This window comes from Alicyclobacillus hesperidum subsp. aegles (assembly GCF_027923525.1).
Classification (GTDB): Bacteria; Bacillota; Bacilli; order Alicyclobacillales; family Alicyclobacillaceae; genus Alicyclobacillus; species Alicyclobacillus aegles.
In genome coordinates this window covers 173,014-227,044 of sequence record NZ_BSBJ01000009.1, presented here as the reverse complement: position 1 = coordinate 227,044, position 54,031 = coordinate 173,014, and the positions used below count along the sequence as shown (strand labels likewise).

Here is a 54,031-nt window from a genome sequence, read left to right as displayed (position 1 = left end):
GACACGCGTTGCCTAATCCCGCATCTAGAACAGATTCGGGAGCGTTTGGGTGTGGCTCCGAAGGCTGTTATTGCAGACGCAGGATACGGGAGTGAAGAGAACTATACATACCTTGAGCAACAGCAAATCACTGCTTACGTGAAATACAACACCTATCACAAGGAGCGGACGAAGCGGTGGAAAGCAGACATCAGTCGGTATGAGAACTGGGAATACGACGAAGAACGAGATGAGTACATCTGTGCAGCGGACCAACGATTGACCTTTCGATACGAAGGATACGAGAAGACTGAGACTGGATACCGAGTGAAGAAAAGATATTACAGATGTGACACCTGTGGAACATGCCCGATACGAGCTCGGTGCACAAAAGGGTTGGGTAATCGACAAATCGGCGTAAGTCGCGAGCTCCAAAGATACAAACAAATGACAAGGGAACGTCTGTCAAGTGAGGAAGGCCGAGAACTCTCAGTCAGACGTATGGTGGAGGTTGAGAGCGTGTTTGGGCAACTAAAAGCCAATCGCGGGTTCCGCAGATTTCACCTGCGGGGCTTATTTAAGACGCACATTGAAGTGGGGCTCGTAAGTTTAGCCCACAATCTGATGAAGAAGGCGGCTTTATCCGCGTAGGAGGAGCTACCTTGCAAGCACAGAACGCAAAAAAAAAGACAATTAAACAAAAAAGGGGCTGTCCCCTTCCCCCATCTTACAATGGGTTTTGGGACAGCCCCTTTTCGACTTATAAACTTTCTTTCCCCAGCAAATCCGCAAGTGCAGCTACAGCTTCCGCTTCGTCGCTGCCTTCTGCTTGCAGCGTCACTGTCTCACCGTGCGCGATGGCCATCGACATCACACCAAGTACGCTCTTGGCGTCAACGAATTGATCGTGCTTGCCAACGCGAACGCTGCTCGCGAACGACGATGCAAGTTTGACGAACTCCGCCGCAGGCCGGGCGGCCAGCCCCTGGGCCAAGTTAACCGTCAAAACCTTCTCCACCATGGACAACACCTCGATTTAGACCAATGCCTCTTGTTTTGCAGGCGCCGCAAAACCGATGGACACCTCGGTCTCCGCGTCGAAGATGTGAATCTTGTTCAAATCGACGGCAAGCTTCACAGAGCTGCCAACATGGTACATGTGACGCGGATTGACACGAGCGATGAACGTGTTTTCGCCGACGCTGCAGTGCAAATACAACTCAGAACCCATGTGCTCGACGACCTCGACCTGTGACTGCAGAACCGTATCCGGATACGTCGTCATAAACACTTCTTCGTCGTGCAGGTCCTCTGGGCGCACACCAAGTACAACCGGCTTGCCGATCACGCCAGAACTCTTCAACACGCCATAACGCCCTTCGGGCAGGCGCAGTGAGATTGCCGGCGCGCGGAAGTAGAATGCATCACCATCGGCGACGATTTCGCCGCGAATGAAATTCATGGCCGGAGATCCGATAAAACCTGCGACAAACATGTTCTTCGGTTGCGAGTAAACCACTTGCGGCGTATCCGCCTGTTGAATGATGCCATCCCGCATCACACAGATGCGATCGCCCATCGTCATGGCTTCCGTCTGATCATGTGTAACGTAAATCATCGTCGTTTGCAACCGCTGATGCAATTTACGAATCTCCGCGCGCATCTGCACACGCAGTTTTGCGTCCAAGTTGGAGAGCGGTTCGTCCATCAGGAACACCTGTGGTTCGCGGACGATAGCGCGGCCCAAGGCAACGCGTTGGCGCTGACCACCTGACAGCGCTTTCGGCTTGCGGTCCAAAAGATGCGCAATATCCAGGATCTTCGCGGCTTCCTGTACGCGTTTGTCGATCTCGGCCTTTGGCACCTTGCGCAACTTCAAGCCGAACGCCATGTTCTGATAAACGGACATGTGCGGATACAGAGCATAGTTTTGAAACACCATGGCGATGTCGCGATCTTTCGGTGCGACGTCATTTACGCGGCGTTCCCCGATGTACAAGTTGCCATCCGTAATGTCTTCGAGCCCTGCAATCATGCGCAATGTCGTCGTTTTACCACAACCGGACGGTCCGACGAACACAACAAATTCCTTGTCCTGGATGTCGAGATTAAAGTCCTTGACCGTCGGTTCCGATGCACCACTGTATGTCTTGTAAATATGTTCGAGCAACACGCGTGCCACGTTGGTCAACCTCCCATGTCTAGCTGCTATGGTGCCAGTCTAGCAAAGAGTACACAGAAGGCCTATGTGCAGGTTGTACGGAATCGCCTCGTCAAGTTGAAGCAACTTGTTGTGGCATAAAACGGGCAGCAAGGTACAGCGCAATGGCGTCCTCGCCGCGGCGCACGTCAAATCCACTCGCCTCGTACAACCTTTCGATCCGCGCAAGCAACGTGTTCCGATGCACGTAGAGCGATCGCGCAGCTTCACTGGCGTTGAGATTGGCCTTTATCATGGCCTCCGTCAGTTCTCGCCAGCCGTCCGGCCAATCTCGCAAAGGCTGCGCCGCTCGCGCCGTCAACATCGCCTGTAGCACTTTCCATTGCGCAGAGCCGCCGATACTAAGCAGATAGAGTGCGGGATCCTCCCCAAACACGCCGTGCGTACGGTTGTACCGATCGCCCATGCGTGCCGTCAACTGCAAGGACGCAAGTGCCGAAAAGACCATATGCGGGCTCACGATAGGCATAGAGACCCAAACCTTGGCATCGACGAAGGCCTCCGCCCGTACCGCTGCCGCCAATTGTTCTGCAATCGCCAGCAATTTGCTAAACGATTGATCACCGACGCACGGAGGTTCATCGCCGTCACATTCGATCCCGGCCAAATCGTCCTGCGCAAGAAACACCAGCAAACAAGGGCCGTTTGCATCGAACTCTGTCCATCCATGCCCGAACATCGCCTCGATCACATGTCTTGCAATATCGGCATCCTCCGCCACTTGCCGTTCGCTGTTGGCGTGTTTGGCAGTCCATTCGATCGCGATCAGATAGCCAGGGAACTTCTTTTGAGCAAGCGTCCCCCAGTCGCGTGGTTCGCCGCGTCCGTCGACGCCCGCAACTACAGCGGTCAACTCCGCAAACGTCATGTCGCGACAGCCTGCATAGGCCTGTCCCACTGGTCGTCCGCCGCTAAACCGTTGCTCGTGCGCCAGCTGGCGCAAAGTCCAAGCAAGGGCGCACCTCACTTGCTCAGACGCATCCCAGTTGGGAAATCGGATGGCCCTGCCCTCATCTAGACGTAGCAACCAAGCTTCATCGCGGTTGCACCAGCCAAACCTCGGAACATCTGGTGCACTGTGCGGCCATTCGACAAGCGTCCATTCGATCCCGAAAGCTTTTGTCCAGTGTTCTAACGCATCGTGCCACCAGTCCATCGATTCCGCCCCTGTCGATGATCTCAAATTCGCCTACAGCGCAAGTTTAACCTCATTGTAACTGCGACGACACGTTTGTTACACTGAGTCCAAGGTGGGGTAACGCGAAGGAGGCTCTTCATGGAACTACAGCGAACTGGAATCAGCTTAATTTACCGTTTAGAACTCACGAATCAGGGTACCACCTTTGCAAAAGTGGCCAGCCTTGTCGGCGATGCTGGCGGTGACATCGCAGCTGTGGACGTCATCCGCGTAACGCCAGACATGGTGGTACGCGATATCACCATCAATGTCAGCAGCCGGGAACACGGTCGGCAAATTGCGGATATCCTTGATCGGGAACCAGGCATTCATGTCGTCGCCGTGTCGGATCGTACATTTCTCGTACACCTCGGCGGAAAACTGGAAGTCGCACCAAAGTTACAGGTTAAAAACCGCGAGGATCTTTCGCGAGTCTATACGCCTCACGTCGCACGCGTGTGTGAAGCGATCCACGAAGATCCCTCGAAAGCGTTTCAATTGACAATCAAGCGCAACACAGTCGCTGTTGTCTCTGACGGAACGGCGGTTTTGGGACTTGGCGATATCGGCCCTTATGCGGCTATGCCCGTTATGGAAGGCAAGGCGATGCTGTTCAAGCAATTTGCAGGCGTTGACGCATTCCCTATCTGCCTTGACACCAAAGATCCGGACCAAATTGTCGAGACAGTCAAGCAAATTGCTCCGGCGTTTGGTGGCATTAATTTGGAAGACATCTCGTCACCTCGTTGCTTTTACATTGAAGAACGCTTGCGCGAGGAACTGGATATCCCCGTCTTTCACGACGACCAGCACGGCACCGCGGTCGTCATGCTCGCAGGTCTATTAAACGCCGCAAAGTTGGTCGGTAAACCGCTGCCGAGCTTGAAAGTCGTCGTCGTCGGCATCGGTGCCGCCGGTGTCGCGTGCACGAAAATGTTGCTTAAAGCGGGCGTAACCAACATTCTGGGCGTCACCTTGGAGGGCATTATTCACCGTGGTGCGACCTATGAGAACGAGATGTGGAATTGGTACAAGGAGCACACGAATCCGGATAATGTCACGGGCACACTGGACGATGCTATCGTCGGCGCAGACGTATTCATCGGCGTCTCCGGTCCCGGCGTCCTCACGGTGGATCACATTCGCAAAATGGCGCCCGATCCCATTGTCTTTGCCATGGCAAATCCCAATCCGGAGATCGAGCCCGAACTCGCCGCTCCACACGTACGGGTCCTGGCGACTGGCCGCTCCGATTATCCGAATCAGATCAATAACGTGCTTTGTTTCCCTGGCATTTTCAAGGGTGCGCTCGCGGCCCGTGCGTACACCATTAACGAAGATATGAAGTTGGCGGCGGCCGAGGCTATCGCTTCCTCGATTCGCGATCACGAACTGCGCGAGGACTACATCATTCCGTCGGTGTTCAACCAATCCGTCGTACAGCGCGTTGCGGACGCGGTCGCCGAGGCGGCGCGCAAGTCTGGCGTCGCAAGGCGTGAAGTGCCACCGACCAACAATTTTTGACACGTAATTTAGGCCTGTCAAGATTCTCCGCTTGTCGGCATGTCCGTCGTTTCGTAGTGTTATCGATGTAAGGTCGGCTTGCCGACGCCATCGGACTACGTACGGAAAGGACTCGCGCCGCTGATGCAGAAATTCAATCGTCGCAACGCAGGCGTCGGCTTTGTGGCCGCCGCCTGCTCCGCACTGGCACTCGCCGCTTTCCCACACTTCGAACATGCAGCATCGGCGCAGCCTGCACTGCATTTTTCGCCTGCCACCATCAACTATGACGGTCACAGTGCGCATGTATACAAAATCGTCCAGGGCGGGACGGCATACATGCCTGTGTACTATGTCATGCAGGCTCTTAACGAGTTTGGATGCACAAACCAATGGAACGGATCCTCTTGGCTGTTCTCGGTAAGCAATTCACAGGCGATAGACTGGAACAATCTTTCTATTGGCACAGGCAAGGTGGCTCTGTACCTCAACCAGCGTCTCGTCTCGATGGTCAATCCGATCGTCGCGATCGACCCAAACAGTGGTAAACCGACCACCTACATGCCGGTATGGTACGTCATGCAAATGCTCCAACGCGCTGGTATTGCCTGCTCGTGGAACGGCAGCCAGTGGTCCCTAGCCAATCAACCGAATTTGCCACAGCCGGCACAGGCGGGGCTATGGAACAGTGCGTTTATAAACGGGGATGCGACATCCGTGAGCGATTTACAGATGTACCGGCACCATGTCAATGTTCTCTTTGTGAACGCGTTCGATTTGCACACAAACGGGACTCTGACACAGGATGAAGGCCAAGTGGCTTGTAGCTATGCACATCAAAATGGCATGCTTGCCATCGCCCGCATCGACAGTTTCGATGGTTCTTCACTTGCCAACCTCCTGGCCAACCCGCAGAACGCTTTAGCCCTGGCACAGCGCATTGTACAGGCCGTTGTAGCGGGAGGATATGATGGCGTAAACATCGATTTTGAGTTTCTCCCGGCCGCTGCCCAAGTTTCGTTTTTGTCATTCCTACAGCAATTGCACGTCCTACTCGCCAATCAGGACAAATGGCTAACCATCGATGTTCCGGCCATCGATGACCCAGCATCCGACACCTGGGACAGAGCATACAACCTGCAGCAAATCGGTGAGATTGCTGATAAAGAGGTGCTCATGAGCTACGACTATAGTTATCCCGGCAGCCCACCAGGGCCCATCGCACCGTTGCCCTGGGTCGTGAACACGATTAGCTACACAGTATCCCAAACGCCATCGGCAAAAGTCCTGCTCGGTATCGACACGTACGCATACGACTGGGGCAACAGCGACAATCCGACGGTGCTGACCCTGCAGCAGGTGGACAATCTCGCGTCCCAGCCCGGAACCACAGTATCGTACAATGCGTCGACCGCAACACCCAAGCTCACCTACTCGCAAAACGGGATCACACACACGGTATATTACGAAACACCTGCGAGCCTGGCGTCCCGCATCACGGAAGTCGGAGCATTTGCGCTAGGTGGCATCGCACAGTGGCGGATCGGCCTTGAGAACCCGGCGACGGACCAAGTGCTCGACAGTCTCGTTCCTGCCGAAACGGGTGGAACCACCGCACCCCCGGTAGCCAACGCAACAACCAACGCAACAACCAACGCAACAACCAACGCAACAACCAACGCAACAACCAACGCAACAACCAACGCAACAACCAACGCAACAACCACTGTGGTCACAAACAACACCACAGGCTGACGAATCTCGAAATACAACAAATAAGGCTGCCGACTTCCGCACCATCCGGAATTCGACAGCCTTATTGTATATCGTCGAATGACGGGTAAGGCTCACTTACCTTGCCATCAACCTTCAATGAGCAGAGATTCAGGATCCTCAATCATTCGCTTGACGGCGACGAGGAAGCGCACCGCTTCACTACCGTCGACGATTCGGTGATCGTACGACAGCGCAATGTACATCATCGGCCGGATTTCGACCTGGCCATTCACAGCAACCGGTCGTTGCACGATATTGTGCATGCCGAGAATGCCGACCTGCGGCGCGTTCAAAATCGGCGTCGAAAGCAATGATCCAAATGTACCACCGTTTGTGATGGTAAACGTGCCACCCTGCAGGTCTTCCAACCCGAGTTTATTGGAACGGGCCTTTACGGCCAAATCTGCAATTTCACGTTCGATATCGGCGAATGTCAGCCTATCCGCATTGCGCACGACAGGCACCACCAAGCCGCCTTCCGTGGCAACCGCGATGCCAATATCGTAGTGATGCTTGATAATCATGTCTTCGCCCTGAATTTCGGCGTTCAAACGCGGGAACTGCTTTAACGCGCCAACAACCGCTTTGGTGAAGAAAGACATGAAACCGAGACCCACGCCATACTTTTCCTTGAAGTTGTCCTTGCGGCGCTTGCGGACGTCCATTACTGCACTCATATCGACCTCGTTGAACGTGGTCAACATGGCTGCCGTATGTTGCGCTTCGACCAAACGCTTGGCAATCGTAACGCGCCGACGCGACATCCGAACCCGCTCTTCGTCAGGACGAACAGCCGACGCCGGTGTCGCCGTAGGCTGTGGCGCAGATGCTGGAGCAGATGGCACAGCCGCCGCACGAGCCAAATCCGCGATTTCAATCCGCCCAGTCTGCACCTGTCCCAAGTCTACGCCCTGCTCGAGTGCAGCGCGGCGCACCGAAGGCGTTGCCCGGACCGTCGACGGCGCTGCAGAAGGCACAGCTTGTGCAGAAGCCTGTGCAACAGGCGCAGTCTGAGCAGGAGCCTGCGCAGCTGGAGCTGGCGCCGCTTGTGCCGGTTGCGCAGCCGATGCCTGAGGCTGTGCCGCAGGTGCCGCTGCCCCTTCGCTGATGACCGCGATCACGTCGCCAATCCCGACCATCTCACCGGCCTGCTTCAGGATGGAGCTTAGAACACCCGCCTGTTCCGCGATGACTTCGACATTGACCTTGTCCGTCTCCAGCTCGGCGATGGTTTCTCCCGACTCGACGGCGTCTCCCTCGCGCTTAAGCCACTGACCGATGGTCGCTTCCACAATCGATTCGCCCAGAGAAGGTACTTTTACCTCTGCCACGTTTGTTTCCTCCCCAATCGCACTCAGTTGATGTCATTCGCCAAAGCAGCTTGCAAAATTTCTGCCTGCACTCGGTTATGAACGTCTGGTGAACTTTCGGCGACAAACCCCTGCTCAGGCCGCCCGATATACCGCAGACGCACGCCTTCCGGCAACAAATCTTGCAAGTGCGGCCGCATATATGCCCAAGGTCCTTGATTCTGGGGTTCTTCTTGCAACCAAACGACTTCTTTAAGGTTCTCGTACGCCACTAGAACTTCCTGCAACTGCGAGCTCGGCAGTGGGTACAACTGCTCAACGCGAGCCGTCGCGATATGAGCCGTTTCACTTGCCTCGCGCTTTCCGATCTCGGCCGTCAGTTCAACCCCGACTTTGCCGCTCGACAAGACGAGTCGACGCACCTTTTTTGCGGCCGTTTTCGCAATCGCCTTATGCAATACGGGTTGGAAGCGCCCTTCGCAAAAGTCCGCCGCCTTGGACGCCGCGGCAGCACTGCGCAACAAGCTCTTCGGCGTCATCACGACGAGTGGCCGAGCATCGGTACCCAAGCGAGCCGCCTGCCGACGCAGCAGGTGGAAATACTGTGCCGACGTCGTGACATTCGCAACGACGATATTGTTGCGGGCAGCCAGCTGAAGGAAACGTTCCACACGTGCACTCGAGTGCTCGGACGCCTGACCTTCGAAACCGTGTGGCAAAAGCAATACCAATCCGGACGCTTCGCCCCACTTCGATCGCGCCGCTGCGAGGAACTGGTCAAACATTGGCTGGCCGACATTCGCGAAGTCGCCAAACTGGGCTTCCCACAAGACAAGCGTCTCTGGTGCCTCGATGTTGTACCCGTACTCAAAACCAATGACGGAGGTTTCCGAGAGCGGGCTGTTATAGACCACAAAGCTCGCTTGAGCACCCGGCAAATGCTGTAGCGGCGTGTATTTATGGCCGTTGTTCACATCGTGCAAAACGAGATGGCGCTGCCCGAAGGTTCCTCGTTCGGAATCCTGCCCCGTCAAACGGATGGGCGTGCCTTCACGCAAAATGCTACCAAACGCCAGGGCCTCCGCATGTGCCCAGTCGATGTCCCCGCTATCCACCGCATCGCGGCGCCGCTCCAGAATGCGACGCAACTTCGGATAAACCGTAAAGTTCGGCGGCGTGTCGAGCAGAGAGCGATTGATCTCGCGCAGGTCGTCGATCGAGACCGGCGAAGCTTCCTCTGTTTGCTCGGAGAAATCCTCCACCTTGGCCGTCACGTGGACCTCTGGATACTTCTTGTAGGCTTCCAGCAGTTGTTCATCGATTTCTTGATCGATCCGCGCAATTTCCGCCGCGTCAATGGCTCCACGCGACTGCAGTTCCGCCGCATACAACTCCTTGACCGTCGGATGCGACGCAACCTTCGTATAGAGTACGGGTTGTGTCATGCTCGGATCGTCCGACTCGTTATGACCCCAGCGGCGGTAGCCGACGAGATCGATCACGACATCTTTGTGGAAGGTCTCGCGGAATGCGAACGCGAGTCGAATGGCGCGAATACAGGCCTCCGGATTATCCGCCGAGACATGCACGACGGGCATGTCGTAGCCCTTGGCGATATCGCTGGCGTAGCGGGTCGAGCGGCCCTGATCCGGATCAGCCGTGAAACCGACGTGGTTGTTGGCGATAATGTGCACGGTGCCCCCGGTGTAGTAGCCAGGAATTTGCGAGAAGTTGAGCGTCTCCGCAACAACACCTTCGCCCGGAAATGCCGCGTCGCCGTGAACGAGAATCGGAAACGCCTTGTGCACGTCTTGAATCGGTTGCCCTGGACGCGTCCGATCCTCCTGCGCGGCGCGCGCCATTCCTTCGATCACAGGGTTGACCACTTCCAGGTGGCTTGGGTTGTTGGCCAGCACATAGCGAGCCTTGCGCCCATTGGCATCGGTGAAGACGCGCGTCCAACCCTGATGGTATTTGACGTCGCCGCCCCAGCCGCGCTCATACTCAGCCAACTCTTCGTCACTGGCGAGTTCGTTGCCCGTGTGGAATTCTGCAAAAATCCGCTCGTAAGGCTTTTTTAACACATGCGCAAGTATGTTGAGACGACCGCGGTGTGCCATGCCGACGATCACGTTGGGACAGCCTGCATCGACAGCCAGCGTTGCAAGCGCATCCACCATTGGCACGAGCGCATCCAGGCCTTCGACAGAAAAGCGCTTTTGTCCAGCAAAGCGCCTGTGCATAAACCGTTCAAACATTTCCGCCTGCGCTAGCTGGCGGTACAACTGCTTCTGCTCTTCCACGCTGAGCTGCGTGTGAAAGCGGCGGCTCTCGACTTGCTCGGCCAGCCATTCGCGTTCCTGGCGATTCGCCAAGTGCGCAAATTCGTAACCGAGATCGCGACAATATACGGCCTTCAGTGCCTCTACGGCCGCACGTGCATCGCGTGCCTGCCCGGCGACCGGACCACCGACGATGGAAGCTGGCAATTGAGACAGGTCAGACTCGATAATTCCATAGGTGGACGGTTCCAACTCAGGGGAGGACTCGGCAGGAAACATAGGATCTGTGTCGGCAGCGAGGTGTCCGTATGTACGGATGCTACGCACATATTCTGCAACGCGTGCAACGGCGTCCGGCGACACACCTACCCCGCCAACCGCGGTGTGGACTTCACGCGTTTCTAGCGAAGTGGCGACAGCTTGCCCCGGATCTCCATAGCGATTAAACATCTCGCGCGTTTCTGCGCTCACAGCGTTCGGATCGCGCTTGTACTCCTCATACAGTTCCAGCAAGTACCCAAAATTCGGCCCGAAGAATTGTTGCCAGAATGATTGCAACGGTACAGGCTGCTCGTTCTCCATCGTAAACCCCTCTTCCATATCTCTGGGCGCACCAAGAGATACAATACTCCTTTTTCGGGAATATTGCATGGACAACACGGAAAATTTCCAAGCAGGAATTCGACCATGATGTCAGAGAATGAATAGATCGGGACAGTCGCGTTCCCATTTCCGTTTTCTATGTATACCACACTCGGAATTTACACGCAAAACCTGAGACACCCAACCGAGAGAACGGAGACAGACGATGTTCAACAGCGCTCGCGTGCGCCATCTGGCCACCGCCGCCGCCGCCCATTACGCCGTGATTTTCGCTGGTATCTTCGCGCCTGTTGGCGACGCGGCCAGCCGCATTCACATGACGGGCACTTTTGCAGACAACTTTATCCAATGGGACAGCCAATGGTTTGTCGATATCGCCAGATACGGGTATCTGTTGCCCCTTGCCGTACAAAGGACGTTCATTCCTACGGGCAACGTCGTGCCTTTCACGCCTGCCTTCAAAGGAGCGGCCTTTTTGCCAGGGCTACCCGTGGTCGTGCGCATCCTCGGCCCTATTTTAGCGCTCGTGTTGGTCAATCTCTTATTTCTATGCGCTTTGGCTCTCATGTACAGAATCGTGGAGAACGAGCGGCCTGCTCGAGCTTTTCCAACCGTCCTGCTGTTCGCGGTCGGGCCGTGCGCCATCATCTTTAGTTCTCTATACACAGAATCCTTCACGTTGTTCGCCGTATTGCTCATCATGTACGGCTTGCAAAACCCAATGTCCTCGCGGCGATACTGGATCGCCTGCGTCGGCGCGTGCATGGCAACCGCATTTCACGATCTCGGCGCCTTTGCTGCTCTCTTTGCCATCCGCCTGTTCCGCCTGCGCATGCCGGTTCGCGGCTTGTTCTTTCTCGCGTGCCTGGTCCTCGTCCCAGCTTGTTACGAGTGGTACTTATGGAGCCATTTCCACACGCCGTTCGCGCTTTTGACGGCCGAAGACAGTTGGCATCGGCACTGGAGTGCCCCGCTTACCAACGCGCTCGACGCCATCGTCGGCGGTCAGTTTACCACCATCACGGCGGTCACGCTCGCCGTCGCCTGCCTTGTAGCTTGCCAGGCGTACGTGGCGCTTCGTTGCGACTTCCGCCTGTGGGCCACACCGGGCCAAGGTATCGTCTGCAGTCTTGAGACATGTCTTTGGATGGCCGCCATTCTGTTCTTAGGGTTGTGTGCCAACATGCCGAATAATCCGCTGGAGAGCGTGCTCCGCTTCTACGCTATCCTCTGGCCTGCCAGCCTTCCTGTCGCGCGCTGGCCACAAGCGGACCGTGCCACACCGGCTTTTTGGCTGGCACTCATCGGCTTTGCTGCAACGGCGACACTCGGATCGGCACTGTTTAGTCACGGCTGGTTCTTCCAGTAAACATTTTACGGTACAATTCAATGCAAGAGCTGTCGACTGCGGAAATGAGGTATTCAATATGGCGGAAACCATGCAATCACATGCATCCACCGAGGCATTGCAAGAGGAATTGAAATCTGTGGTGGAAGGTTTAAACCAAGTGGTCATCGGCCAACGCGAAGCAATTGAGCTGCTGCTCGCCGCATGCCTGGCCGGTGGTCACGCGCTGTTGCAGGACGTGCCTGGTACCGGCAAGACAAGGCTGGCGTCGTCACTTGCCACGGCCCTGGGCCTGTCGTTTCATCGCGTCCAAGGCACACCCGATCTCTTGCCCGCAGACATCGTCGGAACCACCATCTATCACCCAGCGGATGAGCAATTCCGCTTTCATCCAGGCCCTATCTTCACCAACGTCCTACTGATGGATGAAATCAACCGCGCCACACCCAGGACGCAATCGGCACTGTTGGAGGCGATGGCGGAAGGACAGGTTTCGGCGGATGGCCAAACCATGCCATTACCGCGGCCCTTCTTCGTGATCGCAACCGCCAACCCCGTCGAGTCGCAGGGCGTGTTCCCACTTCCCGAAGCCCAACTCGATCGATTCCTCGTCCAAATTCGCCTTGGCTATCTCGACGCCGATCTCGAACTGGCCATGGTCAAGCGCGTCGCGTTCGGTCACGATGCGCCTGTCGCTCAGCTGCTTGCGCCCGAAAAGGTAGTTACTGCCCAGGAAGCCGTCCGTCAGGTCTACATCAGCGAAGATGTGCTGCGCTATCTCATCAATCTTTGCCGGGCCACGCGCAGCCACGATCAAATTATCCTTGGTGCGAGTCCGCGCGCCATTGTGCTATTGACCCGCCTGACGCAGGCTATCGCATTTCTGGCCGGGCGCTCGTTCGTCACGCCAGACGACGTCCAACGCGCATTCCCAGCCGTGATGTCGCATCGCCTGCAACTCGATATTGGCTGGATGGACAGCGCTGCTAGCGAGCGCGTTCTAAGCGAGATCGTCGCATCTGTCCCCGTGCCGCACGAGCGGGAAGAAGGTTGAACCGATGCTTGCACTGTTGTGGATTCCCATACTGCTTATCCTGGCTGTATGGGCATGGCCGCGCGCCTTCACGGCCGGTGTAGAAGGCAAAGTGACCACTGCGCTCGCATGTGACCGACATGAATGTGATATCGGCGAGCCTGTGCAGTTGCAGATTAAACTGGTCAATCGTTCGTTTTTACCCATTCCGTTTGCGGAAATATGCGTCACATTGCCACCGCAACTGTCGTTTGACGAAACCGGAGAACGAAGTCGTATGACCTTTGGGACGTATATCCTCTCGCGCAGCCGGGTGGACATGACCATCACGGTATACGGGTTGCGGCGAGGCCCCGCGACCGTCGCCGACGTCGCCGTGCACATGCACGAAGGTTTTGGGATTTCCAAGGTTTATATCAACATGCCAGAGCCCGTACGCATCGCCGTACGGCCCAACCCGTTGCCAATGCCAGGCCTGCGACCGCCAATCGCGATTCACGGCAGACACCCGCTTGAACGTCCGTTATTTCCCGATGAGACGCTTATCAAAGGCGTCCGCCCGTACGAGTATCGCGATCCTGCACACGCCATCCACTGGCGCGCCAGCGCTCGACTCGGCCAACTTGTTGCAAAACAATACTTTAGTTCGACCGAGCCCAGCATCGCCATCCTGCTAAATGCCCAAACGGGTGATCCGTTTTGGATAGGTGCCGACAGCGACGCATTTGAGCCGCTCTGCGGTTACGCACTGCACGCCGCCCGTGAAACGGATCGCGCAGGGGGACGCATCCTGTTTGCCACGAACGCAGCTTGTGGCGCACGCACGCGCCTCGTCATCGACACCATGCCGACCGTTCGCATTGCATCGCTGCTGGCACATGCGCAACCCCTTGCAGCGGCGGACTTTGGTGAGCTGTTGCGCGCCCTGGCTTCGCGACGAGCGGATCTGCCAGATCACATACTCGTTTTAAGCGCTTACGAATCGCCCGTCCACGGTCATCTTCTCGAGCTGTTGCGTAGGCAAGGCAAGCGCATCGAGATCGTCCGAGCGCGATGGGAACAACCGTCAGGCACTGAAGAAAGGGAAGAGGTGAGTGGAGAGTGAACAATGCGCAAATGGGTCAGGTCGTAAATCTAGGCGAAGGAGGCTACTTGCCCTGGCCGCATGTTTCGCGTGGCCTGCGCGTCTCTGTGAGCCTGCTCCATGGATGTGCCGGAACGCTACTCGCGGCGACACTGGCCTGGGACCACAAATCGGCGACGCTCGCACTTGTCTTCGCATGGCTTGCCTGTACGACCGCAAGTCTGACGACAGCTCGTCTGATGCACAGACTGCGGCCGCCGGTGAGCTTACTTGTGGGACTCGCCACAGCCACTGCCCTTTGCGTCGCACTTGTCGTCCCGACGCGTGCGGGCACGGGATGGATGGCGGCGATTATCGTCTCCGCCCTGCTCGCAAGTGGCCTCAATATGACTTATATGTTCGAGGGAGACGCCGTGCACGCGGGTGCCCGCAATTTGCGATGGATAACAGGCATCGCGGCATTTGGAGCGGTTTTCTACGCACTTGTTCAGGCGCGCGATCCAGCGGCACGCAATGCCGGCGCGGTCGGATTTACCTTCATCTTCACCATGGGCCTGGTCATCGCCCAGATGATGATCATTCGCCGAGCACAGGTGGAGGCGACGAAACTGTCCCAACGTGCGATCCTCTACGCGCCGCTGGGGCTGGCCGAACTCCCGCGCGCGCTCAAGCATCTGCGCCCCATCGTCCGCTATCTGCTGACAGGATTGGCCATCGCGCTCGGCATGCTCGGGTTGGCTTCCTTACTTATGCACTTTGTCAGCCGTTTGCACCTCGCTGGCCGCAGTTCACAAGTCACGCCCAAGCCCCCGTTGCACAGCCATCTGCCGCAGCGGCTGCCGCCTGTACACGCATGGACCGGCGGTACTTCGTGGCTGCTTTGGAGCGCAGTCGCGATTTGCGTGGCGATTGCCATACTGTGGCTTTTGCGCCAGCAAAGGCGACTGGCAAGTGATGTGAACGAGCCCACCGCCGTTGCGATCACGATTGTCCGCCGCTCGGCAAGCGAGGCATTTCGCTTGCAGGCAACAGGGGATCCAACGCGTAAAGCGTACCAGGCGCGTTTACGAACCTGGCACGCTCACGGACATACCATCGGACGAGAGGAGACGCCGCGAGCGTTTGCTATGCGCCTCCCCACGGACGAGCAACAGACGACCGACGCCGATCTGTTGCAACGATACGAACGCGTTCGTTACGGCCGTCCTGGCGAACCATAAAACGTGCGGATCGCAAGGAAATCTCCGGTACAAGCTAATGTATACCCTTGCAGGTCAGACGGAATCAACACTGTATCCCCTGGGACAAGAGACATCGCACGTTCCGTACCATCCCCTGGGTCAAAGCGGAGTTCTCCCTTCCCCTCGACCGCGATCACGACGTCCGGATTCCCAGGCACGCCGTGCGTAACTCCCGCAGAACGTCCGCGTAGCAGGACGCGATCAATCGTGAAGTAAGGACATTCCGCCAATCGGGTCAGCGCAAAGTCCACTTCTTCGTGCAAGATCCGTGGTTGGTCCATGGGCTGCGCGGGTTCACCGTAGACCAGCACGTCGGCCGCCTTGTCGACGTGTAACTCGCGCGGCTTCCCGCTTGCGTCCACCCGATCCCAATCATACACGCGGTACGTGACGTCCGACGTCTGCTGAATCTCGAGGACCTTTGTGCCAGCCAAAAGCGCGTGTAACGTGCGCGCCGGGACAAACACTAAATCCCCCTTCTGAATCGGTAGGTAGTTCAGGTAGTCGCGCACCTGGCCTTCTGCAACCGCTCGCAGATAGGTTTCGCGATCAGGGAAGGTGTGTCCGTAATTCACCTTTCCATCCGATTTAGCATCAAGAACGTACCAAGCCTCTGTCTTCCCGAAATCCCCCTCGTGCTCCCTGGCATACGCATCATCGGGATGGATCTGCACAGACAAATCGCTCTCGGCCTCCAGATACTTGATAAGGAGTGGAAAGCGCCCTTGCGGGGAGCGTCCCAAGTACGCACCTGGATGCTCCTCGGTCAACTCCGCAAGCGTTCGCCCTGCAAGCGGGCCATCCGCGACGACGCTCATGCCGTTGGGATGACCAGACAGCACCCAGTACTCCCCAATAGGTTCGTCCACCTGCACCCCAAACGTCGATTTCAGCGCGTGCCCGCCCCAGATACGCGGCATTGGCACGGGTTTAAACTTCACTGGCCACACGACTGCGACAACTCCTTTGCGAGATCCTGAAGCTCAGGCACAATTTTGGCGTCCTGAATGCGTCCTTCGATCACGGCAATCAGGTTGTCGATAGCCAGTTGACGCATCGCGTCCCGCGTCGCATGCGTCGCCGAACCGATATGTGGCAATGCGACGACGTTAGGCAGCTTGAGAAGTGGGTGATCATGTGGCACAGGCTCCTGCTCGAAAACATCGAGTCCTGCGGCGCGGATGCCGCCGCTCGTGAGCGCCTCATATAACGCTGTCTCATCGACGGTTTTACCGCGAGAAATGTTGATGAAGATGGCCGAAGGCTGCATCTTGGCGAACATCTGGCGGTTCATCAAACCGACCGTCTCTTTCGTGAGCGGCGTAAGAAGCACGACAAAGTCAGATGCCGCGAGCAGATCCGGTAAGTCGAGGTACACGGCCTGTAATTCCTGCTCCACGCTTTCATGGCGAGAGCGACTGTTGTAGAGCACATTCATGCCAAATCCGAGGCGCGCCCGGCGCGCTACGGCATGCCCAATCCGCCCCATCCCCACAATCCCCAAGGTCCTGTGGTGCACATCGACGCCGTACAACACTTCGTCGTCTCCGCGCTGCCAGTGGCCCTGCCGTACATAGGCATCAAGTTCAACCACTCTGCGAGCGGTCGCAAGCATCAGAGCAAAAGCGAGATCGGCCACCGTTTCATCGAGGACGCCAGGCGTGTGGGCTCCAAGCACGCGGTGCTTGCGCATGGCTGGGATGTCAAAGTGGTCGTATCCGACCGAAGAGGTGCTTACAACGCGTAGACGCGGGGCTGCCGAAAGCAAGGTCTCATCGACGCGCGTGCCACTGGTAAGCAGCGCATCCGCGTTGGCAATGGCGTCAAATAAGAACGATTTAGCAAGCGGTCCTTCGCCTTCCCAAGCAACGACCTCGCCCACGGTGGCCAGCCTGGCTCGTTCGGCAGCGCGAAGCGGTTTCGTCGAAAGTATACGAACCACATACATCCCCCCACATATACTTTTCTCAATGCCACTCTACACCTTCCCTCAAGGTGAAGAAAGGGGCTTCTCAACAAGCGCATTTCGTGGTTTACTGAGACCAATGGCAGTATCGGGACGTTGTACACATTTTGAAAAAGGTGGGAATCGGTTGGACAACCCATCCATCTGTTCGCTGTGTGTCGATTATGCGTTGGGAGAATTGTCAGATGAACTTCTGAAGAAGCGGTTTGAGCGTCATCTCGGCCACTGTCACACTTGCCAGCGCGACGTACTGGAATACCGCGAATTGATTGATATGTTCGAGCCTCGGTCGGAAGCGGAATTGCATGCTCAACAGCAGCGGAAATTGGCTGAAGTCATACCATTCCCCAATCCCTCGCGGGCCGACATCCGGACTCGCGCGGTCAGGTATGCCCGACGTAGACATCTCACGGCGTTGACACTGTCGGCGGCGCTTTTATTGATGAGCTTTTTAAGCATCACGGGAGATCACGGTAAATACAGCCGCGCCATCGGTTTTGCCATCACGTGGCATCGCATTTCGCACGTTTCCCGCACGCTCATGGCAAAGGGCGAACAGCTCACGGACAAAATTCATATCAAGCATGGTCTGCTTTAAAAGGGTCAATCGACGTGTGTCGATTGACCCTTTTTAACGTCCACTTGCCTCAGAGGCGCGATGCCGGAGGACGCACCACATCATGCCAAGCCTGTTCCTATCCGAGCGACAACCGTCGACTCAGGAACATCACCGATACTCGACCGTTTCCCACTGTTTTGTTGCGGCGGATCGCTCCACCGTATGCAGAATACATTGGTTACGAACGCCGTCTTCAAAATCTGGCTTGCACGGCGAACCATCCACCAAACTCTTAAAGAAGGTCGCAAACAGGTTCATAAAGGTGTGTTCGTAGCCAATAATGTGGCCAGCGGGCCAATATTTGTCTGCAAACGGATGTACTGGCTCCGTGCAATTGATGGTCCGGAAGCCCTGCAATCCAGGTTCGTCGTCCTCCAAATACACGTGCAAAAGATTCATATTTTCCAAATCCCAACGCAGGGATCCGCGCTCACCGTTGATTTCGAAGCGATTGCCATTACGGTTACCTGCCGCAAAACGCGTCGCCTCGAACACACCTAGCGCGCCGTTGTCAAAATGCGTCAGAAATGCGACCGCATCGTCGACATCCACGTTTCCCGTCTGCGAGCGATCCGCACGTGCCTCCAAGCCGCCAGCCATCTCGCCGAGCGGCCGCTCTTTGATGAAAGTCTCCATGGTCGCCGCGAGATCGCGTACTTCCCCGACTAAAAACCGCGCAAGATCGAGAATATGTGCGCCGATATCGCCAAGCGCCCCAGACCCTGTGACTTCTTTGCGCAAGCGCCACACGAGGGGGAAGTTCGGATCCATGATCCAATCCTGCAAATACTGAGCCCGGAAGTGATAAATTCTGCCAAGTCGGCCATCGTCGATGAGCCGTTTCGCCAACTGCACCGCTGGGGCGTAGCGATAATTGTGACACAGCAACGCGCGTACACCGCTTTTTTCAACGGCTTCACGCATACGCACCGCTTCCTCGACGGTCATCGCCAAAGGCTTCTCACAAATCACATGCTTGCCTGCCTGCGCCGCCGCAATCGCCATCTCGGCATGGGCGACGTTGGGCGTCACGATGTCGATCACGTCGATGTCGTCGCGCTCAATGAGCCGACGCCAGTCCGTATCGTAAGAGGCAAAGCCATATTGCTCTGCCGCTTGGCGAACCGCCTCTTCATTGCGGCCCGCGATTGCCTGTAACACAGGTGTCACAGGCAAATCGAAGAAAAAATCGAGATCGCGAAACGCGTGGCTGTGTGCCTTCCCCATAAACTGATAGCCAATCATGCCGATTCTCAGTGCCCGTTTCGACATGCCGATCCTCCTTCAATACCCCTGGGCCGACTTACAGCCGCACGGCTTCTCCGAGTTCAGCGGATCGATACAGACCATTGAGAATCCGCTGCAGTTTCACGCCCTGTTCCGGCGTCGAAAGCGGCGGTTCGCCACCCAAACATGCGTCGACGAACCGTTTGATCTCGCGCTCATAAGGCGAAATATCCGGAAGGAATGCTGGGCTGACATCGATGAGCGCACCGTGCTTTTCCTGATAAATCTCCAGTGGGAAGACGTTGGCTCCGCCTGCGTCACCCATCAGCTTGACGTTCATCTCGTCACGGATTTTGACATTGGCTGCAAACGCCGACTCCAGGACGAGCGTCGCGCCGTTGGCAAACTGGACGAAACCGCGCGCCATGTCCTCGACCGTAAAGTTTTCATAGTCCCAGTCGCCAAGCAAGCCAACGCCCTTGCGCGTACCCAGCTTCTGATATGTCGCGCCAAAGACCATCGTCGGTTCTGGATAGCCCATCAAGAACAGCGCCGCATCGAGCATATGGCAACCGATGTCGATGAGTGGACCGCCGCCTTGCAGTGCCTTGTTGGTAAACACACCCCACCCCGGAATGCCGCGCCGGCGCATCGCGATGGCTGTCGCCGCGTAGATGTCGCCAAGCTCTCCTGCATCGATAAAGCGCTTTAAAGTATCGACTTCTTTCGAATGGCGGTAGTGAAATCCATACGAGAGAAATTTCCCGGCCCGCTTCGCGGCATCTGCCATCTCCTGAGCCTCTTCCACCGTCATCGCCGGTGGCTTTTCACACAAGACGTGGCATCCTGCATTCAGGGCCGCGATCGACGCATCTTTGTGGAACTTGTTCGGTGTGCACACGCTCACGACATCGAGCTTGGTCCCTGCCAGCATCTCATCGACCGTGTGGTACACGTTCGGGATCGAAAATTTTTCTGCGGCTTCCTGGGCTTTCTCGAATGCGACGTCGCAAATCGCTACAATTTCAACTTTATCTCCGCACTTCAGGTAGTTCGGAATGTGCACCTGTTGTGCGATCCCACCGGCACCCACAATACCTACGCGCAATGTGTCCGCCATCTGACGCTCCTCCTTATGCCCACCACATCTGTTGCAATTTTTCGCGAATGATCAGCGGCTTTAAAAAGTCGACCGCCTTCTGGAACCCCTCTTCAATCGACATCAGGCTGTCCTCATGTTCAATGGAGACAGCGCCTTCATAACCCGCGAGTTGCAAGGCACTGATGATGTCCACCCAGGTCTGGCTGTCGTGACCATAGCCCACCGTGCGGAAGATCCAGGAACGCTCCTTCTCTTTGGCGTACGGCTTGGTATCCAGTACCCCGTTGACGGCGACGTTGTGACGATTGAAACCAGTATCCTTGGCGTGCACGTGGAAAATGGCGTTATGTTGAGCAAGGGCATGAATCGCCTCAACAGGGTCAATGCCTTGCCAAAACATGTGGCTCGGGTCAAAGTTCACGCCAATCTGCTCACCGCAAGCCTGCCGCAACCGAATCATCGTCTCCGCGTTATAGACCACAAAACCTGGATGCGCTTCGATCGCGACGCGCACACCGCGCTCTTTCAGAAAGGTATTCATCTCGGTCCAGTACGGAATGACCTTTTCGTTCCACTGCCAGTCTAGTACCTGAGAAAACTCCTCCGGCCACGGGCAGGTGACCCACACAGGATTTTGCGAGTGTTCCGACTCACCCGGGCAACCCGAGAAGGTGTTCACCGTGTCGACGCCAAGCAGTGCAGCCAGTTCAATGGTCTCCCGCAGCTCGCGCTGTGCCAGTTCCCGCTTCGTCGCGTCCGGGTGCAGAGGATTGCAGTGACAGCTAAGCGCGCTGATGGAAAGTCCCCGCGATGAAATCTCGTCCAGGAACGCCTTGCGCTTGTCGGGGCTGGCGAGCAGCCCTGCGCGATCGCAATGTGCACCGCCCGGATAGCCGCCTGTCCCGATCTCGACCGTATCGACACCGGCCTTGGCAACGTGATCAAGCATCTCAGAAAACGACATATTGCCAAACAGTACGGTAAAAACGCCAAGTTTCATACGAATCCTCCTTCATGCAGGAAACTACATCAAGTGGTTACGCTTTCACGCGCGACTGTAAAAACGCCAGGGACGATTGAATGGCTGCAAGCGGATCCCCCGGACACACATCTTGTTCGACGATATAATAGCGAACACCTGCCGCTTCGGCCGCTGCGATGATGGCAGACCAGTCGAGCACGCCCGATCCGACTTCTGCAAACGCGCCCGTTTCACCGTCGGCGTCCTTCATGTGTAACAAATCGGCGCGTCCACGATAACGCTGCAGATATTCGACCGGGTTATATCCCGCACGATGTGCCCAGTAGACGTCCAGTTCCATCTGTACCCCATCTTCGGCAAGCCCACTTAACAGGGTATCGAGCGCGGTTGAGCCGTCGAATACCTGAAACTCAAAATCGTGGTTATGGTAAGCCAGACGAAGTCCTGCCTCATGCAGCGTCGACGCTGCGCGACGCAAAATGTCAAATAATTGGTCGTAATCCGCCTTCGTTTGTCGGCGCTCCGGAGGCAACCACGGGCAAACGACATAATCGAGCCCTATCTGCTTTGCTTCCTCGACCACCTTGTCCAACTCGCTTTCCAAGCGGACAAGCGGAACATGGCAAGACACAGCACGAATGCCCAGATCATCGAGCAACTCACGCAGTTTGGCAGGCGTATAGCCGCCGTAGGTGTGGAGTTCAACTACGCGATAACCGATATCGCGAACCTTTTTCAGCGTGCCCGCAAAGTCCGATGCGAGCAAGTCGCGCAATGTGTACAGTTGCAGTCCGATTTCAGCCAACTTAACAATCCCCTTTCACATTTGCAATCATCTGCGTCAGGCGTTCAAACGCAGCCTGTGCCCGTTCTTCATTCGATCCGGCAAGTGGCTCCTGATGCAACACTTCGGTTGATACCGGTCCGCGATAGCCGGCTTCATAAAGCGCTCGCAGGAACGGAGCGAGTGGAATTCTCCCGTCTCCCGGCAGGCACCGCCGCTGATCATGCGCCAGTGATGGCTCTTCGATCGCATCGTTTACATGCACATGCACAATCTGTTCCGGTTTTAGAGCAGCGAGATCGTCCGTCGACTCTTCGGCGGTGTACCAGTGGAAACTGTCGATCAAAAAGCCGACATTGGGAGCACCGACAGCTTCTAAAAATATAGCGAGTTCCGCGAGATTCTGGACAAAGGGATACGCGCGATTCCGCAAATGATGCGGACCGACATATTCCAAGCCCAGACGCACCCCATGCGGCATCAAGGCGACGGCGCACTGGCGCAGGCGACGAGCCAAGCGCGAAGCATACGGGACGGGTCGCTCGTCGATCGATGGCCACAGAAATGTGGTGCAGCGAACGGCGCCAAGGCCCACGGCAAAAGCCACCCGTTCCGGCAGCAGAGCGAGATCGCGCACATAGTCGGTCTCATCGGCGTACAGATCGACCGGCAAGCCAAAGCTTGCAAGCGTTAGGCGACGCGATTGAAACATCGCTTCGACACGGGAAGAACTGGTCTTCTCGACTTCCTGGTGAAGCCAATGGAGTGGAACGTCCACCCATTCATAACCGCACTGTACCGCGAGATCCAAATAGGCCTCCAACTCGTTTGTGTCGACGAGCGACGGATGTAGACAAGGTTTCATACGCGGGCCTCACCTGCCAAAGCTGCTCGAGCAGCCGCCTGCGGGGATGCCGGATCCAGTTGCATGAATTCAATTGGATTACCGTCCGGATCGTGCGACCAACATTGCCAGTTCTTGTCCAGGCCTTGTTTGGGCGCGACGTCTAGGGGTGCACCTTTGTCACGCAGGGCCTCGGCAACTTGCTGGATATCGTCGACTTCAAAGCAAAGGTGTGCAAACCCGATGCGATCCGGCGACGAATGCGTTTTCACCGAACCGCCATAAAATAACTCGATGAAACGCCCATCGGGACAGCGCAAATAGACAATCCATGGCGTTCCATCTTCACGATGGATGTCAAATGCCCGATGGCAACCGAGAACATCGCAATAAAAGCGCAACGATGCCTCCATATCTTCAACCGTTAACGCCACATGCCCGATTCCTTGAATCATGGCTTGCCTCCTCGGACTCCTCTTCGAGCGTGCAGCCTTGTGATACGCTCACCGCATGCTGCTGCCCAGATCCCATTGAACCATATCACCCAGGCAAGCCGCCATCACCTATGTGGTCGTCTTATTGCCGATCTGGCTACCTCCCCCGCGATTTTGCCTCAATGGAGAGCAATCTCTGCACGCCCCACTTTGCGCCGCTGGCCAATAGGATGTAGATGGGAATGGAATACAGCGGACTCCAGTGGTACGCCTGATACATATCCAGCCATGTAAACAGAGGTTCGACCGACGAAGCCAGAATTCCCATGATGGCGACAACAGCCACAAATTTCGGCCAGGTCGGGCACAACTGATATACAAGCGTGAACGTGACCGGAATAATGGACAAGTCGATGGGCAGCAGAGGAGGATACATAAACCAGACAAGCCGCTGTCGATATCCCCAGAGCACCAAGTTGGTGCCGATCACGTCCAGAATGCTGGCGACAACACCAATGCAAGAGGCGTATACGAGCATCTCAAACAAACGACGGGGATCCATAAAACGGATCCATACCAGCCATGGTACAAACAATAATGCAACGGACAGCCACCATTGCCAGCGAAACAGTTCATGGCTCACCCAGTACTCGTACAGCAAATGGGATAAGGCTGTGCGGGTCGTTTCGATATCGGCAAAGGAAGGCACCAGTGAATAAACTCCTTTTCGTTTGGATCTGGAGTGTAGTATGTCCAATTTTGCATCGTAAACTTTTCCTCGGAGTCATTGGCGACACCCTCCAGTTGTGGGCAGCGTCAAACCTGTCCCTTACTTCCAAGCATTGCAAATCAACGCCATGCATATGCCTCTATCAAGCAATTGAACTCTGCCCACCAGCGCGTTTGGAGGAATGAATCATGGGGCTCTGCGAGATATTTCAACAGCAGATTATCGAGGCGATGAATCCAGTCACCAATCTACTGCAAACCGTGCAACACGCGCATCATCGCAGAATTCTTGAAAACTATCGACGTCATGTTTACTTGGAAATGGCGGGTGAATTTGAGCAAATTGTCGCACCTGATATGATGGTCGAGGAACCTGTATATCGGATCAACTGGGGCACTCCCATCGTTTTACGAGGCAAGCAAGCTATTGTCGATTTCTATACGAGTGCGCAACAGTTCGTCATGTGGAACTCCGACGATCAAATCGCAGTTGCCGACTGGGGACTTGCGGATGAGTTAACATTCCACTTCATTGCGACGGGTCACATTCTACGCGACTTCGGCGTGCAAACAGAAGATCCCGATGCCTTTTATCACTATACAACCAAGCAAGCCTTTATCTGGCCGTACGACGAACAAGCGCGCTTGATTGGGGAACATCTGTATGTCGATATGACAAGTGCCAAGGTCGAGAGACTGAACACAGATGATGTCGTTACAACCGACTGGGTTCAGCAAACAGCAAAAGCATTACTCAGAACACTTTAAGCAGCGTACTCAAAATGACGGTTTAAACACCATGCTATAACCTCTTGAAGTACAGTGCCCACTCTCACCTGTACCCAGGCTGTCTGTATCAAACAAAGCAGACAGCCTTCGTTCTCCCACAGCGATGTCATTCGCTTCCCCGATAAGCATCCTTTCAGTATAATGAACTCACTCAAGATGTCCCTTACCGAGAAGGAGAATTCATGACGGACCAACGCATAACCAATCCGAAGGTAGACTCCTTTTTTCAAAGGCTGACGACCTGGAAAGAAGAGTTCACCGCAATGCGATCCATCGCCCTAGATTGTGATCTATCCGAAGAACTCAAATGGGGCTGGCCTTGCTATACCAAACAAGGAAAGAACATCGTGCTCATGCATGGGTTTAAAGAGTATTGCGCGTTTTTGTTTTTTAAAGGAGCGCTACTGCCTGATCCCAATCAGATTCTCGTGCAGCAAACCGAAAACGTACAATCGACACGACAAGTTCGTTTTACGACCACTCAAGATATCAGGGCCATGGAAGACGTGCTCAAAGATTATATTCAAAGAGCTATCGAAGTGGAGAAGGCTGGTCTTCAAGTCGAGCGCAAGAAAACCGAGGACTTCCCAATCCCAGAGGAACTCCAAGCCAAGTTTGAGGAGTGTCCTGAACTGAAAGATGCCTTTGGGAACCTGACCCCAGGTCGCCAACGTGCGTATCTGCTCTATTTTGCACAACCCAAACAGTCGAAGACGCGCACCTCTAGAATTGAGAAGTATGTAGATAAGATACTGGAGGGAAAGGGCATGAATGACTAAGCCGCCCCTACTTCGCGCAAACTCTGGGGCGGCTCTAGGATTGGTCTAATCAACGGGAAGTCATCAGTGAATCTTGGGGGTGAAATGGGGTTTTATGGTACATAAAATCTGAATTTGATATGCGAATTATGCGATTTCACCGGTTCCATTCCCCACCACTGTCCTAAGACGAGGACGCTCGATCCGCGTAAGCGACGATATGCAGGTCGACGAATGCTGCCCGATTAAGGACATAGGCAATGGGTCGATGCGTAAAAAGCAAACCTCCCCCCCGATTTATTGACTGCCCCATGACAATCTGCGAAATTTGCCCGCTTGTCGCTGTTTCGACAATGACCTGCCCTACCGACTTATTCAGAGCAGGACGAATTAGAAATGTTGCACCAAACTGCTCAGCAAGCTCCCGCACTGCGGCAAAATCGCGCTCATTCTGACTTGACAGGGGAAATTCAGTTTGCACCGTCAATACGTAGAGTTGCGCTTGAAGGCGATCAGCAATGCGCCAGCCACGCCGAACAAGCGCCTCGGAATGAGGACGATAATTCACACACACCAATATACGCTCAGGATCCGCCTGTGGCGGAGAAGTGAGCGGGCCATCGACAACGTCGGCAACCTCGCGCAAGGCGATTTCGCGCAGCGCCGCTAAATGTGCCGGCTGAAAGAAATGGTTAAGCGCACGCTCAACCTTGTCAGAAGGATAGATTTTGCCTTCTCGCAACCGTTCTATGAGCGTTTCGGGACTGATATCAATGAGCTTCAATTCCGATGCAAGTTTCACAAACCAATCCGGCACTCGCTCCCGTACCGTTACGCCGGTGATATGCTCAATACGATCCTTTAGACTCTCAATATGTTGCACATTTACGGCTGTTGCGACATCAATGCCGTTCTCTAATAAATACAGGATATCCTGGTACCTTTTCTTAAAGACACTTCCCGGAGCGTTTGTATGCGCTAATTCATCCATTAGCACAATCTGTGGCCGCCGTGCTAAAATCGATGCAAGATCCGGCTCTTCATACACCCTTCCACTGTACTCAATTAACCGCTTCGGTATGCGCTCTAAATCACCAATCTGCTCCTCTGTCTCCTTCCGGCCATGCGTCTCAATATGGCCAATAACAACATCAACACCTCGTGCCCTCCAATCGTGGGCGTCTCGCAACATGCGATACGTCTTGCCAACCCCCGGTGCAGCACCGACATGGATGATCAACTTGCCTGGAAGCTTGCGCTCCCGTACAACACGCTCGCTTGCCAAATTCCGTTGCAAAATCGCCTCGGGAGATAACTGTTGCCAACCAACAATACGTAAGTCGACGTACTTCAGCCGACGGAGCAAGTACTGAACTGGATGTTGCCAACTCATAAGCCGACGTGCAGACGCACCCTTGTGAGGCTGTCCCAACACGACCTGCGTGGCGTTTAAACGCCTCGCCACCTGCAGAATAACCTCTCCTACTGGCCGATCCCGCTTTGGCTCAAGCACCCATTCCGCTCCATGCAATTCAGCCAATCGACGCAACGCCTCTACTTCGGCTCGGGCTTTCTCCGTCATTCGGTCCTCGTCCGTTTCTGCAGCGTAGACCACATAGAGATCCCCCTTCATGCGTAAAGCCATCCGCCTTCCACGTTCGATGAGTGCTTCGGCACGTCCCAGATGACTGACGCACACCACGACCACCTCTTTCGCCCCAACCGGTCCAGGAATAGTCTTACGTTCGTACGAATTCTCCAGACGTTCCTCGACGTCGTCCGCCACAGCCCGAAGTGACATTTGGCGCAACCATGCCAAGCGATCCAATCGAAAAAAGTGATTCAGCGCCGTATCTAGCTTATCGAGAGGGTAGATCTCGCCATCTCTCAAGCGTTGGCGCAACGTCTCTGGCGTAACATCTATTACTGTGACCTCATCCGCCTCGCGGAAGAACCAATCTGGTACCACTTCGCGGACTCGCAATCCCAATTCTCTCTGCACTTTGTTCCGGACCGATTCGAGATGCTGCACATTCACCGCCGTCATCACCGAGATCCCATGTTGTAGCAGATAAATCACGTCCTCAAACCGTTTCCTGTGGCGCGCGCCTGGGGGATTCGTGTGAGCCAACTCGTCAATTAAGCAGACGTCCGGATTTCGTAGCAAAATGGCGTGTAGATCCGGCTCTTTAAACGTCGCGTGACCAACTTGCAACATCGCCGGCGGTATGACTTCTAGTCCTTGGAGTAATCTCTCCGTCTCTTTGCGTCCGTGAGTTTCCACGAATCCAACTACGACGTCTGTGCCTTCTCGAAACATCCGATGTGCTTCGTTTAGCATTGTGTAAGTCTTACCCACCCCTGGTGCTGCCCCAATAAACACACGCAAACGACCACGGCGAGCCATCCCCCCGCCTATACCGCTGGCTCCGCGAAACTCTTCTGTCATTTCCCGCTCCCCGCCTGTTTTCCAGTGTGCAAAGCCCCCCAAATCGATAAGTTTAGTTCTATTACGTTCACCATAGGCTCACCGAACAGACCAAGTGCCGGAGCGGACGCCTTGCGTTGAACGAGCGTCTTTAACCACGCTTGCGACAGGCCGGTTGCATCGCTGATTCGCGGAATCTGGTCATACGCATCCTTGAGAGTGATATCCGGATCCAGGCCCGAGCCCGAGGACTCAACCATACTCGTAGGTATCTCTGCAACGGATAAGCTTGGGTTTTGTTTTAATACCGTCCTCAGATTCTTCGATACCTCCTTTACAAGTTCCGGATTTGTCGGGCCAAGATTCGATCCCCCCGATCCGCTTGCATTGTAATTAACAGCTGATGGACGCGCCTGAAACCACATCGGTTGCGGGAATGCCTCGGCAATAAGCTCCGATCCAACCACGCGACCATTTACTTGCACAAGACTCCCTTGCGATTGCCAAGGAAAAGCGATACGACCGACTACCACACCGACAAACGGGTACACAATCCCCAGTAATGCCGCGAACACTACAGTAAAACGCAAACTGCGCAACACATTAATCACACTAACCCACTCCCTTCAAGCCATACCGCAAGCTGAGAGAATCATGTCAATGATTTTGATACCGACAAACGGAGCCAGTACGCCACCTAAACCGTACAAAACAAGATTTCGCATCAACAGGCTCATTGCACTCGTTGGACGGTACTTTACCCCCCGCATGGCAAGCGGAATGAGCAGTGGAATAATTATGGCATTGAAGATAAGAGCCGATAGAATTGCACTCTTCGGACTCGACAGATGCATCACATTCAGCACACCAAGCGCCGGAATAAAGCTTGTAAACATCGCTGGTATGATGGCGAAATACTTTGCCACATCATTTGCGATAGAAAATGTGGTAATGGCCCCACGCGTGATAAGAAGCTGCTTTCCAATTGATACTATCTCGATGAGTTTTGTAGGATCCGAGTCGAGATCGACCATGTTTGCTGCTTCCTTCGCCGCCTGCGTCCCACTTTGCATCGCGAGTCCGACATCAGCCTGCGCAAGTGCCGGGGCGTCGTTCGTGCCATCTCCAGACATTGCTACTAATCTACCCTGCTCCTGCTCACGGCGGATTAAGCGCATCTTGTCCTCAGGTTTCGCCTCAGCTACGAATTCATCCACTCCTGCCTCACGTGCAATTGTCGCCGCAGTCAATGGATTATCGCCAGTGCACATCACGGTGCGAATACCCATTTCGCGCAGTTCCTTAAACCGCTCACGAATTCCTGGTTTGACAATATCTTTTAGGTAAATCACGCCTTGAATTTTGTCATTTTCCACGACAACAAGCGGCGTTCCACCTTCTTTGGCCACCCTTTCGACAATCTCATCGAGATCACGAGGAATATCTCCTCCCTGTTCAATTACGTACCGCTTCACGGCATCTGCCGCACCCTTCCGCAGCCTTGTACCATTCGTCAAATCGAGACCGGACATGCGCGTGTCGGCTGAAAACTCAACGTTGCGTGTGTTTGAATACTCCTCACGCCGAAATGTCACACCTACACTTTGAGCCAATTCGACGACGGAACGCCCTTCCGGTGTCTCGTCAAACAGTGAGCAAAGTGCGGCGCTTTCCGCCAAAGTGCGGTTCGTTTGTCCTTGAACCGGTAAAAACGCAGCCGCCATCCGATTACCAATGGTGATAGTACCTGTTTTGTCGAGAATGAGTGTATTCACATCACCTGCTGCTTCGACGGCCTTACCTGACTTGGCAATCACATTAAACCGAATCACACGGTCCATGCCCGCAATACCAATGGCGGATAACAGTGCACCAATGGTAGTGGGAATCAAGCACACGAGTAGCGCCACCAACGTCGCTACGTCCATATGGGCACCAAGTGCGCGTGCGATGGGCGGCAGGCAGTCGATCACGATTAGGAAAATAAGTGTCAACCCAGCAAGTAATACGGATAACGCAATTTCGTTTGGCGTCTTCTGACGTGATGCACCTTCTACAAGTGAAATCATCCGGTCGAGAAATGTCTCTCCTGGATTGGCACTAACCCTGATGATGAGCTCGTCCGATAAAAGCTTTGTACCACCGGTGACCGAACTGAAATCTCCCCCTGCACCACGAATCACCGGCGCAGATTCACCTGTGATGGCAGATTCGTCGACACTCCCCATCCCTTCAATCACATCGCCGTCGGCTGGGATAAGCTCCCCAGCCACAACCTTTACCACGTCACCTTTGCGCAGAGCGGAAGCCGGAATCTCCTGATATACATCCCCGCGTTGAACAACCGCCATGAGTTCCGTCTTTGTACGACGCAAAGCCTCTGCCTGTGCCTTACCTCTGCCTTCAGCCAGGGCCTCTGCAAAGTTTCCGAAAAGAATAGTGATCAAGAGAATAAGAGTGACGGTGAGATCGTAGAGCCGCGCATTACCAACGCCACCAGGATGAACAGACGAACCAAACAGTCGTGGATCTACGGTCAGTGCGAGTGTTACAACCATACCGATCTCGACTACAAACATGACTGGATTGCGAACGAGCACGCGAGGATCCATCTTCGCGAGAGATTCGGCGCAAGCGCGTAACAACAACGCGCGTTCAAACATACCTGAGCGTGCCATGAGAACTCTCCTTTCACGCGAGCTGCAATTGTTCGCCGATGGGGCCAAGAGCGAGATATGGGAAAAACGTCAGTGCACCGACGATAATAAATACGGCAACGAACACATAGCCAAAAGCGAATGTATCCACCTTGAGCGTCCCGGAAGTCTCCGGAATACGCGCCTTGGTTGCAAGCGCCCCTGCAATCGCGAGCATGGCAATAATGGACACATAACGGCCAAATAGCATCACCAAGCCCAAGGCAATGTTGTAAAACGGCGTATTGCCATTTAACCCTGCGAATGCAGAGCCGTTGTTGGCTGCAGCCGATGTGAAAGCATACAGAATCTCTGAGAAACCGTGCAGGCCTGGGTTGGTCATCGAAGCTCGTGCTGATGGAAGTGCCATAGCAATAGCTGTAGGAACGAGAATGACAAACGGGTGCACAAGCATAGCTGCCGTAGCGAGCTTCACTTCGCGTGCTTCAATTTTTTTCCCGAAAATCTCTGGCGTACGACCCACCATAAGTCCCGAGATAAAAACCGAGATGATAAGAAACATCAAAATGTTGAGCAAGCCAACACCCTTGCCGCCGAAAATCAGGTTGAACATCATAAATAATAGTGGGACCATGCCACTTACTGGCATCAGGCTATCGTGCATCGCGTTCACAGCTCCCGTTGTGAAGGCGGTGGTACTCGCTACAAAGAGGCTGGTCAATGGCAACCCAAAGCGAACTTCTTTTCCTTCCATGTTAGGACCATGGACCCCTAAGGCGTGCGCGAGAATGGGATTCCCTGCCGCCTCATACGCGTACACGACATAAGCACCGATGAGAAGAATGGCACTGAGCAACGTACATAGTACAATTGCAATACGACGACTATGCAGGAAGTGGCCAGCAGTAAAAACGAGTGCCGTCGGGGTCAAACCCATGGCAATGATTTCAAGAATACATGTCCATACATTTGGATCCTCGAATGGGTGCGCCGAGTTGGCATTGAAGAACCCTCCACCGTTCGTCCCAAGCTGTTTGATTGCCTCAAGTGTTGCCACGGGCCCACGTGCGATGGTTTGCATGCTGCCTGCCAATGTGTGTACGACTGCCGGTCCTGATAACGTCTCGGGAACCCCTAGCGCCATTAACAAGATGGCGAAAATCAGGGCCAGTGGCAAAAGAAGTCGTGTATGTGCCTTGACGAGATCAACCCAAAAATTCCCGAGCGAATTTGTCTTCTGTCTACTCATTCCACGCAAAAACGCCATCGCTGCCACAAGTCCCGTTGCCGCTGAAGTAAACTGTAGGAATGTGATACCAATCATCTGCCCAAGGTACGACAACGATTGTTCGCCTGCGTAATTCTGCCAATTTGTATTCGTAATAAAGCTTGCCGCCGTGTTAAACGCCAGATACGGAGGCATAGCTGGAATGTGCGCCGGGTTCAGTGGTAAGAAGTTCTGCAACCGAAACACACCGTACGCAAAAAGTGCCATAATCAAGTTTGAGGCCATCATCGCCCGAAGGTATGCCTTCCAGTCCATGTCTACGTCCGGGTTCACGCCAATCAATCTGAATAACGCGTGTTCAATAGGTCTGACAACTGGATCTACCCATGTCCGTTCCCCTGCAAACGTTCGAAAGATGTATCTGCCAAGTGGCCAAGCGCACAACAGGATCGCAAAGACCACGACTGCAATTGCAATCACTCCGATTGCCGTCATGGGTACCGCCTCCTTTCCGTCATTCACCTCAGCTCAATATGTCAAACCCCGTGAAGTAACCGCCCATCAGGCCGGTCAGAATTTTTCTGGATGAAACATCCCGTACACTAAGTAGCCCATGACTGCCACTGATAACACCAGCAAAAACCACATGTGCATCCCCCTTTAGGTCCTATCAAAATAACGATGAATACCGTAAAGCGTGGCAAACGTGGCGAGAAACAACGCAATTGAAATGATGTCCGGCACTTGCTCCCCTCCTTTGCACGACACATCACAGTCTAGCCATCGACGTGTGAGGTTTCGGGTGAGGAATGGTGGCCGATCGTGTAAAAAATCCATAAAAATTGTTGGCATTGAAAACACCTGACGCTAAGCTAGACGAAGAAAACGTAAATCGCCGGCGGGTCTGGACGCCTTACGGAGTGGATTACCGTGCGCTTCACGCCGAAATGGCAAATATTACGCCTTGCGTGGCCGACTTGGATGCAGGACGCGTCGCGAAGCCCAACCGCATTTACTCGAGCGCGCCCCAATCGTTGGTGGTGGGCTTATTTAGTGGTTTGCGCTATGGACGGTCTTCTGACAGGAATCATGTTTTTCCCAGACTTCCGGTTCGATCGCGTGAACATTGCGATCCTGTACTTAATCCCGGTGCTGATTGCATCTGGCATATTCGGACTTTGGCCAGGTGTGTTCGCTGCGTGTCTCGGACTCATGTCATTCGACTTTTTCTTTGTACCGCCCATCTTTAGTTATGCAGTTGGCGATTTGCGCTTCCTGGTGTCATTTGCTGTATTTTTGGTAGTGGCCATCACTACGGCGGGTCTGGCGTCGAACATGCGCCGACGAGCACAGGAAGCGAGTCACCGAGCACGTGTCGCCCAAACCTTATTTCACATGAGCCGAGCGCTAACTGCGGAGGCCGACGAAGCCGGTGTCATTGAGACTGTGCTCGCCCAAATCCGCGATCTTCTTCAAACACACGCTTACTTGGCACTGGTGAAATTGGATGGCATTCATCTGTACGCACCGGACGGAGATGCTGGCGATCCCGTGATCGACCGTCATGTATTGGACTGGGTCCTTCGGCATGGCAATTTGGTGAGTTTCGGATCCAAATCACACCGACAAGCGGCCTTCGTATATATCCCAGTCCGAGACAAGGGCGAAGTGTTTGGGGCGCTCATTGTAGGTGAACCGGGCCAGTTCCGCCTCGCCACGCACGGCGAGATGCTCGACATCCTGCGTGCAACGGCGAACCTTACGGCTATCGCGGTCAGCCGAATCGCTTCACAGGAGCGTGCAAAGTTAGCGGAAATTGCAGCTGAATCAGAGCGACTGCGCACAGCGCTCATGAATTCGATTTCGCATGAATTGCGCACGCCCCTTACGACCATGCTTGGTGCCGCCGACGCGTTGGCCGACGAAGCAGCGGTCCTTGACGATACAGATCGAACGGAACTCACGCGCACCATCCGCGACGGAGCTCTACGCATGAATCGACTGGTGACAAATTTGATTGGTATGGCACGTATCGAAAGTGGGATGATGACGCTTGCTAAGCGGCCGACTGATTTGGCGGATGCAGTGCAAAGCGCGCTTCGCGAGGTTACTGAACTGACCCAACATCATCCGGTTCATGTAAATGCCCCAGAACATGCTCCAGTTGTCCAGGTAGACGAAATGTTTTTCCAACAGGCCCTCGTCAACCTGATTTCCAATGCAGCTAAGTATTCGCCGAAAGGCTCACCGATTGAGATCTCCATCTCCACAGAAGAGGGGGACGCGGTGATTTCAGTGCGTGACTATGGCGTGGGGATCGATGAAGATGAAATTGAGCGCATATTCGACAAGTTTTATCGGAGTCGAAAGACAGATCGTGTTCCAGGAACGGGTCTTGGCCTTGCCATCGTAAAAGCCATGGTCGAGGCACATGGGGGTACGATTACAATCCAACGATTGAACCAAGGGACGGCATTCATTATCCGATTGGCGGCGCGGGACGCCCTGAAAGAGGAGGACAGAGACGTTGAGTCAAGGTGCGAAGATTCTCGTGGTAGACGATGAACATGCTATTTTAAGACTCATGCATCTCGCTTTAAAGGGACACGGTTACCAAGTGCTAGAGGCAGAAACGGGAGAACAAGCACTCATCGAAGCAAGCACGAAGCGACCAGATTTGGCGGTGATCGATTGGGGCCTGCCGGACCTGGAGGGTATTGACGTGTTGCTTCGCTTGCGCGAATGGTCTCGCATTCCTGTTATCATGCTCACCGTACGTGATGCAGAGCAAGACAAAATTGCTGCGTTAGACGCTGGGGCGGACGACTATGTCGTCAAGCCGTTTGGTATGGGTGAACTATTAGCTCGCATCCGCGTGGCCTTACGGCATGCAGCCAAAGGAGATATAGAACCTGTAATTGACGCGGGCGGACTCACGATCAATCTTGCCGAGCGTCGTGTGGAACTTTACGGCGCTCCAGTGCGGCTTACGCCAATTGAATACGATCTACTCAAGGTGCTCGCTCAGCATGCGGGCAAGGTGGTCACTCAGCGCCAATTGCTGCGCCAGGTTTGGGGAGATATCGATCCAGACAATGCCGCGCACTATCTACGTGTGTATATTGGGCACTTGCGCAAAAAGATTGAAGATGATGCCACTCGCCCGTGGCGAATCGTCACCGAACCAGGCGTTGGCTACCGATTAGTCACGGAAGCTCCTCAGTAAAGACGAACGATCTTTACCTCTACACGCGTCCTCAAGGAATTTGAAACTTCAAAGATCGGCACTTGGAATCGGCAGGCCTTATTTTTGAGGATTCACAACCTGAACAATAAGCGCAAGGCACCTTGCTGAGACGCATACGCCAAGCCTCCATGTAAATTCCGAGTTTCGCTGCTGTTTCCCGGCCGTGAGGGAGCGCACTGTCGTAATGAACAGTTGGCCAGCGAGACCTGAATTTGACTATTTGCCGGACATACTAGCAAAGAATAACCAATAGTGGCCTACATCGTCAGTACAAACCGTCTTGCCGATTAACTGTACACCACTTTCATAGCAATGAAACGAATTAACGTCAAATCTCGCTCTTCTCGCAACGCAACATTCCATACATGAAAAAGGTCCCGATGCTTGACACGCTTTATTCGAGCATCGGGGGCTGATAGTCATCTGCAGTTGACTTAACTAGACGGAACAAGGAGGCTTATCTAGCAAGCACTTCATGAATGTAAACTATCCTTGATAGATCTGGCTACCTGCTCGCCGAAACTCTTGCGATTTTTCGTCCATTCCTGTGGTGATAGCCGCTTCAATAGTAAGTCCTTTTTCGTTGGCGTACTCCCGGATATCTTGTGTGATTCGCATACTACAGAATTTTGGTCCGCACATGGAACAAAAATGTGCTGTCTTTGCAGGCTCAGCAGGAAGTGTCTCATCGTGAAACTTGATTGCACGCTGAGGATCTAAAGAAAGATTAAACTGGTCCTTCCAGCGAAATTCAAATCTTGCTTTTGACAAAGCGTCGTCGCGCTGCTGTGCATTTGGATACCCCTTTGCCAAGTCGGCGGCATGGGCTGCAATTTTGTAAGCGATGACACCCTCCTTCACATCATCTTTATTTGGCAACCCAAGATGCTCCTTCGGAGTTACATAACAAAGCATTGCTGTCCCAAACCAGCCAATCATTGCTGCCCCAATTGCAGAAGTGATGTGATCATATCCTGGTGCTATATCCGTAGTAAGGGGACCTAGGGTGTAGAATGGAGCTCCGTTACAAACTTCTAACTGTCTATCCATATTTTCCTTGATTTTATTCATGGGAACGTGCCCAGGCCCTTCAATCATGACCTGCACATCATGCTCCCAAGCAATTTTAGTGAGCTCACCCAACGTCTCAAGCTCGGCAAACTGTGCCTGGTCGTTTGCATCTGCGATAGATCCCGGACGAAGCCCGTCCCCTAACGAAAATGCCACATCATAGGCCTTCATAATTTCACAGATCTCTTCGAAGTGTGTATAAAGAAAGTTTTCCTGATGATGTGCTAAGCACCATGCAGCCATGATGGAACCACCACGGGATACAATTCCTGTAACGCGCTTCGCAGTGAGCGGAATGTAACGCAGTAGCACGCCTGCATGAATGGTAAAATAGTCCACTCCTTGCTCCGCCTGTTCAATTAAGGTATCACGATAAATTTCCCATGTTAAAGCCTCAGCTTCACCCCCAACCTTCTCTAACGCCTGGTAAATGGGTACCGTTCCAATTGGGACTGGGGAATTGCGTATAATCCACTCACGAGTTGTATGTATATTTTTACCTGTTGATAAATCCATGACTGTATCGGCACCCCAAAGGGTCGCCCATTTCATCTTGTCTACCTCTTCTTCAATGGATGACGCAACTGCTGAATTACCAATGTTAGCATTGATCTTCACATGAAAGTTACGGCCAATAATCATAGGCTCTAATTCAGGATGATTAATATTCGAAGGAATGATGGCCCGACCTTCAGCCACTTCTAGGCGTACAAAATCAGGATCCACCCCTTCCCGGATTGCAACGAACTCCATTTCAGGTGTGATAATTCCCTGTCTAGCATAATGCATTTGGGTCACATTGCGGCCCGGCTTGGCGCGAAGCGGTTTGCGTGTCAAACCAGTAAACACCTCACGAGTGGCTTGTTTAGTTGAATCCTTCAATCCATCATCGATTGGTAATACTTTGCGCCCTTCGTATTCCTCCACATCCTCACGTTCCATAATCCATGGAAGTCGAATAGCTGGCAACCCCGCACGAATGTCCGTAACCACATCCGAATCAGTGTATAACCCACTCGTATCGTAGACACGTATCGGTTCGTTGATTTGGTCGCCAAATCGTCCGGAAGTAGGAGACAGCACGATTTCCCGCATAGGAACACGTATATCAGGTCGTGATCCATTAACATACACCTTTCTGCTGCCTGGAAAAAATTTAATATCATTAGACATGACGTTTGCCTCCTTCAATCAGAACGGGCCTACAAGTTCTGCCAACTTAAAAAGACCGCCGGATATACTCGCGGCGGTCTACACCTAAACATAGATATACCTACATGACATAGATATACCTGGATGTCAGATAAACTCCCTACGCTGGCATTATCCAGATCAGGTTGACGGTCGGCAACCACAGTCGCCCTCTCAGCCCGGTTTGCCGAGCTCCCGCTGAATATTTGAATTTTTCATTTTCAACATACCACTGATGCGCATTCGCTACAACCCCCTGTTTTCTCGTCCCAGGAGATTGTACGAGCGATGTTACAGAAACTGGCTTCTACAACATAAGAACAAAGCGTTGCAATCTTGTTCCAAAAAGTACGACTGATCATCGTTGATGTAGTAACCACCATGGACACCCTTAATAGGAAAAACACGTTAACTTTTTTCTGAGCCTTTTGCAGAATGGACGATTCGATCAAATCAAAAAACGATCTGATACCGCACCGGCAGATTGGTATTACAATTTGTGAGAGCAGGACATAATCGCCACGATGCGTGTAATGCCATTGCAAGCAAACTGCTGGATGGCTTAGGCGCTCCTCGTCTGTCGCTTGGCCGTACTGACTGCCAAAGCGGCCGCCAGTAGAACAACGGCGTTGATTTATACGTGGGTCGTGACCTTCTACGCGTCGTTCACCGTGAGACGTTCTTTCTCAGCCGCGGATTGCAACGTTCAACGGATGCTCGCTCGTGATACTGTTGTTTTCAATCCGTGTGTTTCGGTGAGGATTCGAGTTACGACGGACGCCTTCGTCGATGCTCTTCCTATCGCCATGCCGTGGTTGGAATTAGGACAAGCTTCCATCCGGAGCAGACAGTCTACTTTGTCTACGGCATGCGGGGAACGGAACTTCAGCCATTCGCCGTCAGCACCCCAATACACCATGCCGTATCCCATCGAGCAATGGGGCGTTCCGTCGAATGCGAGGCCACGGGAGATTCCTTTTTGCCTCGTTTATTCAATGCGATGATAGCCTGTGCACCGTACTGACGAGCGGATCCATACTTTTTCACCTTGTGATAACGGCGTCCATCATAACGAATGGAATCGCCAGTTACGCTTGTGGATTTCCTTCATGAGCGGCATAAGCATTTCGCCGTCGTATACGTTGGCAGATGTTACGTCAAAAGCAATCAGAAGTTCGCTTTTGGCATCCTCTGCACTCAAACCACGTAAGCTTGTTCCCAAACGTGTCGTACTTGGCACCCTAGTTGGCGTTACCCGTTGCTTGGCTACGTAAATTCGGTTGCTTCGTTTTGATAGACACCAACTGCCGCCTTGTAAATTGGAGGGATTACTTCCATCGATTTTAGAATTTCGCACTGGCTGACCAGTTCAATGAAAAGTACCTTGGCGAGATCTTTATCAACTACATCCTTGAATAATTGTCGGAGTGTAGCAATTGACGGTGTGGATTCATCTAAACGAAATCCGCATTTGGTATCAGAACCGCAGCTCGCTAATCAGCATTGCTCGCCGCTCCGCTTGAAGAGATTCCAACCTAGTTACACAAACGCTTGTCGCAAAATCCCCTTCACGGCTGATAGGCTTTGCACCCTGGGATGATGAACCCCGTAACTTTGCGGGATATGGCTGAAGATCCGGAGTAGAAAAGAACAGTTCAAGTCATTCACTGGATTTGATTTCTAGCCACTCTTCATACAGTGAATTTTAGATAAGATACAAGTGGACTTATCTTTGGGGAAATTTATATGTTAGGTCGCTTGAAATCTTCTCGAAGTTGGAGTAAATCCCTTTTTCGTGTCCTGAAATCCTGTGCCCCACGAGGACTTATGAACCTGCAAAACGCTCTACCAAAAGGCGTTCCAGATACAAGGAACATTCGAAGAACCCATTTATGGGTAGTGGGAATTTGAAACAGGAAGTCAAGTCGGCAGAATACAGGCTCGTCTTTTACCTCATATGCGTGTCATTTCTTTTTACCACAGTATACTGGCTGTAACTCTACGTTTCCTCGGGCGGCTGTATTCATTTACTGGTATGGTTATCCATATCGCATGGAATAAGTATCATCAAGTCCTCTCCGATACCGTGTACCAAGTTTCCTCTTGGCCGCCACCAGCCGCCCCTACTTCGCGCAAACTCTGGGGCGGCCCATTCGCTCAAAACATCTTCTTCGTGCTGTTGTACTCCTTCAAAATTTCGACCGCTTCGCGAAATCTGAGTGAGTGCACCACCTCTCGTTCCCGTAAAAACCGTAAACTGTCCACAATATCCGGATCGTCCGTGTTATCGATAATCCATTGATATGTGGCGCGCGCCTTTTCTTCAGCAGCGATATCCTCATACAGATCGGCAATAGGATCGCCCTTGGCTTGGATGTAAGTCGCCGTCCACGGATTTCCTGCGGCATCATGGTAAAACAGTGCGTGGCCATGATTGACATAGTGATCAGCCAAACCCGCTGCCCGCAATTGCTCTGGTGTTGCATCTTTGGTCAACTTATAGACCATCGTTGCAATCATTTCGAGATGAGCAAATTCCTCTGTCCCGATGTCCGTTAGCAGCCCGATGACCTTATCCGGAATCGAGTAGCGCTGATTCAGATACCGTAGGGCCGCGGACAATTCACCGTCCGCGCCACCGTATTGCTCAATCAGCATTTTGGCGAGCTTCGGATCACACTTACTCACACGAACGGGATACTGAAGCTTTTTTTCATAAATCCAGATAGCCTTCACCCCCTATGGTTGTGGCCGGTGTAAACCGAGTTTTGCTTAGACCTGCCATGGCCAAGGAGTCTGCGACCACGTCCATTTGCCGCCGCTAATGGGGCTGACGCCAAACTCATACAAGGGTCCGAATGCAGCTTCAAACTGCGTCATCAAATTGTGCTTCCGCTTCTGGAACTGAATGAATTGCGCAAGTGCTTGCTCGTCTTCTGGGTGTGTATCGAGATACAACGTCAACTCACAGAGGACAAAATCAATAGACTGCAATTCGTGAAGGTATTGGTAATAGGCCTTTGGCATTTGCGGCGGTGTCTCGCTCATTCTGCTTCGCCTCCCCGCGTCTCTGGTGGATACGGGCTGTAGTATTCGGGCCACAACGTTCCCTTGCGAAGCGCCTCGTGTGGAGCAAACTGTTTGCGAGCACTGGTTTGAAAAGGCTGTAACACATTAGGAGGAACATTGAAGTATCTTGTACGGGGTGAACATGGGTCAAACGGACTGTGATAAGATCGATAGACGCGCCATTGTGACGGCGTTTTTTCCACGGTGGACAAATCCCCTCCTGTCATGGCGGTTTCAGCCAATCTATATGCAGATGGGATTAGAAAAAGTCCACCGTTTCGACACACCTGTTACGCCATCGACAATGCTTCTCTTATCCATGCAACGCGATCGCGACGATCACGCCGACCACGATGCCGCCTAGGATCTCAATTGGCTTATGACCTACCTGTTCGTTTAGCACGGGCCAATCGATTAACCACCAAGGCATCCTCACCACAGACAAAGGTCGGATGCCGGCCACCGGCTCGCCAGGGCTTGGCTTGGGCACCACATCGCGTGGCCGCTGTTCTCCGTCTTCACCACTGTGTTCGAGCAGGTGTTGACCGCGAAGATCGCGCAATAGGCGATTGAGCACGGCTGCTTGCCGCCCTGTTTGCCAACGCACGCCGGCCGCATCGTACATCACGACGGCAGCGACAAAGAAGCCAATGCCCAAAACGGGATCAGATCCCCCCGAATGCATCCAAAGTTCAGCAGCGAGCGCGATCACGGCGGCTGTATGGGAGCTCGGCATGCCACCGGAATTTCGCACCTGTCGCCAATCCCAAGTCCGCATCTGGATCATCACAAACACAGGCTTCAACAACTGGGCGACAATCATCGCCACGAGCGGCGCGGCCCACATGTCTGACCACACGTGCAGCAAGCCAAAACGCTCCTTTCTACAAGCGATTGCCGTCGAGGCTTTGCCGAAACGACTCGTACAAAAGGACGCTACCTGCAACGGCGGCGTTCAAACTTTCTGCACCTCCAGCCATCGGGATGGCAATCGTCATATCCGCGAGATCGCGAACCGTGGCGCTGACTCCCTGTGCCTCACTGCCGATCACCACCAGTCGGTCTCCGCACAGATTTGCCTCGTAGCATGGGTCCGATCCCTCAGCCGCCGCGACGGCCACGCGACCTACCGGGTGCAAACGGCGCCAGCGTTCGATGAAGCTGACGCTGTCTTCTATGTACAAAGCAAGTCGAAACATGCCCCCCATCGAGGCGCGAACCACCTTGGGCGCGAATGGATCTACCGTTTGACTGCCGCAACAAACAGCCGTGTATCCAAATGCTTCTGCAGTCCGCAACAGCGTCCCAACGTTGCCCGGATCCTGGATGCCGTCCAACAGCACGCAACGAGCCCCGATGGTCGGCGTTGGCTGCGGAATATGAGCGACGGCAATCACTCCTTGCGGCGTCGTCGTGTCGGCAACCGCAGCAAACGCATTGGGAGACAGCTCAAACCACTTATTTTGCGCTTTTGGATGCTCCCTCAACGCCAAAGGAAGTTCGTCCGATCCGGTATCCCACAGTAAGGCATCCACTTCGTACGAACTATCGAGCAGTTCGGCAACCAATCGCTTTCCTTCGGCGAGAAACCGCCCGTGTTTTACACGGCCCTTCTTCGTTTTCAACTGACTCCACAGTCGGACACGCTCATTATGTACCGATTCGATATACACGCCGCCACCGCCTCCCGTCCGGGTCGCTCATGAGAAAAAGACCCGGTCGCCAGCGACCGGGACTCTGCCATCAGGCGTTCAGCTTTTCGCGTGCTACGTTGACCAGTTGCGTGAATGCCGCGCCGTCCGTCACAGCGAGATCAGCGAGCATCTTGCGGTTCACCTCGATGCCGGCAAGCTTCAGACCATACATGAACTTGTTGTAAGACAATCCATTCGATCTCGCTGCGGCATTGATGCGCTGAATCCAGAGGCGACGGAAGTCGCGTTTGCGAACCCGACGGTCGCGGTACGCGTACATCAACGACTTCATAACTTGCTGTTTCGCCGTGCGGAACAGCGTATGTTTCGAACCGCGGTAACCGCGGGCGAGCTTTAAAATCTTCTTATGGCGACGACGCGTCACCTTACCACTTTTTACACGTGCCATGGTTGCAAATCCTCCTCAGATGGATCGCCCGCTCGTACGAGCCGGGCGCTGGTACGTTCAATGCTCCAGCAATTATTTATAAGCGACCAACTGTTTAATGCGCTTGACGTCGCTCGGCGAAACCAAAGTCGTCCCCCGCAGGCGGCGCTTGCGGCTCGGCGACTTATGTTCAGCCTTGTGGTACGCGAACGCATGCGGGCGCTTCAGCTTGCCAGACGCCGTCCGCTTGACGCGCTTTTTGAGACCGCTGTGCGACTTCATCTTCATCTTCGCCATATCGTTTCTGTCCTCCAATATTGATTAGCCAGCATCCCGGCGGATCATTCTCGTAGATGGTTGTGCAAAGGTCAAGCACTCGGCTGTCGCGGCGCGAGAATCATGACCATATGACGGCCTTCCAGCTTCGGCATGCGTTCGACAATCGCTTGTTCCTCTGCTGATTTAGCCAACCGCAACAACAATTCCTGACCGAGGTTTTGGTGCGTGATTTCCCGTCCGCGAAACCGAACAGAAACCTTGACCTTCGAACCTTCTTTCAAAAACTTGATGACGTTCTTGAGCTTGACGTTCAAGTCGTGTTCGTCAATATTGGGCGTCATCCGGACTTCTTTGAGCAGAACAACTTTTTGATTCTTACGAGATTCCTTTTCCTTCTTGCTCTGCTCGTACTTGAACTTGCCGTAGTCCATAATGCGGCAAACAGGTGGTTTCGCGTTGGGCGCGACGTTGACAAGATCCAAATTGCGCTCTTCAGCCAGTCGCAGCGCATCGCGCAAAGGCATAATGCCAAGCTGCTGGTTTTCGGCGTCAACGACGCGCACTTCGCGAGCGCGAATACCTTCGTTTACCTGATACCCTTCTTTGCTAATCTGGTGTCACCTCCATGAAATCCGACCCGGACCGCAACACAAAAGCGCAGGCACACATATGCCTGCGCTCCCTAGATGACCGCGTAAAACGCGCCCAGTCATCGACTCACGTGCAATCGATAAGACTCGCATTGTCTAGGAACCCGTCAGCATATGCCGATCAGGTGAGAAGCGGCAGGCTTCTGCTTACTCAATTTCGTACTATAACATGTGTATTTTAACCAAAGGACTCTACAACGTCAAGGCTGTTACGGCTCCACCAACAATTCCTTGGCATCAATTTCTGCACGTAGCCGCGCTGCAAACGCGTCAACGGCCATCTGCCCCTGATCCCCAGCCTGATACTTGCGCACGGAAACAGTGCCTTCTTGTAGTTCGCGTTGACCGACGACAAGCGTGTATGGGATCTTGTGGATTTGGGCCTGACGGATCTTGTAGCCAATCTTGTCAGGACGAACGTCGGCTTCCACACGCAAGCCCATCTGGCGCAATTTGTCCGCCACCTCTTCAGCATATGCGGCAAAGTCATCTGCCACAGATGCTACAACAGCTTGCGTTGGAGCCAGCCAAGCCGGGAAAGCACCCTTATACTGCTCAATCAAGAACGCCGTAAAGCGCTCCATCGTGCCGACAACCCCGCGGTGAATGACGACCGGGCGATGGCGTTCACCGTCCTCGCCGACATACTCCAAGTTAAATCGATTGGGCAGATGAAAGTCGAGCTGAACCGTGGACAGCGTCTCGTCTTTACCCAACGCGGTGCGCACCTGCACATCCAACTTTGGACCATAGAATGCGGCTTCGCCGGGCGCTTCTACAAATTCAAGCCCCAACTCCTCCATCGCCTGCCGCAACATGCCCTGCGCTAATTCCCACATCTCGTCGTTCTGCACATATTTTTCGGTATTGGCGGGATCGCGATAACTCAACCGATGATAGTAATCGCGGATGCCAAAATCCTTGTACACTCGCTCGATCAACCTGACAACGCGGACGAACTCACTCTGAATTTGATCGGGTCGGCAGAAAATATGCGCGTCGTTTAGGGTCATCGCACGCACGCGTTGCAATCCGGCCAGTGCGCCTGACATTTCGTATCGGTGCATGGTACCGAGCTCCGCTATGCGAATCGGTAGCTCACGGTAGCTATGCAGATGGTTTTTATACACCATCATGTGATGTGGGCAGTTCATCGGCCGCAACACGAGTTCTTCGTTATCCATCTCCATAGGTGGATACATGTCTTCATGATAATGTTCCCAGTGACCGGAAATCTTGTACAGTTCCACGCTTGCCAAGTGCGGCGTGTAGACGTGCTGATACCCGAGCGACTCTTCGAGATCGACAATGTAGCGCTCAATCGTGCGCCGAATCTTCGCGCCGTTAGGCAACCAAAGCGGCAACCCCTGTCCGACCTCTGGCGACAGCATGAAGATGTCGAGTTCCTTGCCTAGACGGCGATGATCGCGCTCGCGCGCCTCTTGTTGAAGCCGATTATACTCATCGAGATCCGACTTCTTCGCAAACGCCACGGCATACAGCCGCGTGAGCATTTCGCGATCCGAATCCCCCCGCCAGTATGCGCCTGCCAGGTTGCCCAACTGAAATACCTTAATCCGGCCGGTTGACGGCAAATGCGGGCCACGGCAAAGATCGACAAACTCGGCCTGGCGATAGATGGTTAACGTCGTTTCCTCAGGTAAGTCACGAATAATCTCGACCTTAAACCGGTCTTCTCGCGCCTCGAACATCTGCAAGGCATCTTCCCGGGAAATGACCTCGCGGACGACCGGATAGTCCGCATCGATAATCTTCTGCATCTCTTCCGCAATGAGCGGCAGGTCTTCCGGCGTAAAGTCGTGATCGGCAAAGTCGTAATAAAAGCCGTTTTCGATCACGGGACCTATGGCAAACTTGGTGCCTGGAAACAAGCGGGCAACCGCCTGCGCCATAACGTGCGCACAGGTGTGCCGCATGACGTCGACGCCCTCGGGATCTTTGAGCGTCAACAGTTCCACTTGTGCGCCATCGGCGATCTCGCGAGCGAGATCGACAACTTGCCCATCCGCCTTCGCCGCCACTGCCTCCTTGGCCAGGCGCGGGCTGATGGCAGCAGCTAGATCTGCGTACGTGCTGCCAACGGGCATGGCCCTTTCCGAACCATCTTTCAACCGAACGACAATGTCCTGTGCCACGACGATTCGTTCTCCCTTCTGGTATGCAATGGGGAAACGACAAAAAACGCCGTCACCCCTATGGGACGACGACGTCAGTCTCGTGTTTCCACCCAACTTCCCTCTGCTCGGCTTGTAGAACAGAGGCTCAAAGCCATAACGCGGCTGAACGGTTCACGTTGCGACCCGTGAACTGCTTGGAAAGTGGTGTCTTTGCGCAACCATGGAGGACATTTGCAGCCTGGATATCCTCTCTCTGTACATGGGTTCCTGCGTCAAAGCGCGTCTTTCCGCATCGCATGTTCTTCATGGCAAAGGGTCACTTGCGACCCTTTGTTCTATAATGGACAGTACGACACGAAGCGGCTAGATGTCAAGGCCCTGCCCGTCGACTGCCCCATCACTCCAAGGTAAATCCAACAGCTCGTCACCGCGAATCTGATGCCCTTGGTGTGACCAACAAGTGGTACACCCCCGACATGGCATCACGCGCTCACGGAACACGCGGCGGATCGTCTCGGAAAAGCGAGGCCACGGTGCGTCGGGATCGAGATCGTGCAAAATAATGCGGCACGGTGAACGGGTAATTAAAATGCTCATCGCCAAATCCTCGCTGTCGACATCCGTTTCACCCGCCAGTGCGGCCGCCAACACTTCCTCGTCGCGAATTAATTCGCCTTCCGCATCGGTCATCCAGATTCGTTCGGGAGCACAAAACACGTGTAACTCGCGCTTCACAACGGGTTGCTCGTTGAGCATATAGCGCAACATCCGAAGGGATTCTTCGTACTCATCCTCAAGCCGCATTTGATGCATACGCCGCTCGACTTCGGCCGTTAAGGCTGTCAGTAGCGGTCGCATGCGAAAGCGGGCAAATGCGGGCAAAGACAACCGATCCTCCTGCTCCATCCAAGCGCTCAAATCAGCGGCCAGTTTGGCCTCCCAAGCGTCCAGATCGTCCCCTGCAAAACGCGCCTTGGTCGCCCGCAAATCGTGCAACTGGCTAAGCACACCGTACTCTATCTCGTCGCTCATGAGCGCAGGTTCGCGTTGCTGCACGTGAACAACAAGTTGGCGATAGAGCCAATCGCGCACCAGCGCCCCCGCCAAGATAGATGCGACGCGTCTTTTTCGATCCGGCGGGCATTCACATCCGATGTAAACCATCTCGCCGCTCCACCAGCGGACGGTACCGACACAAGTTGCGAGCTTTTCACACAATGATTCGACGTCCATGCCTGGAGTCCATTCAAAGACGTACAACGCTGTCGCCCCCAATGCACTTCCATACAAATCCAGATGGTTCCAGTATGGAGCTTGAGGCATCCAGCTATACACAAGCTGCTGATCTGTACGGCTTAGCCGGTTGTAAAGACTGTCTCCAGTTCATCGATGATCGCGCCCACGTGGCGGATCGCTCGGCGGTAAGGTTCGGGCGTGTCCATGTCGAGCCCGACTGCGCGGAACAGTGCGAGCGGCGATTTACCTGCTCCCTCAGACAGAACCCGGATCCAATCCTCGATCAGCGCTGTCTCTCCTGCTGCGAAGCGCTCGGCCAGAATCGTCGATGCGGTTAAGCCGACCGCATAGGTGTACGGATAGAGTCCCATATAGTAATGCGGTTGGCGCATCCAATATAAATCTGCGCCTTCGTCGAGTTCGATCTCGTCTCCCCAAAATTCGGACAGTACCTGCCGCGAGGTTTGCCGGAACACCTCAGTCGACAAAGGCCGACCCTTGTCAGCCAAGCTGTACAACCGACGTAAAATCTCCGCCTCAGTCTGATGCGTGACAAAATCGTGGTGAAATGTGAACATCTGCATCATTCGCACCTGGGCGCGACTGGTGGCATCGGCTGCGGTAGCAATAAGCCTGTTGGCGATCATGTGCTCCATCAATGTCGATGGTGTCTCGATGAACAGACACGAAAAGGCGAGATTGGTCGGCAGTTCAGAAGCGCACGCCAATGATAGGTGCACCGCATGCCCAAGTTCGTGCCCCAGCACGAACACATCGTACATGCCGCCGCCAAATGGCGAAAACACGTACGGGTGAACCGAGCTCTCCCCGCAAAACGCTCCGTTCCAATTGCCGGCATTCCGTCCCCAGTAAATCCACCGCTCGTCAAATGCTCGTTCAAGAATGTCTGTGTAGACCGAACCAAGGGGCTCGGCTGCCTTGAGAATGAGCGATCTCGCTTGCGCAAACGACATCTGCGCACCGGAGAGGGGCACAAGCGGTGCTTTCGCATCGCATAAAAGCGGCCGATCGAGGTTCAGCACGCGCTTGCGCAACCGCATGTAACGTCGCATATGCGGCGCCAGTTCCTTCAACATCACGTCCTGGACCATGAAATAATGTTCAGGGTCGACCTGGTTCGCCGAAATCGTTCCTCCCATATCGGCCATCTGCAGCATGTGAAAGACACTATCGTAGTTGCGCAAACGCGCGGCCGCGACGTCGCCCTGGATTTTACCGGCAAGTGCGCGAGCCAGCGTATGTTGATACGGCCGCAGGCCGTCGATCACGCTTTGATAGGCATCATGGCGAAACTTCGTATCTGCTGATGTCTCAATGTTCATCAATAGAGCAAACGGCGTAACTGCAACTTCATTGCCTGAACCGTCGTGAGCATTGCGAAAACGCATGTCGGCGCCTGTTGCTGCCTCGTACACGCCACTTGGAACACCGATATTTCCTGCCAAGGCAGCCAGTGCACGTTCTGCCTCGTCGTGCAATGTGTGCGCACGCTCTTGCTCCACGCGTTCTAAATATGTGGCATACACGACAATTTCGGCATCCTGGCGCCAGGCAGCAAGCGTGTTCGTCGGCAAGCGGCGAATCGCCGCCCGCAGATGTTCCGAAGCTTCTCCACATCGTTGCAATGCCAACTGGGCTTTACCCATGAGCGTTTGCGCTTCATTGCTCGTCGCGTCTTCGGCAAACCGAGACATGGCGTAGCGGTCCGTATTGATGCACAACCTGCGCAACTCGTCGTGCAATTGCAAGCACCTGACGAGATCCTTTGGAGTGCGCCACTCTTGAGAATCGGATTGTTTTATCAGTTCTTCCGCAAGCGCGGGAATGCGCTCAACCGCAGTTTCCCAGTCCTCCACGCTCAGGAACAGCGGGCGCAAATCCCAAGTTTCTTGCTCCGGCACATCGCTTCGTGCACGCAAAGGCATGTTCTTTCGCCCCTTCCCGTTGCCCTTTTTGTTTAGAGCGATTCCGCGTACATCCGACTCGTACCCGTCCACGACTCCCCTGGTTGCAAAATCACGAGCCCTGTAACATCGGCTGGCAGCTCGACGTTTGGCGCATTGACCATGTTGATTTGTGGCTCAGGGCAAAAGAAGGTACCACCTGCATTGTTGTTCCACACCATCCAGTGACGGTATCCGAGATCGACATCGTAAATAAACCGCACCCCCGCCTTACTGTCCGTCAAGACCATCTGGTTGTGACCATCGACAGGCGCCGCCGAGTAATGATTGTCCATGGCCTCAAAGAACGGGCTGACACCGCCAGATTTCATATTTTGCTCACCGGCGTTTAGGGGTTGGAAACGGCCTGTAGGAAGTTTGCGCTCGTCGAGTTGCCACCGCTCGCCGATGGTCAAAGTAAATGTACAATCCGCCGCGCTACTGCTTGGCGCAAACGGAACCAGCACGGCCGTGTGAAAGCCCAGCATACACGGCATTGGCGTGTCTCCCGTGTTCTCGATGTGTACGGTTTGCACCAGAGATGATGTGGTTAACGTATAGCGAATCGAAATGGAAAAGCGGTGCGGCCAGTGTTCATAAACGGGATGATTCTCGTCGACGTCGTGGCGAATCTCGACAAACGCGCCTTCGGCATTGTCACCACTTGCGACAACGGGCCATGCGAGGCGAGAAAAGAAGCCATGTAGGTGATTGTGCGTCGACTCCTCGTTCACCGGCAAATGATACGTTCTGCCGGCAACTGTAAATACGCCGTCCCGATAACGATTCGGTGGAAAGAGGACGGGAATGCCAAAGCGGATGGGCGACTTTTCAAATTGGTCCATCTCCTGCTCTGGTTCGCGCAAAAAGCGATATCCACGCTTCACATCTCGAAACGCAACGAGATTGCCGCCGCGTTTGGGCAGTAAAATTGCCTCGTAGTCTCCATTTTGCAAGAGTATTGCAGATTCCCCTGCATACGTCGCCTCTTTGACTGACATCATCATTCAATCCTTTCTTGCTAGGCTGTAAAGGAATGTACCATTGCCCCAGAAAAATGCGACAGGACCAGCCCGCGAACGCGAGCCAGTCCCATCCCTATGATCCCTAAAAATGCGGCATCAAAGTCGCGGTGAGGCTGCTATACAATGATTACGCAGCCGATGTCACGATATCCTGCTTCGCAAATCAAACTCAATTTGTTCGAGACTGCGTCCCTTCGTCTCTTTCACATTCGCAATCACGAAAATGATCGACAGAACGCCAAAGATGCCATAGATGATGAAGGCCCAACTAATACCCACAGCCTTCAGCAATGGCGGGAACGTCAACGAAACGACCAAGTTCGACGCCCAGTTGGCGACCGCACCGACTGCCATGCCCGCACCGCGAATGCCTAGCGGGAAGATTTCCGAAAGCATGACCCAAACGACAGGCCCCCAACTGATGGAGAAGAAGAAGATATAAATCGCTAAGAAAATCAAGGTTGTCCAGCCAGCGGCCGCCGAATTGCCAAATGCCATGTGAATGAAACCGAGTAACAACAGCGACAAAGCCATTCCGATGCTACCGCTTACCAACAAAGGCTTGCGCCCAACGCGATCGATCAAACGGACTGCGATCACGGTCATAATCACCTGGACGCTACCGATACCGACAGTACCGAGGATGGCGGCCGAAGATCCGAGTCCGACGTCCGTGAACGTCGTAGGTGCATAATAGATGACGGTGTTGCACCCAATGAACTGTTGAAAGACAGCAAGCCCGATACCCGTCCAGAGCGCCGGGCGCACCCACTTTTCCTTCAACTGTGACCAACCGCCAGTTTCAAGTTCATTCGCACGCCGAATGTCGCTCAACTCTTCTTCGACTCCGCGTCCTTTGCGCAAGTGATTCAAAATCTCGCGAGCTTGCTCTTCACGCCCACGCTTCAAAAGCCAGCGCGGACTCTCGGGCAGGAACAGCATACCAATAAAAAGAATGGCTCCCGGTACAAACGCCAATCCCAACATCCAGCGCCACTGTCCGCTCGGTGCAAACACGTAGTTAATGATATACGCAAGCAAAATGCCAATGACAATCATTAACTGGTTCAAACTGGAGAGTGCGCCGCGAATTTCAGTTGGCGCCATCTCGGCAAGGTACATCGGAACCATGGTCGACGCCGTGCCCACGGCAAGACCCAGCACAATGCGGAACAATATTAAAACGCCTGTGCTCGGCGACAAGGCTGACCCAATCGCGCCGATACAGAAAATCAAGGCGGCAATCAGGACTACCTTTTTGCGCCCCATCTTATCCGTCAGTGGACCACTGATAGCTGAACCAATGATTGCGCCAATCAGGATAGCGCTCACAACAAAACCTTGATCAAACGAGCTTAGATGAAGCGTCTGGCGAATGAACAAGATGGCGCCCGAAATGACACCCGTATCGTAACCAAAAAGCAATCCACCAAGAGCCCCGAAAAAGTAAATCAGGGTGTTACTAATTCTGATCTTCATGTCTCCATACTCCTTCTCTGTCGATGAAGCAACTTCTCTCTTTTGAAGGGTTTCTAGAACACCTGGATTGTCGCATCGCACCATGCGATAAGCGGAATGCGCTTACCTAGCATTCCGAGCATGGTGCGGCACCATAGCGCCGCACCTTCCTGTTACTCAACCAGTCTCAACGTGTCACTTCTGCACGAAATGTGGTTGCAAGGACGTGTACAGTGCTCGGTACACATCATAGGTCTTTGCATAGATCGGGACATGTGATGGGTTCGGCGCATCGCTTGCATGCACGCGAATGCGAGCATCGCACGCAGAGACGATGTCCTCGAAACAGCCACTACCCACGCCCGCCAACAGTGCAGCACCAAAGGCCGGACCCTCGTTGGCCTCAACGGTGCACACGTCTTGTCCGAAGACGCCAGCCTGGATGGATCTCCATACCTCACTGCGAGCACCGCCGCCCGAAACGCGAATCTGTTCGACGGGAAGCCCAAGACCTGTGATCAACTCAAGGCAATCCCGCAAACTAAACGCCACACCTTCCATGATGGAACGCACAAAATGCGCTCGCCGATGGCGACCTGTGATGCCAAAGAACACGCCACGCGCGAGAGGGTTGAGATGTGGTGTGCGCTCGCCCATCAAATACGGCAGGAATACAAGCCCTTCGCTCCCTGGCGGCACCGAAGCAGCCTCGTCGCTCAGCAACTCATACACATCGCGACCAATCAACTCCGCCGTACTCCGCTCCAATTGTGCAAACTCGTTCCGATACCACTGCAACGAACCACCGGCTGCCTGCGTGACGCCCATGACGTGCCATGCCCCCGGCACCGCGTGACAAAACGTATGCAAACGTCCTTTCGGATCGCGCACGATCCCTTCGGCATAGGCGAACACAACTCCAGAGGTGCCAATGGTACTCGATACGACGCCCGGACGCACAATGCCATTGCCAATCGCACCAGCAGCTTGATCGCCGGCCCCAGCAACAACAGGTGTTCCCGCTACCAAACCCGTTGCTTGCGCGGCCTTCTCGTGCACACGGCCAGTCACCTCGACCGATTCATGCACAGTAGGCAACCATGAAAGCGGGATAGATAGGCGTTCGCACATCTCCTCCGACCACTTGCGGCCGGCGACATCCAACAGCAGGGTTCCAGAAGCGTCGGACACATCCGATGCAAATTCACCCGTCAGACGATACCGGATATAATCCTTAGGCAAAAGCACGCGGCGAATGCGACGATAATGCTCGGGCTCATGCTGACGTACCCAAAGCAACTTCGTTGCCGTAAAATTCGTCAACGCCGGATTCGCCACCAAATCGATGGTCTTCTCGAGGCCAATTTCGCTATGAATCCAATCGCACTGTTCCTGTGTGCGCTGATCGCTCCAAAGGATGGCTGGTCGAATGACCGCCCCATGCTCATCGAGCAGCACGAGGCTGTGCATTTGACCCGTCAGTCCAATACCACGCACATTACCCGGGTTTGCACCCGATTTCACAAACACGTCTTGTAGCGCCCGACACGTCTGTTCCCACCAAATCTCTGGATCCTGTTCGGCAAATAGGGGTTGCGGTTGCGACACGTCGTACGTGCGAGTCGACTGTGCAACCGTTCTGCCGTCGAGATCGGCCAGAACGACCTTGACACCCGACGTACCTACGTCGATCCCAATGAGCAAGGATTGCGTTGCCATCGCTATCATTCCACTTCAAGTAGGTACTGATTCAGTTTCGCAAGCAATACTTCCTGGCGTCCAGAACGCTCTGCCACAACGCGCTGGTCGATCACGTAGTCTTCCAGCGACTTAAGCGTCGCTTTACCTTCCACGATGTCCTTGCCAATGCCCTTCGTGTAGCTCTCGTAGCGGTTGGCGATCTCGTTTTCGAACACGCCATCTTCGAGCAACTTGGCTGCTACCTTCAGGCCTCGAGCAAAGCTATCCATGCCCGCAATGTGTGCATAGAACAGATCGATAGGCGTCATGGAAGCCCTGCGCACCTTGGCGTCAAAGTTCAAGCCACCCGGTTGCAGGCCTCCATTTTTGAGAATCTCGTACATCGCAAGGGTCGTATCATACAAGTTGGTTGGAAACTCGTCGGTATCCCACCCGAGCAAAGGATCGCCTTGATTGGCATCAACGGACCCCAGCATGCCGTGCAAACGGCTCACCCGCAGTTCATGCTGGAACGTGTGCCCTGCCAATGTCGCATGGTTGGCCTCAATATTCAACTTAAACCGATCTGCGAGTCCATACTTGAGCAAGAACGCGATGGTGGATTGAGCGTCGAAGTCGTATTGATGCTTCGTCGGCTCTTTCGGCTTTGGCTCAATCAAGAACTGACCGCGAAAACCGATTTCGTCTGCATAGTCAGCCGCCATCTGCAATAGACGCGCTTGATTGTCGAGTTCGAGCTGCATGTCGGTATTCAACAGCGTCTCATAACCTTCGCGACCGCCCCAGAAGACATAGTTCTCAGCACCAAGCTCGCGA

Annotated in this window: 47 protein-coding genes and 1 riboswitch (1 of these 48 cut by a window edge); of the genes, 12 read left to right on the top strand and 35 right to left on the bottom strand. The window is 54.1% G+C overall.

The genetic code is table 11. From position 1 onward, the window contains the following. A partial coding sequence (locus QMF38_RS08160) for a transposase (protein WP_281759152.1) occupies positions 1 to 630 on the top strand: 630 nt, incomplete at its 5' end. Positions 631 to 739: 109 nt separating this feature from the next. On the opposite strand, the gene QMF38_RS08155 is transcribed toward QMF38_RS08160, so the two are convergent. From QMF38_RS08155 to QMF38_RS08145, 3 genes are all read right to left on the bottom strand, one after another. After that, positions 740 to 1,000, bottom strand: a complete 261-nt coding sequence (locus QMF38_RS08155; protein ID WP_040289019.1) for an HPr family phosphocarrier protein — start codon at positions 998 to 1,000, stop codon at positions 740 to 742. Between the two features lie 15 nt (positions 1,001 to 1,015). Next, positions 1,016 to 2,161 (bottom strand): ABC transporter ATP-binding protein, encoded by a 1,146-nt coding sequence (locus QMF38_RS08150; protein ID WP_040289018.1) that lies wholly within the window; start codon positions 2,159 to 2,161, stop codon positions 1,016 to 1,018. Between the two features lie 91 nt (positions 2,162 to 2,252). After that, positions 2,253 to 3,356 (bottom strand): PucR family transcriptional regulator, encoded by a 1,104-nt coding sequence (locus tag QMF38_RS08145; protein WP_281759151.1) that lies wholly within the window; start codon positions 3,354 to 3,356, stop codon positions 2,253 to 2,255. A 120-nt stretch (positions 3,357 to 3,476) separates the two neighbouring features. Between QMF38_RS08145 and QMF38_RS08140 the strand changes: the two genes are divergently transcribed. Beyond that, positions 3,477 to 4,901 carry an NAD-dependent malic enzyme gene (locus QMF38_RS08140; RefSeq protein ID WP_040289016.1) on the top strand — a complete coding sequence of 475 codons (1,425 nt, stop codon included), beginning with the start codon at positions 3,477 to 3,479 and terminating at the stop codon, positions 4,899 to 4,901. 123 nt (positions 4,902 to 5,024) lie between these two features. Continuing rightward, on the top strand, positions 5,025 to 6,635 hold the full coding sequence (locus tag QMF38_RS08135; protein ID WP_281759150.1) for a glycosyl hydrolase family 18 protein: 1,611 nt from the start codon (positions 5,025 to 5,027) through the stop codon (positions 6,633 to 6,635). A 107-nt stretch (positions 6,636 to 6,742) separates the two neighbouring features. Here the strand turns inward: QMF38_RS08135 and odhB are convergent, their stop codons facing one another. Both odhB and QMF38_RS08125 read right to left on the bottom strand, forming a co-directional pair. Continuing rightward, the gene (gene odhB, locus QMF38_RS08130) at positions 6,743 to 7,987 is read right to left on the bottom strand and encodes a 2-oxoglutarate dehydrogenase complex dihydrolipoyllysine-residue succinyltransferase (RefSeq protein WP_281759149.1); all 1,245 of its coding nucleotides are present in this window, start codon (positions 7,985 to 7,987) and stop codon (positions 6,743 to 6,745) included. 23 nt (positions 7,988 to 8,010) lie between these two features. Next, on the bottom strand, positions 8,011 to 10,830 hold the full coding sequence (locus QMF38_RS08125; RefSeq protein WP_281759148.1) for a 2-oxoglutarate dehydrogenase E1 component: 2,820 nt from the start codon (positions 10,828 to 10,830) through the stop codon (positions 8,011 to 8,013). 226 nt (positions 10,831 to 11,056) lie between these two features. On the opposite strand from QMF38_RS08125, the gene QMF38_RS08120 reads away from it, so the two are divergent. From QMF38_RS08120 to QMF38_RS08105, 4 genes are read left to right on the top strand one after another with little or no spacing between them, the layout of a single operon-like run. Further along, entirely contained in the window at positions 11,057 to 12,220 is a 1,164-nt protein-coding gene (locus tag QMF38_RS08120) for a mannosyltransferase family protein (RefSeq protein ID WP_281759147.1), read from the top strand. Between the two features lie 58 nt (positions 12,221 to 12,278). Further along, positions 12,279 to 13,253 (top strand): AAA family ATPase, encoded by a 975-nt coding sequence (locus QMF38_RS08115; protein ID WP_281759146.1) that lies wholly within the window; start codon positions 12,279 to 12,281, stop codon positions 13,251 to 13,253. Positions 13,254 to 13,257: 4 nt separating this feature from the next. Beyond that, positions 13,258 to 14,337 (top strand): DUF58 domain-containing protein, encoded by a 1,080-nt coding sequence (locus tag QMF38_RS08110; protein ID WP_281759145.1) that lies wholly within the window; start codon positions 13,258 to 13,260, stop codon positions 14,335 to 14,337. Beyond that, the gene (locus QMF38_RS08105; protein ID WP_281759144.1) at positions 14,334 to 15,536 is read left to right on the top strand and encodes a hypothetical protein; all 1,203 of its coding nucleotides are present in this window, start codon (positions 14,334 to 14,336) and stop codon (positions 15,534 to 15,536) included. The genes QMF38_RS08110 and QMF38_RS08105 overlap by 4 nt, the downstream gene beginning before the upstream one ends. On the opposite strand, the gene QMF38_RS08100 is transcribed toward QMF38_RS08105, so the two are convergent. Beyond that, positions 15,512 to 16,507 carry a type I phosphomannose isomerase catalytic subunit gene (locus QMF38_RS08100; protein WP_281759143.1) on the bottom strand — a complete coding sequence of 332 codons (996 nt, stop codon included), beginning with the start codon at positions 16,505 to 16,507 and terminating at the stop codon, positions 15,512 to 15,514. The genes QMF38_RS08105 and QMF38_RS08100 overlap by 25 nt on opposite strands. Continuing rightward, complete coding sequence (locus QMF38_RS08095) at positions 16,495 to 17,505, bottom strand: 2-hydroxyacid dehydrogenase (RefSeq protein WP_390854279.1); 1,011 nt, start codon at positions 17,503 to 17,505, stop codon at positions 16,495 to 16,497. The genes QMF38_RS08100 and QMF38_RS08095 overlap by 13 nt, the downstream gene beginning before the upstream one ends. Positions 17,506 to 17,650: 145 nt before the next feature. Here QMF38_RS08095 and QMF38_RS08090 point away from each other — a divergent pair, with 145 nt between their 5' ends. Continuing rightward, on the top strand, positions 17,651 to 18,121 hold the full coding sequence (locus tag QMF38_RS08090) for an anti-sigma factor family protein (protein ID WP_281759141.1): 471 nt from the start codon (positions 17,651 to 17,653) through the stop codon (positions 18,119 to 18,121). Positions 18,122 to 18,250: 129 nt separating this feature from the next. Here QMF38_RS08090 and QMF38_RS08085 read toward each other — a convergent pair whose 3' ends face one another. The 7 genes from QMF38_RS08085 to QMF38_RS08055 form a co-directional block, all read right to left on the bottom strand. Next, positions 18,251 to 19,414: a Gfo/Idh/MocA family protein gene (locus QMF38_RS08085; protein ID WP_281759140.1), complete on the bottom strand. Its 1,164-nt coding sequence runs from the start codon at positions 19,412 to 19,414 to the stop codon at positions 18,251 to 18,253. Positions 19,415 to 19,445: 31 nt separating this feature from the next. Further along, positions 19,446 to 20,489, bottom strand: coding sequence for a Gfo/Idh/MocA family protein (locus tag QMF38_RS08080; RefSeq protein WP_281759139.1), 1,044 nt, complete (start codon positions 20,487 to 20,489; stop codon positions 19,446 to 19,448). 13 nt (positions 20,490 to 20,502) lie between these two features. After that, positions 20,503 to 21,471 (bottom strand): sugar phosphate isomerase/epimerase family protein, encoded by a 969-nt coding sequence (locus tag QMF38_RS08075; protein ID WP_281759138.1) that lies wholly within the window; start codon positions 21,469 to 21,471, stop codon positions 20,503 to 20,505. 37 nt (positions 21,472 to 21,508) lie between these two features. Then, positions 21,509 to 22,258, bottom strand: a complete 750-nt coding sequence (locus QMF38_RS08070; protein ID WP_281759137.1) for a sugar phosphate isomerase/epimerase family protein — start codon at positions 22,256 to 22,258, stop codon at positions 21,509 to 21,511. Between the two features lies 1 nt (position 22,259). Further along, complete coding sequence (locus QMF38_RS08065; RefSeq protein WP_281759136.1) at positions 22,260 to 23,102, bottom strand: sugar phosphate isomerase/epimerase family protein; 843 nt, start codon at positions 23,100 to 23,102, stop codon at positions 22,260 to 22,262. Next, complete coding sequence (locus tag QMF38_RS08060; protein WP_281759135.1) at positions 23,099 to 23,536, bottom strand: VOC family protein; 438 nt, start codon at positions 23,534 to 23,536, stop codon at positions 23,099 to 23,101. The genes QMF38_RS08065 and QMF38_RS08060 overlap by 4 nt, the downstream gene beginning before the upstream one ends. A gap of 136 nt (positions 23,537 to 23,672) precedes the next feature. Further along, a complete protein-coding gene (locus QMF38_RS08055; RefSeq protein WP_281759134.1) occupies positions 23,673 to 24,224 on the bottom strand; it encodes a CBO0543 family protein in 552 nt (183 codons plus the stop codon). 209 nt (positions 24,225 to 24,433) lie between these two features. On the opposite strand from QMF38_RS08055, the gene QMF38_RS08050 reads away from it, so the two are divergent. After that, complete coding sequence (locus QMF38_RS08050) at positions 24,434 to 25,012, top strand: hypothetical protein (protein WP_281759133.1); 579 nt, start codon at positions 24,434 to 24,436, stop codon at positions 25,010 to 25,012. A 203-nt stretch (positions 25,013 to 25,215) separates the two neighbouring features. Next, complete coding sequence (locus QMF38_RS08045; protein ID WP_281759132.1) at positions 25,216 to 25,812, top strand: YdeI/OmpD-associated family protein; 597 nt, start codon at positions 25,216 to 25,218, stop codon at positions 25,810 to 25,812. A 163-nt stretch (positions 25,813 to 25,975) separates the two neighbouring features. On the opposite strand, the gene QMF38_RS08040 is transcribed toward QMF38_RS08045, so the two are convergent. From QMF38_RS08040 to kdpF, 5 genes are all read right to left on the bottom strand, one after another. Further along, complete coding sequence (locus QMF38_RS08040) at positions 25,976 to 28,240, bottom strand: universal stress protein (RefSeq protein ID WP_281759131.1); 2,265 nt, start codon at positions 28,238 to 28,240, stop codon at positions 25,976 to 25,978. Next, entirely contained in the window at positions 28,237 to 28,830 is a 594-nt protein-coding gene (kdpC, locus tag QMF38_RS08035) for a potassium-transporting ATPase subunit KdpC (RefSeq protein WP_281759130.1), read from the bottom strand. Before kdpC ends, QMF38_RS08040 begins: the two co-directional genes overlap by 4 nt. Positions 28,831 to 28,845: 15 nt before the next feature. After that, positions 28,846 to 30,897, bottom strand: a complete 2,052-nt coding sequence (kdpB, locus tag QMF38_RS08030) for a potassium-transporting ATPase subunit KdpB (protein WP_281759129.1) — start codon at positions 30,895 to 30,897, stop codon at positions 28,846 to 28,848. Between the two features lie 13 nt (positions 30,898 to 30,910). Further along, a complete protein-coding gene (kdpA, locus tag QMF38_RS08025) occupies positions 30,911 to 32,599 on the bottom strand; it encodes a potassium-transporting ATPase subunit KdpA (RefSeq protein WP_281759128.1) in 1,689 nt (562 codons plus the stop codon). Positions 32,600 to 32,674: 75 nt separating this feature from the next. Further along, positions 32,675 to 32,752, bottom strand: a complete 78-nt coding sequence (gene kdpF, locus QMF38_RS14830; protein WP_390854296.1) for a K(+)-transporting ATPase subunit F — start codon at positions 32,750 to 32,752, stop codon at positions 32,675 to 32,677. Between the two features lie 333 nt (positions 32,753 to 33,085). Between kdpF and QMF38_RS08020 the strand changes: the two genes are divergently transcribed. Both QMF38_RS08020 and QMF38_RS08015 read left to right on the top strand, forming a co-directional pair. Next, a complete protein-coding gene (locus tag QMF38_RS08020) occupies positions 33,086 to 34,669 on the top strand; it encodes an ATP-binding protein (RefSeq protein ID WP_281759159.1) in 1,584 nt (527 codons plus the stop codon). Between the two features lie 19 nt (positions 34,670 to 34,688). Further along, the gene (locus tag QMF38_RS08015) at positions 34,689 to 35,330 is read left to right on the top strand and encodes a winged helix-turn-helix domain-containing protein (protein ID WP_281759158.1); all 642 of its coding nucleotides are present in this window, start codon (positions 34,689 to 34,691) and stop codon (positions 35,328 to 35,330) included. Positions 35,331 to 35,837: 507 nt separating this feature from the next. On the opposite strand, the gene thiC is transcribed toward QMF38_RS08015, so the two are convergent. From thiC to xylA, 16 genes are all read right to left on the bottom strand, one after another. Continuing rightward, on the bottom strand, positions 35,838 to 37,595 hold the full coding sequence (thiC, locus tag QMF38_RS08010) for a phosphomethylpyrimidine synthase ThiC (RefSeq protein WP_281759127.1): 1,758 nt from the start codon (positions 37,593 to 37,595) through the stop codon (positions 35,838 to 35,840). Positions 37,596 to 37,713: 118 nt separating this feature from the next. Beyond that, a riboswitch (TPP riboswitch) is annotated at positions 37,714 to 37,822 on the bottom strand. A gap of 1,948 nt (positions 37,823 to 39,770) precedes the next feature. Next, positions 39,771 to 40,340, bottom strand: a complete 570-nt coding sequence (locus QMF38_RS08005) for a manganese catalase family protein (RefSeq protein WP_058093877.1) — start codon at positions 40,338 to 40,340, stop codon at positions 39,771 to 39,773. A gap of 45 nt (positions 40,341 to 40,385) precedes the next feature. Further along, entirely contained in the window at positions 40,386 to 40,661 is a 276-nt protein-coding gene (locus QMF38_RS08000) for a spore coat protein CotJB (RefSeq protein WP_281759126.1), read from the bottom strand. Then, positions 40,658 to 40,909 carry a spore coat associated protein CotJA gene (locus tag QMF38_RS07995; protein WP_074691318.1) on the bottom strand — a complete coding sequence of 84 codons (252 nt, stop codon included), beginning with the start codon at positions 40,907 to 40,909 and terminating at the stop codon, positions 40,658 to 40,660. The genes QMF38_RS08000 and QMF38_RS07995 overlap by 4 nt, the downstream gene beginning before the upstream one ends. 86 nt (positions 40,910 to 40,995) lie before the next feature. After that, positions 40,996 to 41,541: a divergent PAP2 family protein gene (locus QMF38_RS07990; protein WP_232302126.1), complete on the bottom strand. Its 546-nt coding sequence runs from the start codon at positions 41,539 to 41,541 to the stop codon at positions 40,996 to 40,998. A gap of 25 nt (positions 41,542 to 41,566) precedes the next feature. Further along, the gene (locus QMF38_RS07985) at positions 41,567 to 42,355 is read right to left on the bottom strand and encodes a TrmH family RNA methyltransferase (protein ID WP_281759125.1); all 789 of its coding nucleotides are present in this window, start codon (positions 42,353 to 42,355) and stop codon (positions 41,567 to 41,569) included. A gap of 70 nt (positions 42,356 to 42,425) precedes the next feature. Further along, positions 42,426 to 42,785, bottom strand: coding sequence for a 50S ribosomal protein L20 (gene rplT, locus QMF38_RS07980; protein WP_040290619.1), 360 nt, complete (start codon positions 42,783 to 42,785; stop codon positions 42,426 to 42,428). 72 nt (positions 42,786 to 42,857) lie between these two features. Beyond that, a complete protein-coding gene (gene rpmI, locus QMF38_RS07975; RefSeq protein ID WP_040290622.1) occupies positions 42,858 to 43,061 on the bottom strand; it encodes a 50S ribosomal protein L35 in 204 nt (67 codons plus the stop codon). A 71-nt stretch (positions 43,062 to 43,132) separates the two neighbouring features. Continuing rightward, positions 43,133 to 43,654 (bottom strand): translation initiation factor IF-3, encoded by a 522-nt coding sequence (infC, locus tag QMF38_RS07970; protein ID WP_074691198.1) that lies wholly within the window; start codon positions 43,652 to 43,654, stop codon positions 43,133 to 43,135. 248 nt (positions 43,655 to 43,902) lie between these two features. Continuing rightward, the gene (gene thrS, locus QMF38_RS07965) at positions 43,903 to 45,849 is read right to left on the bottom strand and encodes a threonine--tRNA ligase (protein ID WP_281759124.1); all 1,947 of its coding nucleotides are present in this window, start codon (positions 45,847 to 45,849) and stop codon (positions 43,903 to 43,905) included. A 345-nt stretch (positions 45,850 to 46,194) separates the two neighbouring features. Continuing rightward, positions 46,195 to 47,091 carry a sporulation protein YtxC gene (gene ytxC, locus QMF38_RS07960; RefSeq protein ID WP_052012401.1) on the bottom strand — a complete coding sequence of 299 codons (897 nt, stop codon included), beginning with the start codon at positions 47,089 to 47,091 and terminating at the stop codon, positions 46,195 to 46,197. Between the two features lie 95 nt (positions 47,092 to 47,186). Next, complete coding sequence (locus QMF38_RS07955; RefSeq protein WP_074691202.1) at positions 47,187 to 49,013, bottom strand: M3 family metallopeptidase; 1,827 nt, start codon at positions 49,011 to 49,013, stop codon at positions 47,187 to 47,189. A 32-nt stretch (positions 49,014 to 49,045) separates the two neighbouring features. Further along, positions 49,046 to 50,038, bottom strand: a complete 993-nt coding sequence (locus QMF38_RS07950) for an aldose 1-epimerase (protein WP_006447985.1) — start codon at positions 50,036 to 50,038, stop codon at positions 49,046 to 49,048. Between the two features lie 159 nt (positions 50,039 to 50,197). After that, entirely contained in the window at positions 50,198 to 51,535 is a 1,338-nt protein-coding gene (locus QMF38_RS07945) for a sugar porter family MFS transporter (protein ID WP_040290625.1), read from the bottom strand. Positions 51,536 to 51,709: 174 nt separating this feature from the next. After that, entirely contained in the window at positions 51,710 to 53,242 is a 1,533-nt protein-coding gene (gene xylB, locus QMF38_RS07940; protein ID WP_006447987.1) for a xylulokinase, read from the bottom strand. Then, positions 53,239 to 54,031, bottom strand: the 3' portion of a protein-coding gene (gene xylA / locus QMF38_RS07935; RefSeq protein ID WP_281759123.1) for a xylose isomerase. 527 nt of this gene lie beyond the right edge of the window; the window shows 793 of its 1,320 coding nt (coding positions 528-1,320); its start codon lies off the right edge, out of view — the gene reads right to left on this strand; it ends in the stop codon at positions 53,239 to 53,241. Before xylA ends, xylB begins: the two co-directional genes overlap by 4 nt.

Coding starts and splice junctions, on each gene's coding strand:
- thiC (WP_281759127.1), bottom strand. CDS start 37,595: ATGTCTAATGATATTAAATTTTTTCCAGGCAGCAGAAAGGTGTATGTT.
- xylB (WP_006447987.1), bottom strand. CDS start 53,242: ATGATAGCGATGGCAACGCAATCCTTGCTCATTGGGATCGACGTAGGT.
- QMF38_RS08110 (WP_281759145.1), top strand. CDS start 13,258: ATGCTTGCACTGTTGTGGATTCCCATACTGCTTATCCTGGCTGTATGG.
- QMF38_RS08155 (WP_040289019.1), bottom strand. CDS start 1,000: ATGGTGGAGAAGGTTTTGACGGTTAACTTGGCCCAGGGGCTGGCCGCC.
- QMF38_RS08125 (WP_281759148.1), bottom strand. CDS start 10,830: ATGGAGAACGAGCAGCCTGTACCGTTGCAATCATTCTGGCAACAATTC.
- kdpB (WP_281759129.1), bottom strand. CDS start 30,897: ATGGCACGCTCAGGTATGTTTGAACGCGCGTTGTTGTTACGCGCTTGC.
- kdpF (WP_390854296.1), bottom strand. CDS start 32,752: ATGTGGTTTTTGCTGGTGTTATCAGTGGCAGTCATGGGCTACTTAGTG.
- QMF38_RS08050 (WP_281759133.1), top strand. CDS start 24,434: ATGGGGCTCTGCGAGATATTTCAACAGCAGATTATCGAGGCGATGAAT.
- QMF38_RS08020 (WP_281759159.1), top strand. CDS start 33,086: ATGCAGGACGCGTCGCGAAGCCCAACCGCATTTACTCGAGCGCGCCCC.
- QMF38_RS08060 (WP_281759135.1), bottom strand. CDS start 23,536: ATGATTCAAGGAATCGGGCATGTGGCGTTAACGGTTGAAGATATGGAG.
- QMF38_RS08085 (WP_281759140.1), bottom strand. CDS start 19,414: ATGTCGAAACGGGCACTGAGAATCGGCATGATTGGCTATCAGTTTATG.
- QMF38_RS07995 (WP_074691318.1), bottom strand. CDS start 40,909: ATGACAGGAGGGGATTTGTCCACCGTGGAAAAAACGCCGTCACAATGG.
- QMF38_RS07945 (WP_040290625.1), bottom strand. CDS start 51,535: ATGAAGATCAGAATTAGTAACACCCTGATTTACTTTTTCGGGGCTCTT.
- QMF38_RS07950 (WP_006447985.1), bottom strand. CDS start 50,038: ATGATGATGTCAGTCAAAGAGGCGACGTATGCAGGGGAATCTGCAATA.
- rplT (WP_040290619.1), bottom strand. CDS start 42,785: ATGGCACGTGTAAAAAGTGGTAAGGTGACGCGTCGTCGCCATAAGAAG.
- QMF38_RS08015 (WP_281759158.1), top strand. CDS start 34,689: ATGCATCTCGCTTTAAAGGGACACGGTTACCAAGTGCTAGAGGCAGAA.
- QMF38_RS08000 (WP_281759126.1), bottom strand. CDS start 40,661: ATGAGCGAGACACCGCCGCAAATGCCAAAGGCCTATTACCAATACCTT.
- QMF38_RS07955 (WP_074691202.1), bottom strand. CDS start 49,013: ATGCCTTTGCGTGCACGAAGCGATGTGCCGGAGCAAGAAACTTGGGAT.
- QMF38_RS08135 (WP_281759150.1), top strand. CDS start 5,025: ATGCAGAAATTCAATCGTCGCAACGCAGGCGTCGGCTTTGTGGCCGCC.
- kdpA (WP_281759128.1), bottom strand. CDS start 32,599: ATGACGGCAATCGGAGTGATTGCAATTGCAGTCGTGGTCTTTGCGATC.
- QMF38_RS08080 (WP_281759139.1), bottom strand. CDS start 20,489: ATGGCGGACACATTGCGCGTAGGTATTGTGGGTGCCGGTGGGATCGCA.
- rpmI (WP_040290622.1), bottom strand. CDS start 43,061: ATGGCGAAGATGAAGATGAAGTCGCACAGCGGTCTCAAAAAGCGCGTC.
- QMF38_RS08040 (WP_281759131.1), bottom strand. CDS start 28,240: ATGACAGAAGAGTTTCGCGGAGCCAGCGGTATAGGCGGGGGGATGGCT.
- QMF38_RS08095 (WP_390854279.1), bottom strand. CDS start 17,505: ATGTATGTGGTTCGTATACTTTCGACGAAACCGCTTCGCGCTGCCGAA.
- QMF38_RS08065 (WP_281759136.1), bottom strand. CDS start 23,102: ATGAAACCTTGTCTACATCCGTCGCTCGTCGACACAAACGAGTTGGAG.
- QMF38_RS08045 (WP_281759132.1), top strand. CDS start 25,216: ATGACGGACCAACGCATAACCAATCCGAAGGTAGACTCCTTTTTTCAA.
- QMF38_RS08075 (WP_281759138.1), bottom strand. CDS start 21,471: ATGAAACTTGGCGTTTTTACCGTACTGTTTGGCAATATGTCGTTTTCT.
- QMF38_RS08120 (WP_281759147.1), top strand. CDS start 11,057: ATGTTCAACAGCGCTCGCGTGCGCCATCTGGCCACCGCCGCCGCCGCC.
- QMF38_RS08115 (WP_281759146.1), top strand. CDS start 12,279: ATGGCGGAAACCATGCAATCACATGCATCCACCGAGGCATTGCAAGAG.
- QMF38_RS08145 (WP_281759151.1), bottom strand. CDS start 3,356: ATGGACTGGTGGCACGATGCGTTAGAACACTGGACAAAAGCTTTCGGG.
- QMF38_RS08140 (WP_040289016.1), top strand. CDS start 3,477: ATGGAACTACAGCGAACTGGAATCAGCTTAATTTACCGTTTAGAACTC.